Source organism: Mesorhizobium sp. CA14 (assembly GCF_020165195.1).
Taxonomy (GTDB): domain Bacteria; phylum Pseudomonadota; class Alphaproteobacteria; order Rhizobiales; family Rhizobiaceae; genus Mesorhizobium.
On the sequence record NZ_JAIUHR010000031.1, the window covers coordinates 1 to 54,661 of the forward strand.

A 54,661-nucleotide genomic window follows, 5' to 3' on the forward strand; every position below is an offset into this window, starting at 1 on the left:
CACCATCCTCTGCGCCATGCTGCGCAACAATCAGGAATGGAACCCTCAACACACCTGAAAAACACAGTTGCTCATCCATCTCGGCGCTACGCGCCGATCCACCTTCTCCCACAAGGGGAGAAGGGGAAGGCCTTGCCGCAACGCTGCCGGCACGAGACACAGAGGGAAGCCATGCCCAAAATCGACCTGCCATCTGTCCCCATCCGCAAGGCTCCGGCTACTCTTCGCCTTTTGACCAGCCCTGCGCCGAGCGCACCCGCCAGCGCCTCGGCGACGTGGGCGGCCTGAAGGATTTCGGCGTAAACCTGATGGGACTCCCGCCCGGCGGCTGGTCGAGCCACGCCACTGGCACAGCCATGAGGACGAGCTCGTCTAAGTACTGGAGGACGAGCTGACGCTGGTCGGGACGGCGGCGAAACGCTCTTAAAGGCCGGCGACTGCGCCACCTTCGCCAAGAACAGCCGCAACTGCACATGATCAACCGCTTGTCGGTGACGGCGCGCTACCTGGAGGTCGGCTCGCGCAATCCGGACGATGTGATCATCTGCTCCGACATCGACATGATGAGCCCGAGCTCGGATGGAAGGTTTTTGCACAAGGATGGGAGGGCGTATGAGGAGTAGCGGTGAAGGATAAGCACTAAATGCTCAGCGAAAAGAGATTCATAGGTGGCGCTTTCAAACTGGCGTAATTCCTACTTGTCTTTTCTATCAAAGTCGTTCTCAAATCGTCCTGCGAAAAGGGGGGATGGCCATGCACAAATGAAAGTGCGCGGCTTCGGGTGATTCTGCATGAGTGCATTCGATACGATAATTACTGCCAAGAACGCCCGTCCAATTTGGAAAAAGCTGAGCGAGAGCATAGTACCGATTGTCAGCAAGATTGATCTGGCAGGAATGGATGCTGCTATGGATCGATTGCGATCTGACATAAGACAAAATAGATATATTCCATCAATCGGTCATGGATATCTAGGGTATCTAAAGGCCGCTGGATGCACGCGTTTTGTGCCAATTCTCACAGCGGAAGACATGACGGTATTTTATCTGATCGTCCTCTCTTTACAGGAGTATCTCATCGAGGATTTTGATGGCGTCTACGGAGCTTATAGGTCGGTTCCAAAGACCGCAAGAAAGTCAAAAGAGCCAGAAAAAGAAGACGATATTATCGACCCTTACTTCCGTGATACCTTCTCGCGGAAGGCATGGTTTAAGGATTGGTCACAATTTACAGATTTATTGACAGCGACGTGTAACGATTCGTCTGTCGGCAATTATGTGGTTGTGTCTGACATAGCTAATTTTTACGACACAATAGATATCGGACGCTTAATCAACGGAATTAGAAGTAAAGTTTCAGGCAATGAAGAGATCGTTTCGCTTCTAGGGTACTTCTTGAATTATTGGGATAGACGGATAAAGGGTTACAGCGCATCTTCGAAGGGTATACCTCAGGAGATTATTTCAGATGCATCAAGAATTGTTTCAAACTTTTATCTGAACGAATTTGATAGAAGATTTATCGACTATTGCGGGACGCAGGGAGTGCTATACATACGGTGGGCTGATGATATAGTTATTTTTGGAAAGTCAAAACTTCATCTTGAGCGAGTTATGCATTCTGCATCTAGGTTTTTGCTAAATATAGGTTTAAATTTTAACGCGTCAAAGACAAAGCATTTCTCCAGGCGGGAGTTTCAGGAATATCGAGCGCTCGATTTGTTGAGCGCAATTTCGTCAAAGAACGCGCCGGCTTTTGAGAAGGAACTGCGGAGGTTCGCGACCCGCTACCCCTATAAAGGCGGAAGGGTTGATACTGTGGTGAAAGCCTCTCTGAATTTCCTTTCAGGAGAGCCTAGAGCTAGATCTCTGTATGCGATGAATTACATGCAAGAGCGTCTAAGTGAATACGAATTTCTTTCAACTTTGAATGAAAGTCAACTTCTTAAGAAGTACCTATTATTTGGAAACATAACAAAGGAAATTAGAAAAGATATCGAGCTAATATTGCGCCATCCCTACGCGGCTCCGCGGGCCACTTTTTTGTCTTTTATCGCGAAATACAGCAAAAGATTGATCGCAGAAGGAGTCAAAACAACTGCAATCAAATCTTTTGTTGATCGAATTGAAGGCTTTCTCAGGATAGCGAAATTACATTGTCAATTTGTATTCCTGCCGCGAGGGCGAAGATTTAGGGCGGCGACCGTTATTCTTTGAAGGATGGGTCACCCAAAATACTCCTGCAGCGGCCGAACCTCCAGGTTCCCCGCCCTTAACGCCGCAATAGCCTCCGCCACAGCCGCAGCACCAGACAGCGTGGTGTAATACGGCACCTTCTGCATCAGCGTGGCGCGGCGCAGCGATTTCGAATCCGACACCGCTTTCTGGCCGTCGGTGGTGTTGAAGACGATCTGGACCTGGCGGTTGCGGATGGCGTCCTCGATGTGGGGGCGGCCTTCCAGCACCTTGTTGATCTTCTCGGCCGTCACGCCGTTCTCGGCAAGGAAGCGGGCGGTGCCGGAGGTGGCGAGGACCTTGAAGCCCTGGCCGGCGAGGCGTTTGACTGCCGGCAGGATGCCGGCCTTGTCCTCGTCGCGTACCGAGACGAACAGCGTGCCGGAGCGCGGCAGGTCGACATTGGCGCCGAGCTGGCTCTTGGCGAAGGCCAAAGCGAAGTCGCGGTCGAGGCCCATGACCTCGCCGGTCGAGCGCATCTCCGGCCCGAGCAGGATGTCGACGCCGGGGAAGCGGGCGAAGGGGAAGACCGCTTCCTTGACGGCGATATGGCCGGGCCGCCTGGGATCGGGCATGGCGCCGTAATGGGCGAAGGCGTTTTCCAGCGTCTCGCCGGCCATGATGCGGGCGGCGATTTTCGCAATGGGGCGGCCGATGGTCTTGGCGACGAAGGGCACGGTGCGCGAGGCGCGGGGGTTGACCTCCAGCACATAGACGGTGCCGTCTTGAATGGCGTATTGCACGTTCATCAGGCCGCCGACGTTGAGCGCGCGGGCGAGTGCCGCGGTCTGCCGCTCCAGCTCGTCGACGAGGTCGGAGGGCAGCGAGTGTACCGGCAGCGAGCAGGCGCTATCGCCCGAATGGATGCCGGCCTCCTCGATATGCTCCAGAATGCCGGAGACGAAGGTATCCTTGCCGTCGCACAGGCAATCGACATCGACCTCGATGGCGCCGGAGAGATAGGTGTCGAACAGCAGCGGGTTCTTGCCCAGCAGCGTGTTGATCTGGCCGGTCTTGTCGTTGGGGTATTTCTGCTTGATGTCCTCCGGCACCAGGCCGGGCACGGTGTCGAGCAGGTAAGTCTGCAGCATGCCTTCGTCATGGATGATCTGCATGGCGCGGCCGCCGAGCACATAGGACGGGCGCACCACCAGCGGGAAGCCGAGCTCGCCGGCGACGAGGCGCGCCTGCTCGACCGAGTAGGCGATGCCGTTTTTCGGCTGGCTGAGGTTCAGCTTGTGCAAGAGCTTCTGGAAGCGGTCGCGGTCCTCCGCCAGGTCGATCATGTCGGGCGAGGTGCCGAGGATCGGGATGCCGGCCTTCTCCAGCGCGTCGGCCAGCTTCAGCGGCGTCTGGCCGCCGAACTGGACGATGACGCCGACGAGCTCGCCGGACGCCTGCTCGGCGCGCAGGATCTCCAGCACGTCCTCCGCCGTCAGCGGATCGAAATAGAGGCGGTCGGAGGTGTCGTAGTCGGTCGAGACCGTCTCCGGGTTGCAGTTGATCATGATCGCTTCATAGCCGGCGTCGCGCAGCGCGAAGGCGGCATGGCAGCAGCAATAGTCGAACTCGATGCCCTGGCCGATGCGGTTCGGGCCACCGCCGAGGATGACGACTTTCTTGCGCGACGACACGCGCGCCTCGTTGGCGGGCTCGCCGACGAAGGGCACTTCATAGGTCGAGTACATATAGGCGGTCGGCGAGGCGAATTCGGCGGCGCAGGTGTCGATGCGCTTGTAAACCGGATGAACGTCGAGCTTTTCGCGAAGCTTTTGAACGAGTTCGGCATCGGTCTTCGTCAGCGAGGCGAGGCGGGCGTCGGAAAAGCCCATCGCCTTCAGCATACGCAGATTGACGGCGTCCTGCGGCAGGCCATGCTCGCGAATGCGTTCCTCCATGGCGATGATGCCGGCGATCTGCTCGAGGAACCACGGGTCGATCTTGCACATGGCGTGCACGTCTTCCAGCGAGGTACCCATGCGGATCGCCTGCGCCACCATGCGCAGCCGGTCCGGCGTCGGCGTGCCCAGCGCGGCGCGGATGGCGTTACGGTCGTCGACATGGCTGGCGGGGGCGCTGCCGTGGCCGAGGCCCGGAATCTCGATCTCGTCGAGGCCGGTCAGGCCGGTTTCCAGTCCGCGCAATGCCTTCTGCAGCGATTCCTGGAAGGTGCGGCCGATGGCCATCACTTCGCCGACCGACTTCATGGCGGTGGTCAGCACCGGCTCGGCGCCGGGGAATTTCTCGAAGGCGAAGCGCGGGATCTTCGTGACCACGTAGTCGATGGTCGGCTCGAAGGAAGCCGGCGTCGCGCCGCCGGTGATGTCGTTCTCCAGCTCGTCCAGCGTGTAGCCGACGGCAAGCTTGGCCGCGACCTTGGCGATCGGGAAGCCGGTTGCCTTGGAGGCAAGGGCGGAGGAGCGCGAGACACGCGGGTTCATCTCGATCACGACCAGGCGGCCGTCGGCCGGGTTGACGGCGAACTGCACGTTGGAGCCGCCGGTCTCGACGCCGATCTCGCGCAGCACCGCGATCGAGGCGTTGCGCATCATCTGGTATTCCTTGTCGGTCAAGGTCAGCGCCGGCGCGACGGTGATGCTGTCGCCCGTGTGCACGCCCATCGGATCGAGGTTCTCGATCGAGCAGACGATGATGCAATTGTCCGCCTTGTCGCGGACGACCTCCATCTCATACTCCTTCCAGCCGAGCACGCTTTCCTCGATCAGCACTTCGGTGGTGGGCGAGGCATCGAGGCCGGACTGGACGATGTCGTAGAATTCGGCGCGGTTGTAGGCGATGCCGCCGCCGGTGCCGCCCATGGTGAAGGAGGGACGGATGATGGCCGGCAGGCCGACATGGTCGAGCGCCTGGGCGGCGATCGCCATGGCGTGGCTGATATAGCGCTGCTTGCGGTCGCCTTCGCCGAGGTTCCAGCGCGTTTCCAGCGCATCGAGCGCGGCATCGAGGTTTTCCGGGTTCTCCGCCTTCAGCGCAGCGCGCTCGGCCTCATGGATCTTGCGGTCGGCGTCCTTGACCTCGGTGGCGTTGGCCAGCATAGAGCGCGGCGTCTCCAGGCCGATCTTGCTCATCGCCTGGCGAAACAGCGCGCGGTCCTCGGCCTTGTCGATGGCATGAGCATCGGCGCCGATCATCTCGACTTGATAGCGCTCGAGAACGCCCATGCGGCGCAGCGACAGCGCCGTGTTGAGCGCCGTCTGGCCGCCCATGGTCGGGAGCAGCGCGTCCGGGCGCTCCTTGGCGATGATCTTGGCCACCACTTCGGGCGTGATCGGCTCGATATAGGTGGCGTCGGCCAGCTCCGGATCGGTCATGATGGTGGCCGGGTTGGAGTTGACCAGGATGACGCGGAAGCCCTCTTCCTTCAGCGCCTTGCAGGCCTGGGTGCCGGAATAGTCGAACTCGCAAGCCTGGCCGATGACGATGGGGCCGGCCCCGATGATCAGGATCGACTTGATGTCGGTGCGTCTTGGCATGTCTACGGGTTCCGTTTGGCGAGCGGCTTGCACGAAAAACCGGGACGGGAGGACCCGGCCGGTTGTGCTTGCCATTCTGGTATCAGGCTAGGAGGGCCTTATAGGGAAGAGTTTTGGCGGATGTAACCCCGAAAATGAGGGCAGTAGGGCAGTAGGGCGTCTCTTCCCTATTGCCCTATTGCCCTACTGCCCTACTGCCTTATTCCCCTGTATCAGTACCCAACGCCAGTGCGTCCGTGATCTCAAAGCGCTCGGAAACGCCGATGCGGATCATGTTGAGGCTGCCTTCGCGGGTGAAGCGGAATTCGTCGGAGGAGTCGGAGCCGGCGGGCTTGCCGTCGTGGAAATTGATGAGGCGGGTACCGCCGTCCGGCCAGGTCACGGTCACGACGCTGTCGCCGCCCTCATGCGCGACACTGATTTCGCAGCGGGTCATCGGCTGGCCGACATGGCGGGCGCAGGGGATGCCGCTGCCAGCGTCTGAGGCGGGGGCGTCGGATTGAGCGGTTGCCGAGGCGGCGAAGGCGAGGGCGTAGGCATCCCGCATGGCGATCGCGCTGATATCGACTGGCCTCGGCGGAGCGGCCGGCTCGCTGCGACCCAGGCGCGCCGCGATGTCCGGCTGCGGCTCTTCGGAAGGCTCGGGCGCGTTGGCTTCCTGCGGCAGGCTGGCGTCCGTCGCCGGCGCTGCCGCATCTTCAGGGGCCGGCGCCGGATTGGCGGGGCTGAGATAGCGGGCCGGCGCCCAGCCGGTTATGTGGGCGTCCTGCGTGTCCTCGACCTTGCACCACGGATAGTTGTTGACGGTCTTGCAGCCGTAATTCTTCACGGCCGTGCCGTTGGGCAGGCGCGCCGCCACCTTCCCGTTTGGTGAAGCGGTGGCGCGGATGTTGAGGAGATCATCCGGCGCGAGGCCGCCGATGCTCGAGACGATCGGTCCCGGCGCATCCTGAGCCATGGCCGGCAGGGCCGCCGCCAGCAATGGAGCGACGAAGAATGCCTTCAGCGTCAGTCGGAGCGTAATCTTGCGCTTCATCTTTGGCTGCATTTTTCCAGTCGCAACCAGGTCCAAAGCGAGCTCCGGCCGCAAGCCGAGGCGTTATAGTCGGCGAGACCGCGAGATGTCATGCTAAATTTAGCGGCAATTGTGAGGTCAAGGGCGCGCGCAAATCGTTCAGGCCGAAACCTCGACATCGGATGTGCCGACCGCGGGCAAAGCGGAGTCGCCGTCAGCCGCGGCGATCACGCTGTCGAGCAGGCCGGGGAAGCGCTTGTCGAGGTCGTCGCGGCGCAGCGTGATCAACCGGCTGGTGCCGACCGCTTCGCTGCGGGTGACGCCCGCCTCGCGCAGCTTGGCGAGGTGGTAGCTGAGATTGGTCTTGGAGGCGAGGTCGAGGAACTTGCTGCAGTTCAGCGGCACACCTTCCTTGCGAGCCAGATAGCGCACGATGGCAAGCCGGGTCGGGTCGCCGAGCACGGCGAGCACGATCGGCAGGCTGATCTGGTCGGCAGTTGGATGGGGCAGGCTCATGGCCCAGAATTAAGCACAAACGGCACGAACTTCAACGCGGCTTCCTTTTCTGCCGACAGACATAGCCTCTTCCTTTCGGCCCCGTCCTGACACAGGGCTGTCAACAGGGTTCAGCTATTTTCTCCCGGCTCGGTTGACATCATGCCCTGTTATGTCCAATTGTTCAATAACTTTTGAACTAAGGACAGTTCCCATGGACAAGCGGATCTTCTGGCTTGCGCTCGGATCGTTCGCGATCTCGACCGAAGGCTTCGTCATCTCCAGCCTTCTTCCCGATATTGCCACTGACGCCGGCATCTCCGTGCCGCTCGCCGGCTCGCTGATCACCGCCTTCGCGCTCGCCTATGCGTTCGGCGCGCCGGTGCTGGCGACGCTGACCGGCGAATGGGACCGGCGGCGAGTCATCCTGTGGACTCTGGTGTTCTTCGTCCTTGGTAATGTTGCTGCCGCGCTCAGTTCGTCCTTCGAGCTGCTTTTGATCGCCCGCATCGTCATGGCGCTGTCGTCCGGCCTGTTCGCGGCGACCGCGCAAGGCACGGCGGTGGCGCTGGTCGACGACCATCATCGGGCGCGCGCCATCGCCGTCGTCGTCGGCGGCACCACAGTGGCCGTGGCGGTCGGCGCGCCGCTCGGCGCGCTGGTAGCGGCGATCGCCGGCTGGCGCGGCACTTTCTTCGCCATTGCCGGGCTCGGCGCGCTGGCCGGTGCGATCCTCTGGTACCGGTTGCCCCGCGGCATCGTCGGCACCAAGCTGCCGCTGAAGGCGCGGCTGGCGGCGGCAGTACGGCCCGGCGTGATGCCGATCCTGCTGACCACGGTGCTGGCGCTGATCGGAGCATTCACCGTCTTTGCCTTCATCGCGCCCTTGGCCATAGAAAGCGGCGGGCTCTCTCCGATCGCGCTGCCGGGCATGCTGCTCGCCTTCGGCGTCGGCGCCGTCATCGGCAACATCGCCGGCGGTCAGGCCGCCGACCGCTTCGGCGCCACCCGAACCGTCGCCTGGTCGCTGGCGCTGTCGGCCGCGATGCTCGCCACCTTCTCGCTGATCCCGACCTTCCTGCCGCAGTCGATCGCCGGGCCGGCGCTGATGGGTATGATGGTGCCCTGGGGCATTGTCGGCTGGGCCTTCCCGCCGGCGCAGGCGAGCCGCATCATAAAGATCGCGCCGGATGCCGCGCCGATCGTCTTGTCGCTCAACGCTTCGGCGCTCTATCTCGGCGTCGCGCTGGGCGCGGTGGTCGGAGCCGCGGTGCTGCGCTTCGGCGTCCCGGCCGATCTCGGCCTGATCGCGGCGGTGTTCCCGATCGTCGGCCTGGGCGTCGTGCTCGCCGGCCGGATGTTGGCCCGCCCCATGGCGATGCCGGCGGAATAACCAGTCAAAGCTTGGTTGACGGCCGCCTCCTCAGTTCGAAGGGGCGGCCGTCGGCATTTCCAGATCGAGATCGGCCACGGCGTCCAGCGCCGCGCGCAGCTTTGCCGCCTGCTCCGCGCCAACCTTTTTCTCGAATTGCTGTTGCGCGACGCTCCAGAGCTTGAGCGCCTCGTCGAGCTTAGCCTGGCCTCGTGGCGTCAGCCGCACGCGCTTGACGCGGCGGTCGTCCTTGTCGGGGAAGGTCTCGAGATAACCGTCGCGGATCAGCGGCTTCAGGGTGTGGCCGAGAGCCGACAAATCCATGATCAGCGCTTCGGCGATGGTGCCCATCGCCGGCTCGTCGCTGATGTGGATCTGAAAGAGCAGCCCGAACTGCGTGCTCTTCAGGCCCGAAGGCGCCAGCGCGTCGTCGTAGAAGCGGCCGAGACTGCGCGCGGCACGGCGCAGCGTGGCGTTGTTGCAGTCGCTGAATCCCGGCTTCCCAGCTTCCGTCATGATCACTCCTCGCCGTCGCGTCGACGCGCCAGCCTGCCGCAGAAATAGTTTTCGCCGCCGCCGTTGACAAGATAGTGGCATATACCTACTTCGCCAAAAGTGGCATATGCCACTAATTTAGATCGGTGGCCCGGCGGATGATCTGGTCGTCGGCAGCGGGCCAAGCGAAGCGAACAAAGGAACAGGACAATGAGCACGAAGGACAACAAGGGCACTGCCGTCATCACCGGCGCGTCGTCGGGCATAGGCGCGGTCTATGCAGACCGGCTGGCAGGGCAGGGATACGATCTGGTGCTGGTGGCGCGGCGCGCCGACCGGCTGCGGGAGTTGGCGGACAAGCTGGCCTCTGCCTATGGCCGCAAGGTCGAGACAATCATCGCCGACCTTGCGGCCGATGCCGATTTGCGCCGCGTCGAGCAGGCGGTGGCGGCGGATGACAGCGTGACGCTGTTGGTCAACAATGCCGGCGTGGGTGGCCTGGAGACGATCGCCGACGCCGATGCCGACGCGGCCGAGCGCATGATCAAGGTCAATGTCGTGGCGCTGACCCGGCTGACCCGCGCGGCGCTGCCCGGCCTGCTTGCGCGCAATCGCGGCGGGATCATCAACATCGCCTCGGTCGTTGCCTATGGCATCGCCGTCGGCGGCATCTACAGCGGCACCAAGGCCTATGTCGCCAACTTCACGGAAGCGCTGCAGAAGGAAGTCGCCGGCACCAATGTGAAAGTCCAGTCCGTGGTGCCCGGACCGGTCCGCACCGAGCTGTGGGACGTCTCCGGCATCAGCCTTGACGGGATCAATCCGGACTGGATCATGAGCGCCGACGATCTGGTCGACGCGGCACTTGCCGGGTTCGCCCAGGGCGAGACCGTCACCGCGCCCGGCCTTGCCGATGCGGCTGGGCTGGCCACCTATCTCGGTGCCCGGGACCAGTTCTTCGGGAGCCTGTTCTCCGGCAAGCCGGCGGCGCGCTACGCCGTCTGAGGACTAGGTTCCTCGCCCCCACGGAGTGGGGGAGAGGTGGCCGCGAAGCGGCCGGAGAGGGGGCTTTCATAGGGCGAGTTCGTCGCCGGATCCTTGGTTAGGGCGGCGCCAGTCCCCCTCTCCGTCTCGGCTTCGCCGAGCCACCTCTCCCCCACCTTCGTGGGGGCGAGGAACAGCACTACACCGGCCGCCACATCTGCAGGATCGAGGCGGCCAGCAAAAGGCCGAGCACGATGTTGAGCGCGCGCCACTGGCGCTCCGTCTTGAGCAGGCGGGCAAGCAGGGTTCCCGCCACGCACCACAGCGACAGCGAGAATGCTGCCGTCAGTCCGAACACGGCGCCCAGCAGCAGCGCGAGCTGCAACGGACCATCGGCCAGTGCCGCGAAGGATGCGGCGGCGCCGAGACCCATCGCCCAGCCTTTCGGGTTCATCCACTGGATGCCGGCGCCGCCGAAAAAGCTGTTCGGCCTGGCCATGCTGATGTCGAGGTTGGGTGGACCGCTGCGGCCGATCTTGATCGCCAGCCAGATCAGATAGAGCGAGCCGGCGATCTTCATGGCAAGCTGCAGGGATGGAATGGCGGCTAGAAGTCCAGCCAGGCCTGCCGCGCCCGCGGCGGCCACGGTAGCCAGCCCCGCGGCGCTGCCGGCCATCAGCGGCACCGACCGGCGAAAGCCGAATTGCGCGCCGGACGCGGTCGACAATGTCGTGGCAATGCCCGGCGTCGAGGTCGAGATCAGCGCGAACAGGACCAGCGGGGTGATGGTGTCGGACATGCGGGCTCCCAAATCGAGGAGCAGGCATGCTTAAGCGCTTGGCGGCATCAGTAAATGCAATGTTTGATATGGTTTGCATTAGTAACTATAATGTCATTTATGATCCGCGACCTCGACACGATCCTCATCCGCACCTTCGTCACCACCGCCGACAAAGCCAGCATGACGGCGGCGGCCAATGCGCTTCATCTGACGCAAGGCGCCGTCAGCCAGCAGGTCAAGCGGCTGGAGGAGGTGCTCGGCCAGAGCCTGTTCGAGCGCGACCGCCGCGGCCTGAGGCTGACGCGCTCCGGCGAACGGCTGCTCGACAAAGCGCGCCGCCTGCTGCAGCTCAATGACGAGATCCTCACCGAGATCAGGGGAAGGGCGGTTGCCGGGCAGGTGCGGCTCGGCGTGCCTTACGATCTCGTCGGCACGCTGCTCGCGCCCGTGCTGAAGGCCTATGCGGAAGCCTATCCGCAGGTGGAGATTTCGCTGGTCTGCGCGTCCTCGCCGGAACTCGCGGCGGCCCTGGCGGCGGGCACTATCGACCTTGCCGTCATCGAGGAGCGCGTCGGCCCCACCGTGGGCGAATGCCTGCTCGTCGATCGGCTGGTCTGGGTCGGCGCCAGAGGCGGGACCGCGCGCCTGAAGCGGCCGCTGCCGGTTTCGATCGTCGCCGACACCTGCGCCTTCCGGCCGGCGGTGCTGGCCGCGCTTGGCGAGCATGGGCTCGACTGGCGCACCGTTTTCGAGAACGGCAACATCGATGCCACGACCGCGACGGTGCGCTCGGACCTTGCGGTGACCGCGTGGCTTGCCTCGACGGTGCCGGCCGATCTCGACATCCTCTCCGATGCCGGTCTTCCGCCGCTGCCGAATTTCTCCGTCAACCTGCATCTGCCGAAACATGCCACCGCGCCAGCCGCAAAGGCTTTCGCCAGCCATATCCGCGAAGGTCTTTCCCGCTATCGCCAAGCGGCGTGATGCGACCGCCGGTCAGCGATTGGCTGCCGCCATGGCGACGGCCAATTGCGCATCGAAAGCGCGCTTGAAGGCCGGCCGCGCCTCGCCGCGGGCGACATAGGCGGCAACGTTCGGGAATTCGTTCAGCAGTCCCGATCTCTGCAGCCGGCGCAGCACGCCCACCATGACAAGGTCGCCGGCGCTGAACGCGCCATCGAGCCAGTCGGAATCGCCGAGATGTCGGGAGAGCTCGGCCAGCCGTTTGCTGATCCGGTCATCGACCAGGGGCAGGCGCTCGTCATGCCACGGCGCATCGCGCTCGAGGATCACGGCGGTTGCGCGCTCGAGGATCGGCGGCTCCACTGTGCTGTACGCGGCGAACATCCAAGCGACCGCGCGCGCCCGGGCGTTCGCATCGTCGGGCAACAGGCCCGCGTGGCGCACCGCGATGTGGAGGACGATCGCGCCCGACTCGAACAGGGCGAGATCGCCTTCTTGGTAGGTCGGGATACTGCCGAATGGATTGATCGCAAGATGCGCGCGTTGCTTCATCGCATCGAACGAAACGAGGCGAACATCATAGGGCTGGCCGACTTCCTCGAGCGCCCAGCGCACGTGCATGTCGCGCGCGAGCCCCCTGCCGCCATCGGGCGATCGTTCAAAGGCGGTGATGGTGGGCATCATCGGCGGCTCCTGACCGTTCAATCGTCGTTGCGAAAAAGGCTTCCTGATCGGATGCCCAGCGGGCCTGGCCCGCTGGGCGACGGCCTCGTGCTACTTCCAGTTCCTGCGCCGCTCGAGCTCGGCTTGCGAAGGCTCCTGCTGGGCAAACGAGCCCGTGCGGATTTCCCCTCCGCGCTCATAGGTCGCCATGATGACGCCGGTGGTGGAAGCCTGCGATTTGACGAGCTTGAATGCCGCCGGCATCGCGTTGTCGCCGAACAGCCGCTTACCCCTGCCCAGCAGCAGCGGGAAGGTCATCAGCCGGATCTCGTCGATCAGCCCGTTGGCGAGCAAGGTCTGGATCAGATTGCCCGATCCCTGGATGAGCAGGTCGGGTCCATCTTCCTGCTTGAGCTCCTTGAGCCTTGCAACGACGTCCGGTCCGAGCGACTGCGTGTTCTGCCAAGTCAGCGTATCCGGCCGGTGCGTCGCCACATATTTGACCGCGGGGTTGAAGACAGCCGCGATCGGATCGTTCTGATACGGCCAGTACGCGGCGAAGATATCGTAGGTTCTGCGGCCGAGGAGCAGGTCGAACGGTCTGGAGAACAGTTCCTCTATGGCCGCGCCTGCCACCTCGTCAAAATAATGGAAGGTCCAGCCGCCGAATTTGAAGCCGCCGACCGGATCCTCTTCCGGCCCGCCCGGCGCCTGCATGACGCCGTCGAGGCTGACGAACGTGGCGGCGATGATCTTGCGCATCTGTCTTCTCCCTTTCACGATCCGCGCCGTCGCGGCCGGATTTCGAGCTAAGGACGAACGGCAAGGCTGCTCTCCGACACAGCCCCGCGAATTTCTAGCGCGTGTCGTCGACGCGAATGGCGCGTGACGAGAACCAGACCTCGCCGAAGACGGCGGTGGCGGTGCGGTCGGGCGCCTTGTCTTTCCTCAGCCAGATCGAGCGGGTGCGCGCGGCGCGCTCGCGCGTCGGTATTTTCGCGCCCGGCTCGGCGGTGGAGGCGCCGACGCAAGGGATGAACCAGGAGCCCATGAAGGGCCGGCAAGCAAAGCCGTTTTCCAGGCGGGTTATGAGGACCGCGAGGCCGACCGTTTCGGAAGGGCGCCAGGGAAAGACCATGCGGCCGCCGGGTTTCAGCGCTTTCAGCCATGCAGTGGGCGGCGCGACGACGCCGGCATTGACATAGATGATGTCGGAGGGCGGCAACGGCTTGGCGACAGCATCGCCCTGGATAATTTCGACGTTGGCGTATCGGGAAAGGTTCGCTTTGGCGCGCGCGGCAAGGTTGGCCTCGATCTCGAAGGCGGTGACGCTGCCGCCCGGCTCGATCAGTCTCGCCAGCAGCGCCGTATAATAGCCGGTGCCGGCGCCGATATGGGTGACGGCCTCGCCAGGTTTCGGCTCGACCTTGCCGATCCACATGGCATGCAGTGCCGGCTCGCCATTGTTGATGCCCTTGTCGGCATCGAGCACGACGAGCACATTCTGGTAGATGTAGCCAGGATCGGCGCTCGGCGTCTCGAACCGGCCTTCGCCGGCAAAGACGGTCCATGGTCCCGGACCCAGGAAAGCCTCACGCGGTACCGAGGCGAACACCTCCTCGATGCGCGGATCGGCCGACCGGGCCTGCGCAGCCATCAGCCTGGCGTAGAATCTGCGGGCTTCGTCCGCTTTGGCCATAGCGCGAAGATAGCGCGTCCGGCTGGAATGTCGCGGTCAGCCGGCGAAGGTGTCGTAGAGCAGCTTGACGTTGAGAATGAGGATGATTGCGGCCACCGCCCAGGCCAGGACCGCGACGGCACGCGGTATGGCGAAACTGCCCATCTTCTTGCGGTCGGACACGAACTGCACCAGCGGGATGACGGCGAAGGGCAGTTGCATCGACAGCACCACCTGGCTGAACACAAGCAGCTCGGCCGTGCCCTTCTCGCCATAGAGCGCGGTGATGGCCACCACCGGGACGATGGCGATGCCGCGCGTCAAAAGGCGCCGCGCCCATTGCGGGATGCGCAGCCGCAAAAAGCCTTCCATCACGATCTGGCCGGCGAGCGTCGCGGTGACAGTCGAGTTCAGGCCGGAGGCAAGCAGCGCGACCGCGAACAGGATCGAGGCGATGCTCAGGCCCAGCAGCGGCGACAGCAGCTCGAAAGCCTGACCGATCTCGGCAACGTGGTGATGGCCGGTATCGTGGAAGGCGACCGCCGCGACGATCAGGATCGACGCGTTGACGAACAGCGCCAGGATCAGCGCGATGGTCGAATCCGTCGTCGCCCATTTGATGGCGTCGCGCTTGCCGCTGTCGGTGCGCTCATAGGCGCGGGTCTGCACGATCGAGGAGTGCAGATAGAGGTTATGCGGCATCACGGTGGCGCCGATGATGCCGATGGCAATGTAGAGCATCGCCGGATTGGTGACGATCTGCGACGACGGCACGAACATCGAATGCAGGATCGTGCCGGCCGGCGGCGCGGCGACGAAGATCTGGATGGCAAAGCAGCCGAAGATGATGATCAGCAATGCGATGACAAAGGCTTCGAGGTAGCGGAAGCCCTTGTTCATCAAGAGAAGCACCAGGAAGGCGTCGAGCGCGGTCAACATGGCGCCGCCGATCAGCGGAATGCCGAACAGAAGCTGCAGCGCGATCGCCGTGCCGATCACCTCGGCGAGGTCGCAGGCGATGATCGCCAGCTCGCAGGCCATCCAGAGCACCAGATTGACAGGGCGCGGATAGTAGGCGCGGCAGGCCTGGGCGAGGTCGCGGCCGGTGGCGATGCCAAGACGCGCCGCCAGAGCCTGCAGCAGGATCGCCATCAGGTTGGACAGCATGATGATGAAAAGCAGCGTGTAGCCGAACTGCGCGCCGCCGGCGAGGTCGGTCGCCCAGTTGCCCGGATCCATATAGCCGACCGAGACCATATAGCCCGGTCCCATGAAGGCAAACAGGCGGCGGAACCAGACGCCGGTCTGTGGCACCGCGATCGAGGAATTCACCTCGCGCAGGCTGGGCTGCTCGTCGTCGGGCTTGTCGAATCGCCATGCGGGTCGGGCTACGGTTGCTGCATCGGCATCGGACATGGGGTTTCCGCTGGAATTGTCGAATGTGCCTCTTATCTACGCCATGGCTCAACATTATGCAATATGCTATATTTCATTGATCATGCTTTCGTGATACGCCGGAGCAAGCCTGGACGCGGCGACCGCAAACGCCGGTTGCGCCCGGGCGGGAATGCAAATAAACGCCGGATCATCAGGGGTTCGTGCTATGGATACGATCCCGATTCAGTCGAAGAGATAGGGGCTTGGTGTCGTCCGAAAACCGCTTCACACTTTTCGGCAACATGCTCTGGGACAGGCCAGGAGGAGCGCATATTGGCGCTTAGGAACAAACCGGTTCGACGCGAAGAGCCGCTTCCCAATGCCGAAATCCATTCGGAAGGATTCCGGCAGACGCGTGAGGCGCGCCGTAGCGCGCTGGTCGAGGACTATGTCGAGCTGATCGCCGACCTGATCGAGGACGGCAACGAGGCGCGGCAGGTGGATATCGCGGCAAGGCTCGGCGTCGCGCAGCCGACGGTGGCAAAGATGCTGACCAGGCTGTGCGCCGACGGGCTGGTCTCGCGGAAGCCCTATCGCGGCGTGTTCCTGACCGAGTCCGGCCGCAAGGTCGCCGAGGAAAGCCGCATCCGCCACCAGACTGTGGAGGCCTTCCTGCGCTCGCTGGGCGTCAGCGCCGAGACGGCGCGCATCGACGCGGAGGGCATCGAGCACCATGTCAGCGCCGAAACGCTGGAAGCTTTCCGCCGGGCGATGACCTCCGCTCGTTGAGTTCGGGGTCGATATGAGAATAGCGCTGCAGGGCGCAAAGTGTCGGTACCGACCTGGCGAAAAATACTGTGACTTGACGTATTCGTTGCGATAATTGTCTGGAGGGGACGGTTGCGGGCCGGTTCCTCCAGGACATTCGCATTGCGAGGATTTGCCATGCTTTGGAGAGGCCGTCGTCAGAGCGACAACATCGAAGATGACCGCAGCGACAGCGGGTCTGGCGGCGGATTGGGCGATGGCGGCCAGTTCCGCATCCCCATAGGCGGACGTACCGGTGGCGGCGGCAGCATCATCCTGGTCATCCTGGTCGTGCTCGCAGGATGGTATTTCGGCTTCGATCCATCGCAGATCCTGGGCGATGGCGGCGGCCTGCTGCCGGGTGGCGGCGACCAGATCACCGATAACAGCGGCTCAGACAATGGAAGCGCGCCTGCCAACGACGAGATGAAGCAGTTCGTCGCAACCGTGCTTGCCGACACTGAGGACACCTGGACCGGCATTTTCAAGTCCCAGGGCCTGACCTATGAAGATCCCAAGCTGGTGCTGTTCAGCGGCCAGGTCCGCTCGGCCTGCGGCTTCGCCTCGGCGGCGGCCGGGCCGTTCTACTGCCCGGGCGACCGTAAGGTCTATCTCGACATGACCTTCTTCCAGCAGCTCGACCAGCAGTTCGGCGCTTCCGGCGAGTTCGCGCGCGCCTATGTGGTGGCGCACGAGGTCGGCCATCACGTGCAGAACCTCACCGGCATCATGAGCAAGTTCAACCAGATGCGGCAAGGCATGAGCGAGGTCGACGCCAACCAACTCTCGGTGCGTATCGAGCTTCAGGCCGATTGCTTCGCCGGCGTGTGGGCTCATTACACCGGGCAAAAAGGCATCTTGGAACAGGGCGACATCGAAAGCGCGCTGAACGCCGCCAAGCAGATCGGCGACGATACGCTGCAGAAGAGGATGCAGGGTTATGTCGTGCCGGAAAGCTTCAACCATGGCACTTCGCAGCAGCGGCAGACCTGGCTGGCACGCGGCTTCAAGAGCGGCAAGCTGTCCGACTGCAACACGATGAGCGGCCCGATCTGAAGCGGCGCGTCCGCCTCTTTTCCGCTGATGATCCGCGACCGAAGGCACTGGCAAGGGATGTCAGGATAAGGCATTTGCCTTCGTTCGCGTATTGTTCCCTCCGGCAACGTCGCCTATAAGTTGCCTCCCGCCTCGGGCGGCCTGAGGAGCTTATCGCCATGATCGACCCGAAAACCGCCAAGCGGGGTCTTGCGCTCGTTTTTACGACGCTGCTGCTCGACATCATCGGCTTCGGCATCATCATGCCGGTGCTGCCGGCCTATCTGGAGGAACTGAGCGGCGTCAGCGTCAGCCAGGCCGCCATCGAGGGCGGCTGGCTGTTCTTCGTCTATGCGGCCATGCAGTTCGTCTTCGCGCCGATCATCGGCGGCTTGAGCGACCGCTTCGGGCGTCGGCCGGTCCTGCTTGCCTCGGTGCTGACCTTCTCGATCGACAACCTGATCTGCGCCATCGCCTGGTCCTATCCGATGCTGTTCATCGGCCGCGTGCTCGCCGGTGTTTCCGGCGCCAGCTATTCGACGACATCCGCCTTCATCGCCGACATCTCGAACGACGAGAACCGGGCGAAGAATTTCGGCCTGCTCGGCATCGCCTTCGGCGTCGGCTTCGTCATCGGCCCGGTGCTGGGCGGTTTGCTCGGCACGTTCGGGCCGCGCGTACCGTTCTATTTCGCTGCCGCACTTGCCTTCGTGAATTTCCTGATCGCGATGTTCCTGCTGCCGGAAACGCTGGACGAGAAGCACCGCCGGCCCTTCGAGTGGAAGCGCGCCAATCCGGTCGGCACGCTCATGCAGATGCGCAATTATCCGGGCATCGGCTGGATCGGGCTGGTCTTTTTCCTGATGACGCTCGGCCACATGATGTATCCGGCGGTCTGGGCGTTCGTCTCCAACTACCGCTACGGCTGGAACCAGCAGCAGATCGGCTTCTCGCTCGGCGCCTTCGGCTTGTGCGGCGCGATTGTCATGGCGACTGTGCTGCCGCGGATCATTCCGAAACTCGGCGAGTGGAGGACGGCGGCGATCGGCCTGACCTTCACCGCGCTCAGCGCCTTCGGCTATGCGTTTTCGACGCAAGGCTGGATGATCTACGCGGTGATCGTGGCCGGCTGCCTTGAAGCGCTGGCCGACCCGCCGCTCAGAAGCCTCGCCGCCGCCAAGGTGCCGCCCTCGGCGCAGGGCGAATTGCAGGGCGCGATGACCTCGATCTTCTCGATCACCTCGATCATCACGCCGCTGCTCTACACGGCGATTTTTTCCTGGTTCACGAGCCCGGCGGCGCCGGTCGTGTTCGGCGGCGCGCCCTATGTGCTGGGCGCAATTTTCCTGACGCTGGCGGTGATCGTCTTCGTGACGAAGGTGGCCAAGCCCACGCCGAAGGAAGTCGAGCGCATGCACACGCAGGAAGCGGCGGTGACGGACGCTGCTTAGGCTGGTGGTTTAGGCTAGGCGTTCGGCCAGCGCTTCCTCGCCGCGCCGCTCGCGGATCAGGTTGACGAAGCGGCGGAACAGGTAATGCGAATCCTGGGGGCCGGGCGAGGCCTCGGGATGGTGCTGAACCGAGAACACAGGCCGGCCGGTCAGCGCGATGCCGCAGTTCGAGCCGTCGAAGAGCGACACATGGGTTTCCTCGACGCCTTCGGGCAGCGAGTCCGCGTCGACGGCGAAACCGTGGTTCATCGAGACGATCTCGACCTTGCCGGTGGTGTGGTCCTTGACCGGATGGTTGGCGCCGTGATGGCCCTGGTGCATCTTCTCGGTCCTGCCGCCGAGCGCCAGAGCCAGCATCTGATGGCCGAGGCAGATGCCGAACACAGGGATGTCGGTCTTCAGGAGGTTCTGGATCACCGGCACGGCATATTCGCCGGTCGCTTCCGGGTCGCCGGGGCCGTTCGACAGGAAGATGCCGTCCGGCTGCATGGCGAGGATTTCCTCCGCACCCGTCTTGGCCGGCACGACGGTGACCTTGGCGCCGAGCCCCGACAGCAGGCGCAGGATGTTGCGCTTGACGCCATAGTCGACGGCCACGACATGCATGGACGGCGCGTCCTGCTCGCCATAGCCTTCGTTCCAGATCCAGGGCGTCTCGCGCCAGACCGAAGACTGGCCCGACGTGACCTCCTTGGCGAGATCGAGGCCGATCAGGCCCGACCAGGCAGCCGCCTGCCGCTTCAAATCCTCGATGTCGAAGACGCCGTCAGGCGCATGTGCGATGACGGCATTGGGCATGCCCTTCTCGCGGATCAGCACGGTCAGCGCGCGGGTGTCGATGCCGGACAGCGCGACAATGCCGCGCCGCTTCAGCCACTGGTCGAGATGGCCGGCGGCGCGATAGTTGGACGGGTCGGTGACATTGGCCTTGAAGATCGCGCCGACAGCGCCGGCGCGGGCCGCCGGATGCAAGTCCTCGATGTCCTCGTCATTGGTGCCGACATTGCCGATATGCGGGAAGGTGAAGGTGACGATCTGGCCGGCATAGGACGGATCGGTGAGGATTTCCTCATAGCCGGTCAGAGCGGTGTTGAAGCACACTTCCGCAACGGCCGACCCGGTGGCGCCGAGACCGCGGCCTTCGATCACTGTGCCGTCGGCAAGCACCAGAAGGGCGGTCGGCTTTTCGGTGGCCCAGGGGGCGGTGGTCGTGGCCATGGCGGCACTCCTAGAGGCTGTTTCCGGAATTGTCCCGTAAGCGGGACGATCCGCGCAACAAACGGCGCGCGGCAGCGAATTCGCGAGCCTGCGCGCAACCAAAGTTTCAGTTCATGCGAGGCTCAGTACATAGGGGAAGGCGCGGGAGCGGTCAATGTGGCGCCCCCGAACCACGGCCGATTTGCTTTCGTCCAGCAATATCAGCAGCTTGGCGGGATTTGCGTTGGCCGTTCGGCAAAGCTATTGTCCGCCGCATTCGAAGGAGAAGCACGATGCGCGAGAAAATCGCCGAATCCATGAAGAGCGCGATGAAGGCGCAGGACAAGCACCGCCTGCCGACGTTGCGGCTGATCCAGGCCGCTATCCACGACCGCGACATCGCCAATCGCGGCGCCGGCAAGCCGCCTGCTAGCGAGGAGGAGATCCTGCAGATCCTCGCCAAGATGGTGAAGCAGCGCGAGGAATCGGCCAAGGCGTTCGAGGACGGCAAGCGGCCCGAACTGGCGGCGCAGGAGCGCGGCGAGATGGAGATCATCCGCGAATTCCTGCCGAGGCAGCTCGACGACGCGGCGATCCAGGCTGCGGCGCGCGAGGCGATCGCGGCGACCGGTGCCGCCAGCCAGAAGGACATGGGCAAGGTGATCGGCGCGCTGAGGCAGAAATATGCCGGCCAGATGGACTTCGCCAAGGCGAGCGCCATCATCAAGGGGCTGCTGCAATAGAGGACAGCCTCAGTCCCGGCAGATCGGCACCGGCTGCGGCGGCGGCGCCGGATGGTCCTTCTTGTACTGGGCGATGATCGGCTCCAGCACCTTCTTCGGCCAGAATTTGGGGCTGCCGATCTCCTTCAGGCAGGAGGCGTTCCAATAGGTGCCCGCGCTTGAGAGCGCCTGGCCGGCAGCCTTGGCCCGTGCGACAGCGGCGATGTCGCGCGATTCCGGATAGATGTAGAGCGTCGTCGGATTGTTCTTCACGAGAGGGATGATCTGCTCGGCATCGGCCGGCGACCAACTGGTGCAGCCATTGCTGCGGCCGCCGGCATAATTCACCAGCTTGCCGAACGGGACAAGGCCGTCATGGTCGGCGTATGAGCTGTTCGGGTCTTTGCGCATGCACATGCCCCTGAGCAAGGCAGCCGGATGGCCGCCGATCACGCGCTGCCTGGCGTTTGCCGCTTCGCCTTCGCCGTCGAACTGGATGAAGGTTCGCATGAACACCGCGTTCTGCGCGCCGACACGGTAGTAGCCCTTGAAGGACGTCTTGGCCTCCGCGGTCATATAGGCGCCGCCGGCGGTGAGCTCGGAGTCCATCGCGTTGCCGAAATTCTTCGCGCAACGCCTGCCGTTGGAGAAATCGGCAATGCCCTTGAGATTGCGGCCGCCGCCATGGCCCGAGGAAACCGCGCGGAAGAGCTGCTTGGCCTCGCAGATGATGTAATAACGCTGGCCAAGCACGCTGTTGCCGAGGTCGCCGGGACGCGTCGCATCCATGGCGAAGTAGCAGGGGTTGCTGACCGAACCGTCGCTGACCTTCTTCTGATGGAGCGCGCGCGCCCGCTCCAGCACGACCTCAGAGATCTGGCCCTCGCCGTCGCCGACATGGCGCTGCAGCCAGTCGGGAATGGTTGACGACCGCAAAGCGGCGAATGAGCTGACCGATGCCGTCAAAGCGGCCAGGACCGCAACAAGACAGAAGATTGCCGCGCCCAGCGGAACAGATCTCAACCGCACCTTGCCCCTCCTGCCGAAATGTCTCGTACGCGTGAATCACCCGGGCCGATCATAGAAGGTCTCGCATCCATCGGCGAAACACTTCTAGTTTAGCGACGCCTTTTGGAGGTCGGATTTTCGGCCCGCTTCGATTGAGCTATGATCTGATTCCGGCGCGCCCACGCCTCCGCCCTCCACCGGGAAAGCATCGTTCATGCAGGGCAGTCGATCATTCGACCAACTGTTCGAGCGCCAGGCATAAGGAGGGGTTGCCAAGACTGCTCGCGGCAGGAGGTTTTTCGATGCGGCTTTCCGCACCCGTCTATTATCTGAAGCGCCAGGCGAGGCTCCTGTCCCGCCGGGAAAATGTCCCGCTCCATCAAGCGCTCGACGTCGTTGCCGCCAAGGAAGGTTTTGCCACCTGGAGCCTGCTTGCGGCCAAGGCCGCCAAGGCTGCGCCCGGCGACAGGCTGCTGGCGCGGCTGATGCCCGGCGACATGGTGCTCGTGGCGGCGCGGCCGGGTCATGGCAAGACGCTGATGAGCCTCGAACTTGCCGTGGCGGCCATGAAGCAAGGCAGTCGCGCCGTATTCTTCACCCTGGAATATGTACACGCCGACATCTTGAGCAGGTTCCGTGACATCGGCGTCGACCCCGCCGATTTCGACCGCCTGTTCACCTTCGACAATTCCGACGCCATCAGCGCCGCCTACATCATCGAGGCATTGCGGTCGGCGCCGCGCGGCACGCTCGCGGTGATCGACTATCTGCAACTGCTCGACCAGAAGCGCGAGAATCCCGAGCTCATGGTCCAGATCCGCGCCTTGAAATCGTTTGCCCGGGAACGGGGACTGGTGCTGGTCTTCATCTCCCAGGTCGACAGATCATATGATCCCGCCCGGAAACCGTTCCCGGATATAGAAGATATCCGGCTGCCGAATCCGCTCGACCTGTCGCTGTTCGACAAGGCCTGTTTCCTCAGCAAGGGCGAAATCCAGTTCCAGGCGACTTGAGAGCGGCCCGTGCCGCTTCCATGCCAGTCTCGACAGGGAAACGAAACATGATCGAGATCGTCAAACCCGCGCTCGAACATTTGCCGTCCTACAAGGCGGCGCTCGAGCGCGGGTGGTCACCCGACAATGTGCGGCTCCTCGAAGCGACGCGCGAACAGCTGGAGGCGATCGAACAGGATCCGGTTGCCTTTCTTGCCGGTCTCGACGATCCCGAGGCCAAGGGGCCGCCCATCCCGTTTCCTGACGGGACAACCGTGCCGCGCCTGCCTGGCTTTCGGCGCTGGATCTGGGATGGCGAGGTTGTCGGTTCGATAGGGCTGCGCTGGCAAAGAGGCACATCGGCGCTGCCGCCGCACGTGCTTGGCCATATCGGCTACGCGGTGGTGCCGTGGAAGGAAGGGCGCGGTTACGCCACCGAAGCGTTGCGGCTGATGCTCGACGAGGCGAGAGCCGTGGGCCTGGACCATGTCGAGATCACCACGGACCTCGGCAATCTTGCATCCCAGAAGGTGATCCTCGCCAATGGCGGCATCCTTGTCGGCCGCTTCGCCAAGGTCGCCGCCTATGGCGGCGCGGAAAGCCTCAGATACCGGATCGATCTTTAGATCGAAGCGGTTCGGCGGTTACTCGCTGGGCCTGGCGCTATGCCCAACCGCGAACGGTTGAAGGAAGGCCTTCAAAGCCTGAGTTCCATCCTTGCGGGGTTCATGAGCCGTCGCGCGGGAAGGTCTAAGGCGTACGATCCGTTATTCGGCCGCCGCCGGCAGCGGCGGGGTCGCGCGGCTGCGCCACTCCCAGGCTTGCGAGCCGACAGCCACTACCACTGCCACCAGCATGGCCAAGGCGCCGGCGAGTGGTAGGCTGCGATAGCCATAGCCGGCATTGAGCATCGCCGCGCCCAGTGAGGCAGCGAGCGCGATGCCGACGTTGAAGCCGGATGGGATCAGCGAGGAAGCGAGGTTGGAGGCATCGGCCGTCCAGGCGAGAATGCGCGTCTGGATCGGCGCGCCGATGGCGAAATTGAGACCGCCCCAGATGACGATTGCCGCGATCATCGACACGGGGTAGGGGCTGACGAGATGGATGACGCCGAGCGCCACCGCCTGCAGGGCGAGCATGACGATAAGCGAGGGCATCAGCTTCCAGTCGGCGAGCTTGCCGCCGACCAGAACGCCGATCGTGGCGCCGACGCCGTTGAGCAAAAGCACCCACGGGATCAGGCTCTCGTCGAGGCCGGTCACTTCGAGCAGCATCGGCGTGATGTAGGTGAACAGCGCAAACTGGCCGATCATCAACATCAACATCAGGATCAGCGACGTCCAGACCTGTTGGCGGCCGAGCACACGAACTTCGCGCGCCAGCCCGGCAGGCCGGTTCGCGGCGCCCGCCCTGCGCGGCAACAGCGCCAGCATGGCGACAATCGCGATGATGCCCAGCGCGCCCATCACCCAGAAGGTCGCGCGCCAGCCCCACAGGCTGCCGATCGCGGTGCCGGCGGGCACGCCGATGACATTGGAAACCGTCAACCCCGAGAGAATGACCGCGACTGCCCGGCCGCGCTGGTCCTCGCGCACCAGGCTGACCGCAACCACCATGGCGACGCCGAAATAGCAGCCATGCGCCACAGCGGTGGCGATACGCAGCAGAAGCATCGAGGTGAAGTCGGGCGCCAGGGCGCAGGCCACCTGGCCGAGGGTGAAGGCGATCGTGAGCCCGATCAGCAGCGTCTTGCGCGCGACTTTGGCGGTGGCGAGCGCCAGCAGCGGGCCGCCGATGGCGATGCCGCAGGCATAGCCGGAGACGAGGTAGCCGGCGGTCGGCACCGAAACGCCGAGGCCCTGCGCCACCTCCGGCAGAACGCCGGCAATGACGAATTCGGTGGTGCCGAAGGCAAAGGCGGCAAGGAAAAGGGCAATCAGGGGCAGCATGGTTCAAAACATATGCTAGGAATGTATGGCCTCAAACCACGCTCGGACGGTTGCGGCAATGCAGAAATTGGCGATGGCGCTTTAGCTTTTCTTGACGGGACCGTTCGAAGCCGGCCCGTCGCTCCGACTACGCGGCTGTTTTGCGTCCGTACGGGATCTTCAGCCAGGCCCGCTCATGGAGATAGTAAAGCAGCGACTTGGTGACGACCTCGGTGAGCCCGATCGTGGCCGCGAGCTTGATGCTGCCGGTGACCACCAGGGAGATGATCATCGTGTCGATCGTGCCGGTGGCGCGCCATGAAAGCGCCTTGGCGAAGCTGCGCGAATGCGTGTCCATCGACGGATTTTCCTCCCAACAGGTCCACAGGCGATCCTTAGCCGACGGAAGCGAGGATGAGCAAAGACTTATTTTTTCGGAAGGTCCCGCTCGCCTCAGCTCGCCTTCAGCCGCGAGCCGCCGAGCAGGCCGCGCTCTTCGAGCACCGGATAGGCGATAGAGGCAAGCAGCGAGTTGATCTGCTTCAGGTCGCGGATGGTGTCGAGGTGGATCGAGCTCGTCTCGACGCTTTTAGCGGTGCCTTCGCGCAGGCGCTGGAAATGGCTGGCGCTGGTTTCCTTCTCGCGCTCGCGCAGAAGGTCCTTCTCCAGAACCAATTGCCTGGCGGTTTCCGGGTCGCGCGAGACCAGAACGTTGAAGGCAAGGCGGGCGTTGGCCAGCACCGAGGAATGGAAGGCACAGAGCTCCTGCCAGCCTTCAGGCGTGAATTCCAGGCCACGCTCCAGCTTCTTCCTGACATGCACCAGCATGTTGCGCACGATGATGTCGCCGACCTGCTCCAGCTTGACGCAGGCGCCGATCAGCTCCTGGCACCGCAACGCCTCGTCCTCGGTCAGCGGATTCCTGGTGATCTTGGCGAGGTAGAGCTTGATCGCGGCGTGCTTCCTGTCGACGCGGTCGTCGAGCGCGGCAAGCGCCTTGATCTTGGCGGGATCGGCATCCTCGTAGAGTTCGATGATGCGCTTCAGCATGATCTCGACCGTCTCGCAGACCCGCACCACCTCGCGCGTCGCGTTGGCCAGCGCCTGGCTCGGCGTGTCGAGGGCGCTCTCGTTCAGCGCCGAGAGCTCCACGACCTCGAGCGCGGCGGCCGGTTGAGGCTTGCTGCCCAGCGCCACGATCTTTTCGGAAGCGCGGTAGACGAGGCCGGCCAGCGGCAGTCCGGCGAGCAGGATCAGCACGTTGAACAGGATATGGGCGTTGACGATCTGATCCGGCGCGGTCTTGCCGAGGAAGGCGACGTCCGGCTTGAAGGTCATGATCAGGACCAGCATGATCAGCGAGCCGAGGCCGCGCATCAAAAGATTGCCTATCGGCACGATGCGCACCTCCGGCGGTGCCGACCGCGTCAGCATCGGCGCAATCATCGACGAGCCAAGGTTGACGCCGAGCACCAGGACCACGCCGAGCTCCGGGGTGATCAGCCCCCGGCCCGCCAGCGTCGCCATCAAGAGCACCGCGGCGATGCTCGACTGGAACAGCCAGGTAACCAGCGCGGCCAACAGATAGGTGGTGATGGAATCACCCGAGAAATAATTGATGATCAGCGGCATCAACTGGCTGTTGCGCAATGGCTCCGACGCCTGGCCGATCATCTCCAGCGACAGGATCAGCAGGCCGACGCCGATCAGGATGCGGCCCACCTGCCGCCAGTCGCGCCGCTCGGTCGCCATGAACATGACCGTGCCGGCGATCAGGCAGAGCGGCACCAGAAGCGTGAGGTCGAAGGTGAGCAGCTTGGCCACCAGCGCCGAACCGATCTCGGCACCGCGCACTGCCAATTGCCCGGCGGCGCCCGAAACGATGCCGGCTCCGGCGAAGGAGCCGACTAGCAGCGTCACCGCCGTCGAGCTCTGCAGCGCGACCGCCAGCCCACAGCCGGCCAGCACCGCCATGATCGGATTGCGCATGGTGGCGCGCAGCCTGTGTCGCAGCACGTCGCCATAGGCGCGCTCGACCCCCGTCTTCACCATGCGGGTGGCGAACAGCATCAGCGCCACCGCGCCGGCAAGGTGCAGGAGGACGACAGAGCCGCTCACAGCCGAACTCGCGAGTTGGCACCGGCGGTGCGGAGAGGGGTACGAATCTTAGTCATTTCAACGAGTGGAAATATACCAGTTAAGATTAGCCGAATAATAGATTTTTCTGATGCGATGATCGTCTCGGCTCGACGGCGCATGTCGGAAATGAATGGAGGAAGCATTGGTTGCATGCGCCTGGCGGCCGCGCTTCGCCTCATAGCGGCCGACGCCAGGCCGCGTGGCCAGGGCGATCCGAAGCGTTGTTGAGGCGGCCGGCGCAAGCCTCGGAAACTATTCATCTTCGGCGCGGTCACCGCGCGGTAATCCGCGACAATCCGGAAATTCAGAAGGCGGTCACCAGGCCGGCTTCTTTTCGTCTGTGAAAAGCGGGTACGATGGGCCAACCAGAGTCGCCGTTGCCGGGCGGCTTGATTATATGGAGGGCAAACGAGTTTCCCCGATGCGCTTTCCGCCCGCCTTCCTCGACGAGATACGCGACCGTGTGCCGATTTCGCAGGTCATCGGCACGCGCGTCGCGTGGGACAGGAAGAAGACCAACGCGTCGCGCGGCGACTACTGGGCCTGCTGTCCGTTCCATGGCGAGAAGAGCCCGTCCTTCCATTGCGAGGACAAGAAGGGCCGTTACCACTGCTTCGGCTGTTCGGTTTCGGGCGATCACTTCAAATTCCTCACCGAGCTCGACGGTATGAGTTTCCCCGAGGCGGTCGAGAAGATCGCCGAAATGGCCGGCGTGCCGATGCCGGTGCGGGACGAAGCGCAGGAGCGGCGCGAGAAGGAACGCGCCAGCCTGACCGACGTCATGGAAATGGCGACCGCCTTCTTCCAGGAGCGGCTGCAGAGCGCCGAGGGTGCCAAAGCCCGCGCGTATCTGCGCGACCGCGGGCTGACGCCGGCGACGCAGCAATCGTTCCGGCTGGGCTATGCGCCCGACAGCCGCAACGCGCTCAAGGAACATCTTGCCGCCAAGGGCGTGCCGAAGGCCGATATCGAGGCCTGCGGCCTGGTGCGGCACGGCGACGACATTCCGGTCTCCTATGACTGGTTCCGCGACCGCATCATGTTTCCGATCCCCGATTCGCGCGGCAAGATCATCGCCTTCGGCGGACGGGCGCTGGCGCCCGATGCCTTGGCCAAATACATGAACTCGCCGGAGACCGAGCTCTTCCACAAGGGCAACGTGCTCTACAATTTCGCCCGCGCCCGCAGGGCGATCGCGAAAGGCGGCACGGTGATCGCCGTCGAAGGCTATATGGATGTGATCGCGCTGGCGCAGGCCGGCTTCGAGAATGCCGTGGCGCCGCTCGGCACCGCGCTCACCGAAAACCAGCTGGAACTTCTGTGGCGCATGGCGCCCGAGCCGGTGCTTTGCTTCGACGGCGACCAGGCCGGGCTGAAGGCGGCATGGCGGGCAGCCGATCTCGCGCTCCCGTCGGCGCAGACCGACCGCCGGGCGCGCTTTGCGTTGCTGCCGGAAGGCAAGGATCCCGACGATCTGGTCAAGGCCGAAGGGCCAGACGCGTTCCGCGCCGTGCTTGCCGATGCGCGGCCGCTGGACGAACTGTTATGGATGCGCGAGACGGCAGGCGGTGTCTTCGACACGCCGGAGCGGCGAGCTGAGTTGCGGAAAAGGCTACGGGAGTTGACCGGCCGCATCCGCGACGAGAGCGTGCGTTATTACTATCAGCAGACAATGGACGAGCGGGAGCGGAACTTTTTCGGCTCCCAGCGGAGTGTTCGGCAAGGCCGTCAGGATTGGAAGCCGGGGCAGGGCAAGACGCCGGTGCCCGGCGGGCAGTTCGCGAAAGGTGGGGCGGCCGGCGGGCGCGCCGCGATCACCGAAAGCCTGGGCCGCTCGGCGCTGGTCAAGCGGGCCGGCGAGGGCATGTCGGTGCGCGAGGCGACGATTATCGTGGCGCTGGTCAACCATCCGGCACTGATCGACGAGAACTTCGCCCATGTCGAATTCCTCGACCTCGCCAATTCGGATTTGCGCAAGCTGCACGCGGCCATTCTCGACGCCATGGCGCATGACGCGGCCGACGAGCGCGGCGCGGTCATCGCCACCATCGAGCGCGCCGGATGCAGCAGCATCTGGGAGCGGGCGGTGGAATTGATCAAGCGCGCGCGGCAATGGCCGGCGCTCGAAACCGCGGCGCTCGACGACGCCCGCGACGCCTTCAACCAGGCGATGCACTTGCAGCGTAGCGCCCGCACATTACATAGAGAGCTGAAACAGGCGCAGGCGGCGCTCGATGCAGACCCTTCGGACGAAAACTTCCGGCATCTCGTCGAGATTCAAGCGCAATTCAATGATGTGCAGGCAACGGAAGCGCTGATCGAAGGGTTCGGCGTTTCATCGGGCAGGGTTGGCCGCGTTTGAGGCCGAACACCACCCATTGAAAGTGAAATGAAATGCGCAGCGCGTCGAATCGACGCCTCTAAGTCGGGTAATTGATTCGCTTTTTTCATGCGAATCATGCCAGAGGCGCTTGACCTTCTGGCAGATTGGCGGAATCAGGACGATTCGAAACGTTAACCGTGCCCCGGCGTCGGCGGGAAATTTGAGCGATGTGAGGTACTGGTGATGGCTGGACAGGCAAAGTGCCTGCTCCAGATATCACGGTTAAGCTGGACTTAATGCATGTCGCCCAAAGGTGGAAAGCCGGTTTTGGGCGACATGCACAAACAAAAAGAGATGACGCGGTTGCCGGACCGGTAGAAAGCGTTCCGGCGCACATCCGGCAAACCGGTCCGACAGTTTACGCGGCCTCGATAGCGGCCGCTTGGAGACGACAAAGAATGGCGACTAAGGAAAAGGAAGAGGTCGAGACCGAACGCGAAGGCGCCACCGATGGCCCTCTGCTCGACCTTTCCGACGATGCTGTCAAGAAGATGATCAAAGCCGCGAAGAAACGCGGCTATGTCACGCTCGACGAGCTCAACGCGGTGCTGCCCTCGGAAGAGACGGATCCGGACCGCATCGAAGACATCAATGCGATGCTCAGTGACATGGGCATCAACGTCGTCGAGGACGACGAGGTGGGCGAGGAGACCGAAGCCGAGCCGGCCGCCGACGCCGAGGAAGACGCCAACGAGCTTGCCGAGCAGACCGGCACCGCCGTCGCAACCACGACCACCAAGAAAGAGCCGACCGACCGCACCGACGACCCGGTGCGCATGTATCTGCGCGAGATGGGCTCGGTGGAGCTTCTGTCGCGCGAGGGCGAAATCGCGATTGCCAAGCGCATCGAGGCCGGCCGCGAAACGATGATCGCGGGCCTGTGCGAAAGCCCGCTGACCTTCCAGGCCATCATTATCTGGCGCGACGAGCTCAACGAATCCAAGATTCTGCTGCGCGAGATCATCGACCTCGAGGCGACCTATGCCGGCCCCGAGGCCAAGCAGGCGCCTGTGGTCGAACGCGTCGAGGAAGCGGCCAAGCCCGAGGAGAAGCCGCGCGGCCGCGTGGCGGCTCGCGAGGAAGAAGACGACATCACCAATGTCGGCGGCGACACGCGCGGGCTGGAGGAAGAGGAAGACGACGAGGACGAGGCGAGCCTGTCGCTGGCCGCGATGGAAGCGGAACTGCGCCCTCAGGTGATGGAGACGCTCGACGTCATCGCCGACACCTACAAGAAGCTCCGCAAGCTGCAGGACCAGCAGGTCGAGAACCGCCTGGCCGCTGCCGGCACGCTCTCGCCCAGCCAGGACCGCCGCCTGAAGGAGCTGAAGGACCAGCTGATCAAGGCGGTGAAGTCGCTGTCGCTCAATGCCGCGCGCATCGAGGCGCTGGTCGAGCAGCTCTACGACATCAACAAGCGCCTGGTGCAGAACGAGGGCAAGCTTTTGCGCCTCGCCGAAAGCTATGGCGTGCGCCGCGAGGAATTCCTCAAGGAGTATCAGGGTTCGGAGCTCGATCCGAACTGGACCCGTTCGATCGCCAACCTGACCTCGCGCGGCTGGAAGGAATTCACCAAGAACGAGAAGGACACGATCAAGGAACTGCGCGCCGAGATCCAGAACCTCGCCACCGAAACGGCGATCTCGATCTTGGAATTCCGCAAGATCGTCAATCAGGTGCAAAAGGGCGAGCGCGAGGCCGCGATCGCCAAGAAGGAAATGGTCGAGGCGAACCTTCGCCTGGTCATCTCCATCGCCAAGAAATACACCAACCGCGGTCTGCAGTTCCTGGATCTCATCCAGGAAGGCAATATCGGCCTGATGAAGGCCGTCGACAAATTCGAGTACCGCCGCGGCTACAAGTTCTCGACCTACGCGACCTGGTGGATCAGGCAAGCCATCACCCGCTCGATCGCGGACCAGGCGCGCACCATCCGCATTCCGGTGCACATGATCGAGACGATCAACAAGATCGTGCGCACCTCGCGCCAGATGCTGCACGAGATCGGCCGCGAGCCGACGCCGGAGGAGTTGGCCGAGAAGCTCGCCATGCCGCTCGAGAAAGTGCGCAAGGTGCTGAAGATCGCCAAGGAGCCGATCTCGCTCGAAACGCCTGTGGGCGACGAGGAGGATTCGCATCTCGGCGACTTCATCGAGGACAAGATGGCGATCCTGCCGATCGACGCGGCGATCCAGGCCAATCTGCGCGAGACGACGACACGGGTGCTCGCCTCGCTGACGCCACGCGAGGAACGCGTCCTGCGCATGCGCTTCGGCATCGGCATGAACACCGATCACACGCTGGAGGAAGTCGGCCAGCAATTCTCGGTGACGCGCGAGCGTATCCGCCAGATCGAAGCCAAGGCGCTGCGCAAGCTCAAGCATCCGAGCAGGTCACGCAAGCTGAGAAGCTTCCTCGACAGCTGAGCGGAACGCAATCATACGAAGATCGAAAGGGCGCCTAGGGCGCCCTTTTTGCGTTTTTCGGCTGCCTCTCATGCCGCCTTGCCGGGTTTGCCCGACAGGAGGATAATCCAGCGTCGGATGCATTTATGGGCGACAAGCCGGATGCCTGCCCCGGCGCCGGTCGCAGCGGCCAGGCGTCGCGCTCCGTGGCTCCCGGTGGGAGGTGTGCCATGACAACCTACATCGTGCTTATCAACTGGACTGAGCTCGGCGCCAAGAATGTGCGGGAATCGCCGAAACGGCTCGATGCCGCCAAGAAGCTGCTGGGGGAAATGGGCGGATCGTTCAAGTCGTTCTATCTGACCATGGGCGAATGCGACATGGTCGCCGTCGTCGAAGCGCCGGACGATGCGGTGCTTGCCCGCTTCGCGCTGATGTTGGCGTCAGGCGGCAATGTCAAAACGCGGACGATGAAGGCGTTTCCGGAATTCGCCTACCGCGAGATCATCAGCTCGCTCGGGTAACTGGCTGAAGGGAGCGGCGTGGCTGTTGCGAAGCCGCGCCGCATTCCCGATAGTGACGCCATGCCTGAGCCTTTGCTGACCGTCTGGTACAACACACGCTGTCCGGTGTGCGACGCCGGCATCAACCGGCAGAAGCGGCGGCTCATCGAGGCGATCAAGGCGGGCCACGTCGAATTCCGCGACATCAATTTCGAACCTGAGTCGCTTTCCGCCTTCGGCGCCTCGCTGGAGGATATTCGCCGGCGCCTGCATGCCACCGAGGCCGAAGGACGGCTGCTGGTCGGCGCCGATGTGGCGATCGCGGTTTGGCGGCTCACGCCGGGCGAGGAATGGCTGGCGAGCTTGTTCGGCAACCCCATCGCGCTGCCCCTGACGCGCTTTGTCTATGACCACTTCGCGGACCTTCTCTATGCCTGGAACCGCCGCAAGGGTCATTGGTAGGCAGCTTGCTCCGACCCTCTCCGTGCATAACGGGCAGCTCTTGGCTAAGGCTGCGATACATCTTAAGATATATCTTGACTCCGCACGTGGCCAGCCTTACGTACGATGTATCGTAAGATATAACTCAAGGAGCAATCCATGCACAAACACGGTCACTTCGGACACAGCCATTTCGGCGAGCGCATGTTCATGCATATGGCCGGCAAATTCGGCGGCCGCAGCGGCGGCGGCTTTGGCCCGTTCGGTGGCGGCAGGGGCGGGGGACGCGGCGGCCCGGGCGACATGTTCCGCGCCGGGCGCATGCTGGCCGACGGCGATCTCAAGCTGATCACGCTGTCGCTGCTGGCCGATGCGCCGCGTCACGGCTACGACATCATCAAGGCGCTGGAAGAGCGCACCAGCGGCATCTACAGCCCGAGCCCGGGCGTGGTCTATCCGACGCTGACCTTCCTGGAAGAGGCGGGCTATGCGGTATCTTCGAGCGAAGGCAACAAGAAGGTGTTTTCGATCACCGAGGCCGGCAGGGCGCATCTCGAAGAGAACCGCGAGATGATCGACAGCGTGCTCGACCATCTCGAGCGCTTCGGCCGCAAGATGGCCGCGGCGCGCGAATGGTTCGGCTGGGGCGACGACAGGGACGAGGGGCGCCGCGGCCGTTCGGAAACGCGGGACCGGTTCCGCGCGCTGCGCCACCGGCTGCGCGCCGCGCTGGGCGACATCGCCGACGCGCCGGAAGATAAGCAGGCCGAGGCGATCAGCATCCTGGAAGACGCTGCCGAGGCGATCGAGGCCCTGGCTCGTCGCTAGGACATTCTCATAGGAAGCCCCAAAAGCCCGGATCGCTCCGGGCTTTTGCATTCAGTCCGCGATCGGCAAGGGCAGGGGATTATTCCTTGCCGACATATTCGCTGATCAGCTTCTCATTGCGCGCCTTCTCGATCTTGGCGGTGGTCTCGGCCGCGATCCGCTCGTCGGTGCGGTACTTGACCAGGTTCACCAGGCTGCCGGTGAGCAGCAGCACGCCCATCGCCCAGTAACCTTTCGTCGAGAGGTCGACTGGCGCCAGCCACAGCGACAGGCCGAGCATGAAATAGGCAGCGCCCACCGATATGGTGTTGAACAGGATGTAGGTCTGATTGCCATTCATCGTCGTATTCCTTGGATTTGATCTGTCACGGGAAATTGCGGGTTCAGTTCAGGGATTTGAGGCGCGCCAGAACATCCTGGGCGCGCACCTTGGTGGCCGGTCCATGACCTGCTTCGGCGAGGCGCTCACGGATCGCCTCGTGGCGCAATTCGCCGTCGATTTCGTCGAGGATGCCGGCTTCCTCGAACGGGTCGCTGCTTTCCTTGATGCGGGCCAGCAGTTCCTCCGCTTCGTTGATGCTCGCGGTGCGGCCGATCGAACGGTTGAGGCGCGACTGCGCCTTGCGTTCGGCATCGATCGCCCGGGCCGAGATCATGCCCTGGTTGAGATCGATGATGCGGCGATGCGCCTGTTCCACGGACAGACGCATCCGCAAACTCTTCTCGCCCAGGCTTTTGACGGTGGCGCGACGGACCTCGCGCTCGTTCTCGAGCTCGGCGATTGCGGAAGCGCCGCCTTCGGCAAGCGCCTGGTTGTTGGCCGAGAGCGCGCTGAGGGTACGGGTTTCCAGGTCGGCGATGCGGCGGTCGAGCTGGTCGAGGCTGGTCTGCTCGGCACGCTGGCGCACGATCAGCGAGGCGAGCGTCTGCTTGGCGGCGGCGAGTCCCGCCTCCGCGTCGCGGATGCGCTGGGCCAGAAGGTCGATCGCAAAACGATCCTTCAGATTGTCCTCGGCCCGTGCGCTGGCGCCGTCCAGCAATGTCTTGATCAGGCTAAGCATGGTTTTCTCCCTGTTTGCGTGAACGTTGTTCACAAATTCAACGTAACAGGAAATGAACATTGTTCAAGAGGTATTTTGAACGCTGTTCATGAGGTGCCGGACATGGTAAACGCAGGCAAATGGAATGAATCCGGGCCGACGAGCGGCTCCGGATACAAGGACGGGCAAGAGCATGGCGCTGGATAAGGAAGAGATGAGCGAGAAGGTGCTCGCCATTGCCGAGACGCTGCTCAACGAGGGCGGGGCCGACAATCTTAAGGCGCGCACCATCGCCGAGCAGGCCGGCATTTCCGTCGGATCCGTCTATAACCTCTTTGCCGATCTCGACGAGGTGCACCGCGCCGTCAACATGCGGCTGCTCGACCGGCTCGGCGCGGCGGGCCTGACGGCCATGGCCGATCTCGAAAGGCAAGGGGTGACCGATGTCCAGCATCGCATCCTGGCGATGGCCGCCGCCTATGTGCGCTTTGTCGAGGCGCATCCCGGCAGTTGGCCGGCGGTGCTTGCCTTCAACCGCCGCCGCGCGACGCGGCCCGGCCCCGATCCCTATGACGCGCTGCTCGACGCACTCTTCGACATCGTCGCCGGCGTGCTCGAGGCAGGCGATTTCGGCCTCGACGACGACCGCCGCGCGCTTGCGGCCCGAACCTTGTGGTCAAGCGTGCATGGCATCGTGACCAGCGGCTATGTGGCGAATTCGGACAGCAGGCAGGCCGAAGAGATCTGGCATCAGATCGAGCTTCTGGTCGGCGTTTTCGTCAAGGGGCTGGAACACGGCGGCGCATTCGCGCATGCTGACACAAAGCCTGCGTAACAACGGGCGCCGCGAATCCTTGGTGCCCGCGTGAATGGGAGTTTTGAAAATGTCTTTTCTGAAGAAGCTTTTTGGCGGCGGCGGTAGCGAAGCAACGGAGACCGGCACCGCCAAGCCGGCCAAGCAGGTCGAGCACAAGGGATTCCTGATCAGCGCGACGCCCTACAAGGCCGAAGGCCAGTACCAGACCTGCGGCGTCGTCTCCAAGGAAGTGGACGGTGTGATGAAAGAGCACCGCTTCATCCGCGCCGACCGTTTCGCCGGGCTGGACGACGCCGTCGACATCTCGATCAAGAAGGGCATCCAGCTCGTCGACGAGCAGGGCGAGCGGATGTTCGGCTGAAGGTACTTCGGCTGCGCCGGCCAGCTTCTCCTAGCTCAGAACGCGACCTTGTCGCCGCCCTTGAGCTGCAGGATCTGCCGCGCTTCGTCGGGCGTGGCGATCGAGGCGCCGAGGCCTTCGATGATCTGGCGCACTTTGGTCACCTGTTCGGCGCTGGAGCGGGCGAGCTTGCCCTTGCCGATCCATAGCGAGTCCTCCAGGCCGACACGCACATTGCCGCCCAGCGCGATCGCCTGGGTGGCGATCGGCAATTGATGGCGGCCGGCGCCCAGCACCGACCAGTGATAGTCGTCGCCGAACAGGCGGTCGGCCGTGCGCTTCATGTGCGCAACGTCTTCTGGATGCGTGCCGATGCCGCCGAGGATGCCGAACACGCTCTGGACGAAGAACGGCGCGTTGACCAGGCCGCGCTCGACGAAATGCGCCAGCGTGTAGAGATGGCCGATGTCGTAGCATTCAATCTCGAACCGCGTGCCGTTGTCGGCGCAGGTGCGCAATATGTGCTCGATGTCGCCAAAAGTGTTGCGGAAGATGCGGTCGCGCGAGGATTCCAGATAGGGCCGCTCCCAGTCATGCTCGAAGGTCTTGAAGCGCTCCAGCATCGGGAACAGCGCGAAATTCATCGAGCCCATGTTGAGCGATGCGACTTCGGGCGCGAACACCTTGGCCGGCCTGACGCGTTCCTCCACGCTCATCGTCGCCGCACCTCCGGTGGTGATGTTGACCACGCAGTTGGAGCGCTGCTTGATCACCTGCAGGAACGGGGCGAACGCCTCGGTCGACTGATCGGGGCGCCCGTCGACCGGGTTGCGGGCGTGAAGATGGACGATCGCGGCCCCCGCTTCGGCCGCCTCGACGGCGGCAGCGGCGATCTCCTCAGCCGTCACCGGCAGATGCGGCGACATCGACGGCGTATGGATCGAGCCTGTGACCGCGCAGGTGATGATGATCTTGTTCTGGTTCGCCACTTTCGGTGTCCTGACTTCGTTGTTGGACTTCGCCTGTTTGACCGCGCCTATTTAACCGCGCCTTGCGTGATGCCGGAAATGAACTGCTTCGACAGCGCGATACAGAGCAAGGTAGTCGGCAGCGCCGCCAGTGTCAGTCCGGCGAACAGCACCCCCCAATCGGTGGTGAATTCGCCGACGAACACAGTCGGCCCTGGCGGCAGTGTCTTCAAATTGTCGGAGGTGATCAGGACCAGGTGGAAGAAAAAGTCGCTCCAGCTGTTTGCGCTGGCGCTGGGCGGATCGCTGTCGGCACAGGAGGATATCGGATCGCGCTCGGCGCTGTGAGGCTGGTCCTGCGCGAGGACCGCCATCCAGCCGTGGTGCTGCCGCCGCTGTAGCGGGGCGAAAATGCAAAAAGAGGCAGGCGCTGGCGGGCGCCTGCCTCTTCTCATTTCCGGCACCGGCGGTCAGGCCGCGGCGGCGACCTGGTCAGCCGTGGCGGCGGCGATCGCGTCGACCTTGGCGGTGGCCTTGGCAAGCGCGGCGGTGACGGCGTCGGCGCCCATGCCGACACCCTCGACGCGGATGACTTCGACATCGGTCATGCCGAGGAAGCCGAGCACGCTGCGCAGATAGGGAACCGCATGGTCCATCTGCACCGCGGCGCCTTCGGAGTAGATGCCGCCGGAAGCGAGCACGATATAGACCTTCTTGCCGTTGACGAGGCCCTTCGGGCCGCCTTCGCCATAGGCAAAGCTCTTGCCCGAGCGGGCGACGTGGTCGACCCAAGACTTCAACGTCGAGGAGATGTTGAAGTTGATGAAGCCGGTGGCAAGGATCACGGTATCGGCGGCGAAAAGCTCGTCGAGCACGGCGTCGGAAACGCCGACGACCTCGGCCTGGCGCGCGGTGCGGGCTTCGGCCGGCGTGTAGATGCCGGTGGCATAGTCGGGACCGATATGCGGCAGCGGGTTGGCGACCAGATCGCGCACGACGAGCGTGTTGGACGGATCGGCCGCAGCGAGCTTCCGGGCAAGGTCGGTGGCGACGCGGGTCGAGTGCGAAGCGGTGCCGCGCGGGCTGGAGGTAACGAGAAGAATAGACATGGCGGTGTCCCCTTGGGGTTGGATTGAAACTTCCCCGCCAATATGGGATTGCTGCCCCATCAGGATAACTGGTATAATGTGTATACAATCCATCAACAAAATGGATGGAGAGCATGCAGCCGAACCCAACATTGGATCAGCTCCAAATCCTGGTAGCGGTGGCCGATACCGGCAGTTTCTCGGCCGCGGGGCGCAAGCTCAACCGGGCGCAGTCGGTGGTGAGCTACGGCATCGCGAATCTTGAAGCGCAGCTCGGATTGAAACTGTTCGAACGCGAAGGCGTGCGCGAGCCGCAACTGACCGATGTTGGCAAGGCGATGCTGGAAGACGCGCAGCGCATGATCGGCGTGCTGCATCGCATCCGCTCGCGCGCCGATGGCTACCGGCAAGGGCTGGAGGCGGAAGTAACGGTGTCGGTCGACGTGGCGCTGCCTTCACCGGCGCTGGTGCGCGTGCTCAAAGCCTTCGAGGCGCAATTCCCGGCGGTGATGCTGAGGCTTTATATCGGCTCTCTCGGCCTGATTGTCGATCAGGTCGTCAACGGCCAGGCGGATCTTGGCTTCGGCGGCCTGCAAGGCGATGCCGATGTCAATCTGCTGCGCATCGGCTTCATCTCGCTGGTGCCGGCTGCCGCACCCGATCATCCGCTGGCGAAGCTGCCGAAGCCGGTCGGGATCGAGGATCTGCGCGAGCACATCCAGCTTGTCGTCACCGACCAGTCGGAGCGGACGCGCGGCCGCGACTATGGTGTGTTTGCCTATCGCACTTGGCGGCTGACGGATTTGCGCACCAAGCATGCGCTGATGCGCGAGGGGCTTGGCTGGGGCGGCCTGCCGCGCTGGCTGATCGCCGACGACCTCGCCAGCGGACGGCTGGTCGAGCTCGACCTGGAGCCCTATCGCGAGGTGCGCTCGCCGCTTTATGCCATGCACCGCACCGACCGCAGCCCCAAACCGGCGGCATCCTGGCTGATCGACGAGTTCAAGCGGCAACTCGGCTGCTTCAACGAGACGGAGCCGGGCGTTTGGACGGAGGAGGAGCCGGAGACAAGCCGTCCATGAGAGCGATCAGCACCGCGCGGTAATCCTCGCCGGACGCGCCGGCCTCGATGGCTAATGCGGCCCGATCGAAGGCGGCCGCCAGCAAAGCGGTCAACGCTTCGGCCGGCAATCTGGTCATCGCTTGCGCGCGCATCGCGGCGACCAACCCTTCGCGCAGCGAGCGGTTGCCGTGGCGGTTGTCGATCTCGTCCATGGCGGCGCGGCCGAGCACGGCCGGCCCGTCAAGCAGCAGAAGCCGCGTGCGGCCAGGCGCGCGCATTGCCTTGAGATAGGCGTCCGAGCCGGCGATCAGCGCGTCGCGCGCGGATAGCGACGGCGGCGCGGCATGGTCGATCTCCGCAGCCACGGCCGCTGCTTCCTGCTCGACGACCGCGGCGAACAGCGCCTGCTTGTCGGCGAAGTGATGGTATAGCGCGCCACGCGTCATGCCGGCCTCGGCGACGATCTCCGGCGTGCCGGTCTCGGCATAGGATTTTTCCGTAAACAGCTTTCGCGCCGCTCGGATCAGATCAGCGCGTGTCGCCTCGGTGCGGTCACGATTGGAACGGCGGCGCCCGGAGTCCTGTTGCATACATGCAGCCTGTATGTTATTTGCACTTACATACAGACTGTATGTTGGATGAGAGGAGAAGGAAAGATGAAGACGACCAGCTATTATCCGGTGCTGATGACGGATGATGTCGCAGGCACTGCGGACTTTTATGTCGAGCATTTTCGCTTCGAGCCGCTGTTTACGAGCGACTGGTATGTCCATCTGCGCTCGAGCGAGGACAGGCGCGTCAACCTTGGCATCGTCCAGGGCGACCATGAGACGATCCCGGAAGAAGGGCGCGGGCGCACATCGGGCCTGCTGATCAATTTCGAGGTCCGCGATCCCGACGCCATCTATGAGCGGGTCGTCGCCGCTGGCCTGCCGATCCTGCGCAGCTTGCGCGACGAGCCGTTCGGCCAGCGCCATTTCATCACCAGGGATCCCAATGGCGTGCTGATCGACGTTATCAAGCCGATCCCGCCAAGCGAGGAATTCCTGGCGCAATATGCCGAGGGCGTGGCCGGGAGTTAGGCCGGCGCGGCGATCTTAGTTCGTCCGTGCCACCGGCATCACCATAACCTGGCTGACACCGGTGCGGCGAACGACAGTGCAGAGCGTCTCGCGGCCGATGCGCTCGGCATCGAGGATGCGCACGAGGTCGTCGACGCCGGTGACCGGCCGGCCGTCGATGGCCGCGATAATGTCGCCTTCCTTCAGTCCGGCCTTGGCGGCGGGGCCATCCTTCTCGACGCTGCGCAGGCGCACCGCCGTGTTCGTGGTCACCTGCGACAAGAGTGCCGCCCGGCGCGGCAGGCTGGTCGTGTCGGCGGAAACGCCGATGAAGGCGCGGCGCACGCGGCCGAAGCGGATGATTTCCGAGATGACGAAATTGGCGGTGTTGGAGGCGACCGCGAAGGCGATGCCCTGCGCGCCATGGATCATGGCGGTGTTGACGCCGATCACCTCGCCGGCCGACGACACCAGCGGTCCACCCGAATTGCCGGGATTGAGCGCGGCATCGGTCTGGATGACGTCGTCGATCAGCCGGCCGGTCGAGGCCCGCATCGAGCGGCCGAGCGCCGAGACGACGCCGGCGGTGACGGTCCATTCGAAACCGAGCGGATTGCCGATCGCGATCGCGATCTGGCCGCGGCGCAGGCGCTTGGAATCGCCGAGCGGTGCGACGTCGGCAAAGCTGCCGTCGGCGCGCACCAGCGCGATGTCGGTGTCGGGGTCGCGGCCAAGCACATGGCCTTCACGCGAGGCGCCGTCCGGCATGGTGACACGCACGGCGCGCGCATCGCCGACGACATGGAAATTGGTGACGACCAGCCCGTCCTGCGCGATGACGAAGCCGGAGCCGTGGCCGCCGGCGCCTATGCGTTCGATGCGGCAGACGGCCGGGCCGATGCGGTCGACGGCGTCGGCAACGGATGCCGAATAGGCATCGAGCAGAATGTCGTCGGATGGAAGTTTTTCGGCTGCGAAAGCCATAGGCGTGTTCCCGTGTGGAATGATGACTATATGTGCGGAGCAGCCGCAATTGCCGCGACCTGACCAGATGGCCAGTCCGGCCGGCGACTAGCCGTCAGGCGAGTACCCGCGGCGGCGTTACCGAGCGATATCTGGGTCACCGAACCCAGGAGACAGTCTTATGAGCGACTTCAACCTCAGTGCCTTTTCCGACGCGATCGCCGATGTCGCGGCCACCGCTGCCCCCGCGCTGGCGAGTTTCGTCACGCACCATCACCGCACCGCGAGCGCCTTCCACTGGCGCGACGGCTATTTCGTCACCACCGAGGAAGCGGTCGAAGCCGGCGAAGAGATCGAGTTGACGCTGGCTTCCGGCGAAACCGTCAAGGCGGAACTCGTCGGCCGCGATCCGTCGACGGGCGTCGCCCTGCTGAAGCCGGCATCCGCCGCTGCCGGTTTGCCGCAATTCGCCCAGGCCGGCGCCGTGCGGCCCGGCAATCTGGCGATCGCCGCAGGCAACAGCGATGGCGCCCCGCTTGCCGTGTTCGGCACGATCGGCGAGGTCGGGCCGGCCTGGCGCTCGATGCGCGGCGGCACGATCGACCGGCGCATCAACCTCGCCATCAACACCGGCGGGCGTTTCGAGGGCGGGCCGGTGCTCGACGCCAAGGGTGGCTTGATCGGCATGCTTTTGTTCGGACCGCGCCGGCGCGCTCTAGTCATGCCTTACGAGACGATCGAGCGCGCTGTCGCGACGCTGCGCGAGAAGGGCCATGTCGCGCGCGGCTATCTCGGCGCCGGGCTGCATCCGATCCGCAATGGCGACACGAAAGGCGCCATGGTGATGAGCCTCGACGACAGCGGCCCGGCCAAGGCCGCCGGCCTGCATGTCGGCGACATCATCGTCGCCTGGAACGGCGAGGCTGTGCATGGTCCGCGCGAGCTGATCCGCAAGCTTGGACCGGATAGCGCCGGTACAACCGTCACGCTCGGTGTTTTGAGCGGCGGCGCCGAACGCGACCTGTCGATCACCATCGGCGAGAAGCCGCTGAGCTGAGAGGGCTGATGACAAGCAGCGCAGCACAAGCGATTGCACGATCGGAACCGTCAGCCCATCGGTTGACGGTGCTGGTGGCGCTCGGCGATGCCCGGCGCGCCGAGCAGCTTGCCGATGCGCTGGCCGCCAGCGACGGTCTGCTGCCGGTATTGGCTGGAAGCGGCGTCGGCCAAATGGCGGATGTCGCCATCGCCGATGAGGCTGGCCTGGAAAGCCGGGTCGTCAGTTCGGCCACCCCAATCGTCCTGCTTTCGCGGCGTGCGGGCAGCGAGCAGGTGACAGACAATGTGCTGGCCGTGCTGCCTGCCTCCGCAGACGGCCTGCTGATCGCCGCCGCGGCACGTCTCGCCGCCTCCGGCTATCGCATCGACAGGGCTGGGCCGTCAGAGGTCGCGCATGGCGATTTCCATGACGGGCTCGCCGAAGAGGATGTGCCGGACGACAACCAGGCCCGCCCGGCCCTGTCGCCGCGCGAGGCGGAGGTGCTGGCGCTGCTCGCCGAAGGCGCGCCGAACAAGGTTATCGCCCGGCGGCTCAACATTTCCGTACACACGGCGAAATTCCATGTCGCCGCCATCCTGATCAAGCTCGGAGCCGCCAACCGCACGGACGCGATTGCCATCGCGATGCGGCAGGGGCTGGTGCTCGTCTGACGCGTCAAACAGCGGGTTCGATATCGGTGAGGCGAAAATCGTCGCCCTTGAACAACAGCGGCATCGCTTCGAGCCGGGCAGTGGCGTAAGCGATGCAGTCGCCAAAGTTTAACGCTGCGGGATGACGACCCTCGCCGTAGCGCAGGAAAGCGTGGCGCGCGACGGCGGCGTGGTCGGCGGTGAAGGCGATCGTCTCGATCGAAGCGGTGCGCAGGAAGGCGTCGAACGGCTCCAGGATTTCATCCTGCCACCCACCGGCGAGCACCATGCCCGTTTCGAGAAGGGTGGGCGCTGCAATCAATCGCCTTGTGGCATCCGCAATGGCCCGCACGAAACGATCATGACCCGGCTCGGCGCGGAGGATCGCGACCAGGGCCGATGAATCGATGATCATCGCGTCGGGATTCCAAGATCGTCATAACCGAGGATCTCATCCTCGGTCATCGCATTTTCCCGCCTCGGGATCTGCGCGCCGCTGTCCGAAATCGCCATCAGACGTTGAAACAGGTCGCTGCTTTCGTCGCGAGGCACGAGCCGCTCGCGCGCAACTTCGCGCTCGAGGGACTGGCGGATCGCCTCCGTCACGGACACGCGACGGCGGCGGGCAAGCTCGCGCGCCAATTGCTCGACTTCCAAATTCTTGATCGATAGAGCCATTCTGTATTCTACCTCTTTGTCTAGAATATATATCTCTCCAAAGCTCGGCAAGACGGCAAGGCTCCGCAGCGTCATCACGGACCACATGCGCGCGCCCTTGTGTCCGCGGGTCGGTGCGGGCAAGGATCGCATCGAAGAATGACGGGAGGCAAAAATGTCGCTCCGCGGAAAGACGCTGTTCATCTCGGGCGGATCGCGCGGCATCGGGCTGGCGATCGCGCTGCGCGCGGCGCGCGCCGGCGCCAATGTGACGATCGCGGCCAAGACCGCCGAGCCGCATCCGAAGCTTCCGGGCACCATCTACACGGCAGCCGAAGAGATTGAGCAGGCCGGCGGCAAGGCGCTGCCGGTGCTTTGCGACGTCCGCGACGAGGTCCAGGTCGCCGATGCGGTGGCAAGAACCGTCGAGCGGTTCGGCGGCATCGACATCTGCGTCAACAATGCCAGCGCCATCCAGCTCACCGGCACGCTGGAGACCGACATGAAGCGCTACGACCTGATGCACCAGATCAATACGCGCGGCACCTTCCTGGTCTCCAAAATGTGCATTCCCCATCTTAAGTTGGCAAAGAATCCTCACATCCTGAATCTGGCGCCGCCGCTCGACATGAAGGCCAAGTGGTTCAAGAACCATGTCGCCTACACCATGGCCAAGTTCGGCATGTCGATGTGCACGCTGGGCATGAGCGCGGAGTTCGCCAAGGACGGTATCGCGGTCAATTCGCTGTGGCCGATCTCTACCATCGATACCGCGGCCGTGCGCAATCTTCTGGGCGGCGCAACAGTGGCCGCGATGAGCCGCTCGCCAGACATCATGGCCGACGCGGCGTATGCGATCTTCATGCGCCCGTCACGCGAGGCGACCGGCAATTTCTACATCGACGAAGAGGTGCTGCGCGCCGAAGGCGTGACGGACTTTTCGATCTACGCGCCGGGCGCCAAGGGGGCGCTTGCCGGCGACTTTTTCGTACCAGACGAGGTGTTTGACCGCACGGATACCGAGATACGGAATCTCTACTGACGGAAATCGAGCGAGCGTCGCTTCATCTCGATGAAGCGCTCGAAGCAAAACGGCTCCGGATCCCCGGATCGGTCACCCTCGTCGATAGCCTTGCGAAGCCTTTCGAGTTTCGAATGGTCTTCGGTTTCTTCCACAGCGTTACTCCGCGGCCTTCTTGCGTTTCGACAACGCCATCACCCGGTCGATATAGGCCAGCATCAGTGCCGAAAGCACGAAGGCCAAGTGCATGATGGTCAGCCACATCAGTTGCTCCGTCGTGTAGGAAGCGTGGTTGAGGAACACCTGCAAAAGGTGGATGGAGGAGATGGCGACGATGGTCGAGGCGACCTTGACCTTCAGCGAGCCGACATCGATCGTTCCCAGCCAATGGACCTCGCCATCCTGCTCGTCGAAGCGGCTGACGAAATTCTCGTAGCCCGAGATGATCACCATCACCACCAGCGAGGCGACAAGCGCCGCGTCGATCAGGCCGAGCACCTTCAGGATCGTGTCGGTGTCGCCGAGCGTGAAGGCGCTCATGACGAACTCATAGAGCTTCTTGCCGAAGGACAGCGCGTAGATCGCCAGTGCCACGCCGAGCCCGAGATAGAAGACGACCAGCAACCAGCGCGAGGCCAGGATGACGGATTCGATGGCGAGTTCGAGACGCTTCATGAAGGCTCCAGTCAATTGCGATAGGGCGTATTTCGGCCAGATGAAGCCGGTTTTCAAGGCAAAAAACCCCGCCGGGGAGGGGGCCCGGCGGGGCTCAGTATGTCCCGCTGGAGTCGGGACGGGGCAGGGAACGCCCTGTACAAAATCTGGGTGCCGCAATGCGGCGATTCAATGAGCAGGGCGGGTCAAGCAGGACAATTCTTCTTGAGCCGGCAAGGAAAAGGCCCGTCCGAAGCGGGCGGGCCTTCCTCTTGCGCGCTGATTCCGAAAATCCGGGCAGCATCTTGAAATCAAACGCTCATTGTTGCTCGCTGTTGCTCGCCACCGGCGCCACCAGTGAGGTGATGCGGCGGATGGCGACACGCCGGTTCTCGCGGTTCGGTCCGGGTGTGCTCACCTTGAGATATTCCTCGCCATAGCCCTGCGTGGTGAGGTTCTCGGCCGGGATGCCGAAGGCGTTGGTCAACGCTTCGGCGACCGCCTCGGCGCGGCGGTCCGACAGCGCGAGATTCGCGTCCGGCGTGCCGACGGCGTCGGTATGGCCCTCGATCAGGAAGGTTTCCGCCGGGTTCTTCTTCAGAAGCTTTTCCATGGCGGTGGCCACGCCTTCGAGCTTCTGCACCTCGGTGTCGGAGATCGTCGCCGAGCCGAAATCGAAGTTCAGCGTGTCGAGATCGATACGGCGGGCGATGTCGCGCACGCGGGCCGAGCGCTTGACCTCGTCGATCGAGTAGAGACGCTGCACCCTTTCCACAGGTGGCTGTTCTAGGAAGGTATAATATTCGTCCGGATCCTCGACTTCCTCCGAATCCAGGATGTAGTCCCGGCGGGGGATGTCGAGCCGCATCGGTGGCAGGTCGTCGCCGGGATCGCGCCACTCGTCGACATCGTTATAGTAGCGCTCGTCGACATAGCTCAGCACATATTCGCGACCATCCGATGTAATGCGCGACCGCCGGATGACGTCGCCATTGCGGTTGCGGATGGTGATGATCCTGACGCCGTTGTCGCGCTCCACGATTTCGCGGGTGCGGCCGTCCGAAAGATCCTCGTAGTAAACATCCCTGGCGCCGCGGGTGATGCGAGGAGCTTCGTTGCTTTCCACGAATGTTTGGTTGTTGAACTGAAGGATCACCCGGTCACCGAACTGCTTCACCACGTCGGCGCCCTGCGGCCGGCGGCGCTCGCGGACAACCTGCTCGGGCGTAAGCTCGATCCGCTTGCCTTTCTCCTGGTCCACGGGGACGATCTTTTCGGGCTTGATCGCCTGCTGCGCCGACTTGTCGTCGGTGGGCGGCGGTCCCTGATTTACGGGAGGAGCCTGCTTCTCGACTTGCTGGCCGGCTTGTTGCCCGGCCTGATTGCCGCCTTGCTGCTCGGCTTGATTACCGCTCTGTTCAGCGCCTGCTTGGCCAGTCTCGTTCTGGCCGGCCGGCTGGCGGCCCTTGTGCCTGCGCATTGCATCCTTCTGGCTGTCAAGGACAGGTGCCTCGTTCGGGTTGGCAGGCGCCGCGCCCTGCGCGGCCTTGCCGCCGTTTTCGGGCTGGTTGTTGTTGGAAGGCTGATTGTTGGCCGGCTGTTCACCAGTGGCAGGCTGCTGCTGCCCGGTTGCGGGCTGCTCGGTCAGCGGTTTCTTGGCCTGCCTCTTGTTCTGGTTCGAAGGCTGTTCCTGTTGAGCCGGCGCCTGCTCGGTCTCGGCAGGTGCCTGCGCGGTTCCGGGAACCGGCAACGGCTTGAGCTTGCGAGAACCCTGGCCTGCTGGCGTCTGTTCGGCAGGGGTCTGGTTTTGTTCGGCAGGTTGCTGGGCCTGCTTGCGCTGCTTGCCGGGCTGGTTGTCATTTGCCGGCTGCTCTGACGGCTGTTCCGCCGGTGCGGCTTGCTGCTGCTGCTGATTGAGCTTCTTCTTGCGCAGTTGCTGCTGCTGGTCGGGGGCGGCCTGCTCGGCCGGAGCCGTCTCGCCCTGCTGCTGATTGAGCTTCTTCTTGCGCAGTTGCTGCTGGTCGGGGGTGGCCTGCTCGGCCGGAGCCGTCTCGCTTTGCTGCTGCTGATTGAGCTTCTTCTTGCGAAGTTGCTGCTGCTGGTCGGGGGTGGCCTGTTCCGCCGGAGCCGTCTCGCTTTGCTGCTGCTGATTGAGCTTCTTTTTGCGCAGTTGTTGCTGCTGGTCCGGGGTGGTCTGCTCGGCCGGTTGCTCAGCCGGCGCCGACTCGGCCTGCTGGTTGCGCTTCTTCTTACGTGGCTGCTGCTCTTCGGTTGCAGGCTGATCGCCCTGATCGGCTGGAGCCGCCTCGGTCTGTTGCTCGCGCTTCTTCTTGCGCGGATTGAACTGCTGCTCCTCAGTTGCAGGTTGGCTGCCCTGTTCGGCCGGGGCCGACTCGGTCTGCTGTTGCTGGTCGCGCTTTTTACGCGGCTTGAGCTGTTGCTCGGCCGGTGCAGCCTCATCTGACTGGCCGGACTGCGTCTGTTGCAGCTCCTGCCGCTTCTTGCGCGGCTTCTGCTCCGACTCGGCAGGTGCTGCTTGTTCGGTGGCGGGCGCCGATTCGCTTTGCTGCTGCTGTTCGCGCTTCTTCTTGCGCGGTTGCTCGGCTCCGCCTTGCGCGCATTCCTCGGCCGACTGGCCTTCGGCGCAAGCGGCCTGAGCCAGGACGAGCGGCGCGCCGTGCAGGCCGCCGGAAGTGACACCCCCCTGCAGCGGGTACGCGCCCAACGGCGCGGATGCCATAAGCAGGCCGATTGCCGTGCCCGCCAGAATCCGTGGTTGGCGTTTCATATCGATTTTCTCCTAGTGGGGTCCCATCCCTGCCCAAACTTTCGTCAGCCGCAATTGGTTCCGCAGGGCATTGGCGCCAGCCAAGGATGCCTGACCGGCCTTTTGAAGGCAATTTCGTGTTTTTCTAATGTTGATACTGGGTCACCGTCACCGCACGCTTGACCAAAAGGCCGCGGAGGGCCAAATCCAGCAAAATGACCGCGCCATTCTGGAAAACGAAGACGCTTGAAGCGATGACCCCGGCCGAATGGGAATCGCTGTGCGACGGCTGCGGCAAATGCTGCCTGTCGAAGCTCGAGGACGAGGATACGGGCGAGATCTTCTGGACCAGCGTCGGCTGCCGGCTGTTCGACGCCGAGAACTGCCGCTGCTCCGACTATGCCAATCGCCTGGCGCGCGTGCCTGATTGCGTCGGCCTGACGCCGCAGAATGTGCGCACCATCACCTGGCTGCCAAAGACCTGCGCCTACCGGCTCATCGCCGAGGGCCATGATCTCTACTGGTGGCACAGGCTTGTCTCGGGAAGCGCTGCGACCGTGCACGAAGCCGGCATTTCGATCCAGGGCCGCGTGAAGGCCAAGGAAACCGATCTGACCGAGCCGGACGACTACTTTGACTATATACTGGACGACGAACCGTAACCGGTTCGAATCTGGATGACGAACCCTGACGGGTTCGCATCTGGATGACGAACCCTGACGGGGCGCGCTTTTGACGGGGAACGACGAACCCTGCGGGTTCGCGTTTTTAACGACGAACCCTGCGGGTTCGCGTTTAGAACCTGAGGGGGTGGCGTTTTTGGCGACGAGCGACGAACCCTGCGGGTTCGCGCTTATATGAACCGGACATGAATGGCCGGTTCGCGGAAGGTTCAGACGCAAAAAGGCATTTTCCAATCATCGGTTCTACGGGCGACAGCCCACAATAAGGAGAGAAGACGATGTTCAACACGATCAAGACGGCAGCCCTTTCGGCCCTTGTCGGGCTTGGCACTTTGGCCGCCGTTCCGGCGCATGCGGACAGCCTCTATCTCGGTTTCGGGGACAGGCACGACCCGCGTTTCGGCATCTATACCGGCGATGATGACGGCTACCGTCGCGACTGGCGCCGCGACCGCGACTGGCGCGGCTGTTCGCCGGACCGCGCCCTCGACAAAGCCGAGCGCATGGGTCTGCACCGCGCCCGCATCGTCGACATCAGCCGCCGCACGGTGAAGGTTGTCGGCCGCCAGTATGGCGACCGCGTGGTGGTGGTGTTCGCCAACGAGCGCGGCTGCCCCATCATCTATCGCTGAGGCTGAAAGGACGATCCTCTTCGAGGATCGCCTATGCGATATGATCTTCTGCGAAGATCAATCCCAAGTATGGACGAGCTGGAAGGGGCCCTCTTTGCGGATCGCCTATGCGGACGATCCTCTTCGAGGATCGCCTATGCGATATGATCTTCTGCGAAGATCAATCTTGAGTAGCGGAGCCCCTCGAGATGAGGCGCGGCTCGAAAAAAGCCCCGGAGGACCGATCCTCGGGGGCTTTTTGCGTGTCGGTAGCGCCTGCGACGCCTGCGGCGCCGACAGACGTTACTTCAGCTCGAAGGTGACCGTGACCTGGACGTTGTAGGAATTCTCGCCGGCCTGCACCGGGACGGCCGAACGAGCCGCGTCGAACGACTTGGCGGCCATCGGTATCGGCGCCGGGGCGACATTCTGGTCGGTGATCTCGAGCACCTTGCCCAGGCTGACACCGGCTGCTTCCGCAAGCGTCTTTGCTTTGGCCATGGCTTCGGCGACGGCCTTCTTGCGCGCCTCGGCGATCGTCGCCTTCGGATCGTCATTGGTGAAGGTGATGCCGCCACCCTGATTGACGCCGAGCGACACCGCCTTGTCGAGAATCTCGCCCGTCTTGTCGACATTACGCACGCGCACCGACAGCGTGTTGGTCACCTGGTAGGCGACGAGCTCGGCTTCCTGGCTGCCGTCGGCCTTGTTGGTGTAGTTGTAGCGCGGGTTGATCTGTATGCCGGCGGTCTGCAGGTCGCGTTCGGCAATACCTGCGGATCTCATCGCCGCGATCACCGCCGCCATGGCGTCGTTGTTGGCATCGAGGGCTTCGCGCGCGCTCTTGGCCTCGCGCATGACGCTGAGCGAAAGGATCGCCATGTCCGGCGCCACCGTCGCTTCGCCTTCGCCGGACACGATGATGCGGGGCGGAGGCTGGGTGTCGGCGGCGCTTGCCAGCGCCGGGAACGCGACCGCGGCAGCGAGCGCGATGGGCAAAAGATGTCTGGTCATGAAAACTCCTCGAAGTCTGCGGTCCGCCGCCCCGAGCCGCATCTGCCTCGACCCGCAAAAAGGCATCGATTCCCGGCAGTACGGCGCAAGGGCCGGACCTTTCTCGCGCCATAGGGGCGCAGGCCGCTCTACGGCGCGAATATGGGCTGATTTGGGCGTTTTGCGCCAGCGCTTTCGAAAGCCTTGTGCGGACGAGCGAAAAACACTAAGCCAGCCCGCGTGGGGCCTGTAGCTCAATGGTTAGAGCCGGCGGCTCATAACCGCTTGGTTGGGGGTTCGAGTCCCTCCGGGCCCACCAAAACAACCATCCAAGTTACTGATTTTATTTATCTATTATGTCTTTGCCCACGCCATGGACTCGAACCCCCCCATAAAAATCATTTGGATAGTGTTCGAGAACGATTTCGAGGCCTGCTGCGAAGTTGATCTTTGAGTCGTTTCGGGTCACTGGTTGGACGTATGGTATGCCCGACTTGACAATAGTTGACCTGCGCCAGCCGCAAGAGGGCGATGGCTTTGCGCCCCCATTTCGGTCGTCCCCTGGACCGTTCAAGGAAATTCCGGATCGGGCTCCTTGACCTTTGATATTATTATAATAGCTTCATTCCGAAGCGTAATAATGAAGGCGAGCAATGCGGTGCAACTTATCGGATAGGGTCGCCTTGGTCACAGGGGCGGCGGGCGCAATTGGAAGCGCCATCGCCGAGCGGCTTTCCGACAACGGGGCTGCGGTTGTCGTCTCAGATATAGACATCGAAGGCGCCGAGCGGGTTGCGGCCGGTCTGCACAACGCAATGGCCTGCGCTCTCGACATTCGCGATGCCCAATCGGTCGACGCCGCGATCGCTAGAGTTTCCGAGCGTTTTGGCCGCCTCGATATCCTGGTCAACAATGCCGGCGTCAACACGCTGGCGCACCGCGTCGCCATAGACCAGTTTCCTCCCGAGGAATGGGATCGCATTACCGGCATCGACCTCGACGGCCTCTACATCATGAGCCGTGCCGCATTGGCGCCGATGCTTGCCGCCGGCAGAGGCGGGCGTATCGTCAACATCGCCTCGGTCGTCGGCCTTGCCGCGATGCGTCTGCAAAGCCCGTTCGTCGCCGCCAAGGCCGCCATCGTGCATCTGACGCGGTCGATGGCGATCGAACTGGGCGCCAAGGGGATACTGACCAATGCGGTCGCGCCCGGCTCGGTGATGACGGCCCTGACCGCCAAGCTGTTTTACGGCGACGAGGGCAAGTTCGCCGGACGCACTCAGGAGTTCCTCGCCCATGTGCCGCTCGGCCGGCCGGCCCAGTCGGAGGAGATCGCCGAGGCCGTGCTGTTCCTGGCCTCTCCGGCCGCCAGCTACATCAATGGCCAGGTGCTGGCCGTCGATGGCGGCTGGACCGCGGGATACATGATGTGAGCGCCGCCATGGAAATCGACCTCGACGGCGCCGCGATCGCGCTGGATGGCGAAACCAATCCGATCGTCGACGCGGTGCTCGCCGCGTTGCGCGCCAATGGCGGGCGTATTGTGGAAGGCACCCCCGCGCACACCGTCGCCGATATTCTGCTGATTTCGTGTCCGTTGCGCCCGGGACCGAAGGCCGGCGATCCGCGCTCCCTATATGCCGACACGCGCAAGGCCGCCGTGGCGATGGCCGAGCGCGGCGGCCGCATTGTGTTCCTGATCTCGGCGGTCGCCGGCATGCCGATGCGCCGCCATCCGCGCTTTTCCATGGAGAACGCCTCGATCCTCGCCGGGATGCGCGCGCTGGCCATGGAATTCGGGCCGAAAATCCTGGTCAATGCGGTCGGCTTCGGCGCCGTCGAGGACGATGCCATCGTTTCGGGCGACAAGGCGATGCTCAGCCACACGCCGGTCGACCGCGCCGGCAGCATCGAGGAAGCGGTCGCCGCGGTGCTGTTCTTCTGCGATCCCTTGAACAGCTACACCACCGGACAGATGCTGGGCGTCGACGGCGGCTGGGCGGCCGGTTATGGGCGCAATTTCTGAGGCGCCGAAACTCAGGGCAGGGGCGCTGGAGGTCGAACTGGCACCGGCGATCGGCGGCAGCGTCAGCGTGATGCGCTGGCGCGGCATCGACCTTATGCGCCGGCTTTCGGATGGCGACCGCGATGTCGGCAACGTGCTGGGCGTCGCCATGTTCCCGATGGTGCCTTACGCCAACCGTATCGCCGGGAACGAATTCGACTTCGGCGGAAGGCGCTGGCGGGTCCCGCCCAACAATCCGCCCGAGCGATTCAACGTGCATGGCAGCGGCTGGAAACAGCCATGGACCGTGACCAGGACCGGTGCAGCCGCAACCACGCTGGCGCTCGAGGTCGCCGCCGGGGCGGAACCCTATTCCTATCGCGCCGAGCAGGCCTTCGCCGTCTCGGAGGAGGGTCTCGGCGTCACCATGACGCTGACCAATACGGGGCCGGTTGCCATGCCATTCGGCTTTGGCCTGCATCCCTGGTTCGATCGCGACCCGGACGTGACGCTGCAATTCAGCGCCCGGCGCTTCCATCTCGAAGAGCCCGAAGGCATTTCCGGCGATCCGATCACGCTGCCGCCCGAACTGGATTTCGCGACGGGCCGGCCGCTGCCGGGCGGATGGCGCAACAATGACTACGGCGGCTGGGCCGGCGAAGCGGTCGTCCGCTTTCCATCACGCGGCGCCGGACTGCGGATCGTCGCCGATCCCGTCTTCAAGCATCTGATGCTCTATGCCGACCCGACCAAGCCCTATTTCTGCCTCGAACCGCAGACGAATGCCTCGGGCGCCTTCAAGCGCGGCCGGTGGAACGATCCGGATGAAGGCGTGATCGTGCTTGGGCCCGGCGAAAGCGCCGCGGGCAACGTCTCGTTCACACCCGTCGCGCTTACACCCGGAGCAGCTTAAAGCAGTCGGGCCAGGAGACCGCCATCCACTCGCATGGCGCTGCCGGTGACGAAGGACGAGGCGTCCGAGATCAGGAAGCCGATGGCGCTGGCGATCTCGGAAGGGTTGGCGATGCGCGCGATCCTGTTGGGTTCAAAGGACAGCCCAAGCGCTTCCGCGCCGCCGGCCGCTTCCAACCCGTCCAGCGTCATCCTCGTGGCGACCGAGCCGACCAGCACGGCATTGACGCGGATGCGATCGACGGCATAGTCGAGCGCCATCTGCCGCGACAAACCGACGACGGCCGCCTTTGTCGCCGCATAGGCCGGTACGCCGGGCACCGTGGCATCGGCATGCACCGAGGCGATGTTGACGATCGAACCGCCGCCGGCAGCCCGCAGCAGCGGCAAGGTCGCGCGGCAGACGCGGAAGATGGCGGTCAGGTTGACGGCAATGGTCCTGTCCCAGTCTTCGTCGGAAAGCTCTTCGAGCCGCTTGCCCGTCGGATAGATGCCGGCGCAGTTGACGACGGCGTCGAGCCCACCGAACCGCTCTGATGCCATCGCCACCACTGCCTGGACTTCTGCTTCGCGCGTGAGATCGCTCTCGCGGAAGATCAATCGACGTTCGGCATGACGGCTGGCGAGCGCCTTGCCTTCTTCGCCGTCCAGCCCGGCGCCGAAAATCATCGCGCCGTTAGCGACAAGATGCTCGGCCGTCGCCCGGCCGATGCCGGTGGCCGCGCCGGTAACCAGAACGCGCTTGCCGGCAAACATCATGGTGAAACCTGTGAAGCTCTTACGTGGCGTTCGGCTTGCGCCGCGGCTACGGAGCGCAGCACGCGGTCCTCACCGCCTTCGCCACGGCCGAATTCATCGACGACGCGGCCGTCGGCAAGGACGAGGCAACGGTCGCAAAGGCCGATCAGCTCCTCGAGCTCGGAGGCGACGATGAGCAGGGCCACGCCCTTCTCCGCCAATTCGACCACGAGCCGGTAGATCTCGTGCCGGGTTGCCGCGTCGACGCCCTTGGTCGGCTCGTCGAGCAGCAGCACTTTGGGCGCCCGCATCAGCACGCGGGCGAACAGAAGTTTCTGCTGGTTGCCGCCCGACAGATGCGTGACGGAGGCCAGTGGCGACGATGCCTTGACGTTGAGCGCGCGCATGGCGGCCAGGATGGAGCTGCGTTCGAGCCCGCCGCGCACGACGCCGCGCCGCGCCAAGGGCGCCAGATTGCCGATGGTGATGTTGGCGCCGACCGGCAGATTGAACAGCAGGCCATCGCGCTTGCGGTCTTCGGTCAACAGCGAGATGCCGGCGGCGCGAGCGTCTTTTGGCGATCCGATCGCCACGGGGTCGCCGGCGACGCGGATTTTACCCTCGGCCGGGACGCGGCCGTAGATGCCGTGCAGGATCTCGCTGCGGCCGGAGCCGAGCAGGCCCGCAAGCCCGACGATCTCGCCGGCGGCCACCGAGAGATTGATGTCCTTCGCGCCGTGCACGGCGCCGCTATGGCCGGCGACGGTCAGATTGCGAACCTCCAGCGCGGTCGGCGCGCCGACAGGGGCGGCATGCTCGGGGAACAGCCGCTGCAATCGTTGGCCCGACATCGAGAAAATGAAGGTCTCGGCGTCGAAATCCTCCCTCGCGATGCGCACCGCCACTTGTCCGTCGCGCAGCACCGTGGCGCGGTCGCAGATGGCCAGCACTTCCGGCAGGCGATGGGTGATGTAGATCATCGCCACACCCTGTGTCTTGAGGCGTCGCAGCACGCTGAACAGCGCATCGACCTCGGTGCCGGAGAGCGAGGCGGTCGGCTCGTCCAGCATCAGTACGCGCGGCCTCATGACGATGGCGCGGGCGATCATCACCAGATGGCGCTGCGCAGAAGTCAGCGACGCGACATAGGCCCTGGGATCGATGCCGATGCCGAGATCGGCGAATATCTCACCCGCCCGCT

Annotated in this window: 56 protein-coding genes, 1 tRNA gene and 1 pseudogene (1 of these 58 cut by a window edge); 29 read left to right on the forward strand and 29 right to left on the reverse strand. The window is 63.8% G+C overall.

The window, feature by feature from the left end; genetic code table 11:
- Positions 1 to 171 precede the first annotated feature (171 nt).
- Together LB565_RS25110 and LB565_RS25115 are read left to right on the forward strand one after the other, a co-directional pair.
- Positions 172 to 623: pseudogene (locus LB565_RS25110) on the forward strand (cupin domain-containing protein).
- A 168-nt stretch (positions 624 to 791) separates the two neighbouring features.
- Positions 792 to 2,216: an RNA-directed DNA polymerase gene (locus tag LB565_RS25115; protein WP_224588660.1), complete on the forward strand. Its 1,425-nt coding sequence runs from the start codon at positions 792 to 794 to the stop codon at positions 2,214 to 2,216.
- 8 nt (positions 2,217 to 2,224) lie between these two features.
- On the opposite strand, the gene carB is transcribed toward LB565_RS25115, so the two are convergent.
- The 3 genes from carB to LB565_RS25130 form a co-directional block, all read right to left on the reverse strand.
- Positions 2,225 to 5,728, reverse strand: a complete 3,504-nt coding sequence (carB, locus tag LB565_RS25120) for a carbamoyl-phosphate synthase large subunit (protein WP_224588661.1) — start codon at positions 5,726 to 5,728, stop codon at positions 2,225 to 2,227.
- 199 nt (positions 5,729 to 5,927) lie between these two features.
- The gene (locus LB565_RS25125; protein ID WP_224588662.1) at positions 5,928 to 6,764 is read right to left on the reverse strand and encodes an SH3 domain-containing protein; all 837 of its coding nucleotides are present in this window, start codon (positions 6,762 to 6,764) and stop codon (positions 5,928 to 5,930) included.
- 138 nt (positions 6,765 to 6,902) lie between these two features.
- A complete protein-coding gene (locus LB565_RS25130; RefSeq protein WP_224588663.1) occupies positions 6,903 to 7,259 on the reverse strand; it encodes an ArsR/SmtB family transcription factor in 357 nt (118 codons plus the stop codon).
- Positions 7,260 to 7,452: 193 nt separating this feature from the next.
- Here LB565_RS25130 and LB565_RS25135 point away from each other — a divergent pair, with 193 nt between their 5' ends.
- Positions 7,453 to 8,631, forward strand: a complete 1,179-nt coding sequence (locus LB565_RS25135) for an MFS transporter (RefSeq protein ID WP_224588664.1) — start codon at positions 7,453 to 7,455, stop codon at positions 8,629 to 8,631.
- A 30-nt stretch (positions 8,632 to 8,661) separates the two neighbouring features.
- Here the strand turns inward: LB565_RS25135 and LB565_RS25140 are convergent, their stop codons facing one another.
- Positions 8,662 to 9,126, reverse strand: coding sequence for a MarR family winged helix-turn-helix transcriptional regulator (locus LB565_RS25140; protein WP_224588666.1), 465 nt, complete (start codon positions 9,124 to 9,126; stop codon positions 8,662 to 8,664).
- Between the two features lie 189 nt (positions 9,127 to 9,315).
- Here LB565_RS25140 and LB565_RS25145 point away from each other — a divergent pair, with 189 nt between their 5' ends.
- Positions 9,316 to 10,110 (forward strand): SDR family NAD(P)-dependent oxidoreductase, encoded by a 795-nt coding sequence (locus LB565_RS25145; protein WP_224588668.1) that lies wholly within the window; start codon positions 9,316 to 9,318, stop codon positions 10,108 to 10,110.
- A gap of 178 nt (positions 10,111 to 10,288) precedes the next feature.
- Here the strand turns inward: LB565_RS25145 and LB565_RS25150 are convergent, their stop codons facing one another.
- Positions 10,289 to 10,888 (reverse strand): LysE family translocator, encoded by a 600-nt coding sequence (locus LB565_RS25150; protein WP_224588670.1) that lies wholly within the window; start codon positions 10,886 to 10,888, stop codon positions 10,289 to 10,291.
- Positions 10,889 to 10,987: 99 nt separating this feature from the next.
- On the opposite strand from LB565_RS25150, the gene LB565_RS25155 reads away from it, so the two are divergent.
- Positions 10,988 to 11,854 (forward strand): LysR substrate-binding domain-containing protein, encoded by an 867-nt coding sequence (locus LB565_RS25155; RefSeq protein WP_224588764.1) that lies wholly within the window; start codon positions 10,988 to 10,990, stop codon positions 11,852 to 11,854.
- A 12-nt stretch (positions 11,855 to 11,866) separates the two neighbouring features.
- Here LB565_RS25155 and LB565_RS25160 read toward each other — a convergent pair whose 3' ends face one another.
- From LB565_RS25160 to LB565_RS25175, 4 genes are all read right to left on the reverse strand, one after another.
- A complete protein-coding gene (locus LB565_RS25160; RefSeq protein WP_224588671.1) occupies positions 11,867 to 12,517 on the reverse strand; it encodes a glutathione S-transferase family protein in 651 nt (216 codons plus the stop codon).
- 90 nt (positions 12,518 to 12,607) lie between these two features.
- Complete coding sequence (locus LB565_RS25165; RefSeq protein WP_224588673.1) at positions 12,608 to 13,258, reverse strand: dihydrofolate reductase family protein; 651 nt, start codon at positions 13,256 to 13,258, stop codon at positions 12,608 to 12,610.
- A gap of 94 nt (positions 13,259 to 13,352) precedes the next feature.
- Entirely contained in the window at positions 13,353 to 14,153 is an 801-nt protein-coding gene (locus LB565_RS25170; protein ID WP_411970692.1) for a protein-L-isoaspartate O-methyltransferase family protein, read from the reverse strand.
- A 78-nt stretch (positions 14,154 to 14,231) separates the two neighbouring features.
- On the reverse strand, positions 14,232 to 15,590 hold the full coding sequence (locus LB565_RS25175) for an Nramp family divalent metal transporter (protein WP_224588677.1): 1,359 nt from the start codon (positions 15,588 to 15,590) through the stop codon (positions 14,232 to 14,234).
- 294 nt (positions 15,591 to 15,884) lie between these two features.
- Between LB565_RS25175 and mntR the strand changes: the two genes are divergently transcribed.
- From mntR to LB565_RS25190, 3 genes are all read left to right on the forward strand, one after another.
- Complete coding sequence (gene mntR / locus LB565_RS25180) at positions 15,885 to 16,340, forward strand: manganese-binding transcriptional regulator MntR (RefSeq protein ID WP_224588678.1); 456 nt, start codon at positions 15,885 to 15,887, stop codon at positions 16,338 to 16,340.
- Between the two features lie 156 nt (positions 16,341 to 16,496).
- Positions 16,497 to 17,414: a neutral zinc metallopeptidase gene (locus LB565_RS25185; protein WP_224588679.1), complete on the forward strand. Its 918-nt coding sequence runs from the start codon at positions 16,497 to 16,499 to the stop codon at positions 17,412 to 17,414.
- A 158-nt stretch (positions 17,415 to 17,572) separates the two neighbouring features.
- Complete coding sequence (locus LB565_RS25190) at positions 17,573 to 18,844, forward strand: TCR/Tet family MFS transporter (protein WP_224588680.1); 1,272 nt, start codon at positions 17,573 to 17,575, stop codon at positions 18,842 to 18,844.
- 9 nt (positions 18,845 to 18,853) lie between these two features.
- Here LB565_RS25190 and carA read toward each other — a convergent pair whose 3' ends face one another.
- Entirely contained in the window at positions 18,854 to 20,062 is a 1,209-nt protein-coding gene (gene carA / locus LB565_RS25195; RefSeq protein ID WP_224588681.1) for a glutamine-hydrolyzing carbamoyl-phosphate synthase small subunit, read from the reverse strand.
- Positions 20,063 to 20,334: 272 nt separating this feature from the next.
- On the opposite strand from carA, the gene LB565_RS25200 reads away from it, so the two are divergent.
- Entirely contained in the window at positions 20,335 to 20,784 is a 450-nt protein-coding gene (locus tag LB565_RS25200; RefSeq protein ID WP_224588682.1) for a GatB/YqeY domain-containing protein, read from the forward strand.
- Between the two features lie 9 nt (positions 20,785 to 20,793).
- Here LB565_RS25200 and LB565_RS25205 read toward each other — a convergent pair whose 3' ends face one another.
- Entirely contained in the window at positions 20,794 to 21,792 is a 999-nt protein-coding gene (locus LB565_RS25205) for a murein L,D-transpeptidase catalytic domain family protein (RefSeq protein WP_224588683.1), read from the reverse strand.
- 281 nt (positions 21,793 to 22,073) lie between these two features.
- On the opposite strand from LB565_RS25205, the gene LB565_RS25210 reads away from it, so the two are divergent.
- Entirely contained in the window at positions 22,074 to 22,784 is a 711-nt protein-coding gene (locus LB565_RS25210) for a DNA helicase (protein WP_224588684.1), read from the forward strand.
- 47 nt (positions 22,785 to 22,831) lie between these two features.
- Entirely contained in the window at positions 22,832 to 23,389 is a 558-nt protein-coding gene (locus tag LB565_RS25215; protein WP_224588685.1) for a GNAT family N-acetyltransferase, read from the forward strand.
- A gap of 141 nt (positions 23,390 to 23,530) precedes the next feature.
- Here LB565_RS25215 and LB565_RS25220 read toward each other — a convergent pair whose 3' ends face one another.
- The 3 genes from LB565_RS25220 to LB565_RS25230 all read right to left on the reverse strand — a co-directional run bounded on the left by LB565_RS25220 (position 23,531) and on the right by LB565_RS25230 (position 26,809).
- A complete protein-coding gene (locus tag LB565_RS25220; RefSeq protein WP_224588687.1) occupies positions 23,531 to 24,712 on the reverse strand; it encodes an MFS transporter in 1,182 nt (393 codons plus the stop codon).
- A gap of 127 nt (positions 24,713 to 24,839) precedes the next feature.
- Entirely contained in the window at positions 24,840 to 25,049 is a 210-nt protein-coding gene (locus tag LB565_RS25225) for a DUF2061 domain-containing protein (protein ID WP_095766624.1), read from the reverse strand.
- 95 nt (positions 25,050 to 25,144) lie between these two features.
- Complete coding sequence (locus LB565_RS25230; protein ID WP_224588688.1) at positions 25,145 to 26,809, reverse strand: Na/Pi cotransporter family protein; 1,665 nt, start codon at positions 26,807 to 26,809, stop codon at positions 25,145 to 25,147.
- A gap of 442 nt (positions 26,810 to 27,251) precedes the next feature.
- Between LB565_RS25230 and dnaG the strand changes: the two genes are divergently transcribed.
- From dnaG to LB565_RS25255, 5 genes are all read left to right on the forward strand, one after another.
- Positions 27,252 to 29,192, forward strand: coding sequence for a DNA primase (gene dnaG, locus LB565_RS25235; RefSeq protein ID WP_224588689.1), 1,941 nt, complete (start codon positions 27,252 to 27,254; stop codon positions 29,190 to 29,192).
- A 419-nt stretch (positions 29,193 to 29,611) separates the two neighbouring features.
- Positions 29,612 to 31,639, forward strand: coding sequence for an RNA polymerase sigma factor RpoD (rpoD, locus tag LB565_RS25240; protein ID WP_224588690.1), 2,028 nt, complete (start codon positions 29,612 to 29,614; stop codon positions 31,637 to 31,639).
- A gap of 209 nt (positions 31,640 to 31,848) precedes the next feature.
- Complete coding sequence (locus LB565_RS25245; RefSeq protein WP_224543093.1) at positions 31,849 to 32,142, forward strand: GYD domain-containing protein; 294 nt, start codon at positions 31,849 to 31,851, stop codon at positions 32,140 to 32,142.
- Between the two features lie 60 nt (positions 32,143 to 32,202).
- Positions 32,203 to 32,583 carry a thiol-disulfide oxidoreductase DCC family protein gene (locus LB565_RS25250; protein ID WP_224588765.1) on the forward strand — a complete coding sequence of 127 codons (381 nt, stop codon included), beginning with the start codon at positions 32,203 to 32,205 and terminating at the stop codon, positions 32,581 to 32,583.
- Between the two features lie 138 nt (positions 32,584 to 32,721).
- Positions 32,722 to 33,390 (forward strand): PadR family transcriptional regulator, encoded by a 669-nt coding sequence (locus tag LB565_RS25255; protein WP_224588696.1) that lies wholly within the window; start codon positions 32,722 to 32,724, stop codon positions 33,388 to 33,390.
- Positions 33,391 to 33,469: 79 nt separating this feature from the next.
- Here the strand turns inward: LB565_RS25255 and LB565_RS25260 are convergent, their stop codons facing one another.
- Both LB565_RS25260 and LB565_RS25265 read right to left on the reverse strand, forming a co-directional pair.
- A complete protein-coding gene (locus LB565_RS25260; protein ID WP_095766630.1) occupies positions 33,470 to 33,730 on the reverse strand; it encodes a YiaA/YiaB family inner membrane protein in 261 nt (86 codons plus the stop codon).
- A 43-nt stretch (positions 33,731 to 33,773) separates the two neighbouring features.
- Positions 33,774 to 34,451, reverse strand: coding sequence for a PspA/IM30 family protein (locus LB565_RS25265; protein ID WP_224588701.1), 678 nt, complete (start codon positions 34,449 to 34,451; stop codon positions 33,774 to 33,776).
- A 172-nt stretch (positions 34,452 to 34,623) separates the two neighbouring features.
- On the opposite strand from LB565_RS25265, the gene LB565_RS25270 reads away from it, so the two are divergent.
- Together LB565_RS25270 and LB565_RS25275 are read left to right on the forward strand one after the other, a co-directional pair.
- Positions 34,624 to 35,265, forward strand: coding sequence for a TetR/AcrR family transcriptional regulator (locus tag LB565_RS25270; protein ID WP_224588702.1), 642 nt, complete (start codon positions 34,624 to 34,626; stop codon positions 35,263 to 35,265).
- Positions 35,266 to 35,314: 49 nt separating this feature from the next.
- Entirely contained in the window at positions 35,315 to 35,608 is a 294-nt protein-coding gene (locus tag LB565_RS25275) for an HlyU family transcriptional regulator (protein WP_140640662.1), read from the forward strand.
- A gap of 35 nt (positions 35,609 to 35,643) precedes the next feature.
- On the opposite strand, the gene LB565_RS25280 is transcribed toward LB565_RS25275, so the two are convergent.
- From LB565_RS25280 to LB565_RS25290, 3 genes are all read right to left on the reverse strand, one after another.
- Positions 35,644 to 36,576, reverse strand: a complete 933-nt coding sequence (locus tag LB565_RS25280; protein ID WP_224588704.1) for a 3-keto-5-aminohexanoate cleavage protein — start codon at positions 36,574 to 36,576, stop codon at positions 35,644 to 35,646.
- Between the two features lie 47 nt (positions 36,577 to 36,623).
- Positions 36,624 to 36,929: a hypothetical protein gene (locus tag LB565_RS25285; protein WP_224588706.1), complete on the reverse strand. Its 306-nt coding sequence runs from the start codon at positions 36,927 to 36,929 to the stop codon at positions 36,624 to 36,626.
- A gap of 96 nt (positions 36,930 to 37,025) precedes the next feature.
- Complete coding sequence (locus tag LB565_RS25290) at positions 37,026 to 37,664, reverse strand: FMN-dependent NADH-azoreductase (protein ID WP_224588708.1); 639 nt, start codon at positions 37,662 to 37,664, stop codon at positions 37,026 to 37,028.
- A 113-nt stretch (positions 37,665 to 37,777) separates the two neighbouring features.
- On the opposite strand from LB565_RS25290, the gene LB565_RS25295 reads away from it, so the two are divergent.
- Complete coding sequence (locus LB565_RS25295) at positions 37,778 to 38,725, forward strand: LysR family transcriptional regulator (protein ID WP_224588709.1); 948 nt, start codon at positions 37,778 to 37,780, stop codon at positions 38,723 to 38,725.
- Here the strand turns inward: LB565_RS25295 and LB565_RS25300 are convergent.
- Positions 38,667 to 39,296 (reverse strand): TetR/AcrR family transcriptional regulator, encoded by a 630-nt coding sequence (locus LB565_RS25300; protein WP_224588710.1) that lies wholly within the window; start codon positions 39,294 to 39,296, stop codon positions 38,667 to 38,669. The two genes, LB565_RS25295 and LB565_RS25300, sit on opposite strands and share 59 nt — an antisense overlap.
- A gap of 66 nt (positions 39,297 to 39,362) precedes the next feature.
- On the opposite strand from LB565_RS25300, the gene LB565_RS25305 reads away from it, so the two are divergent.
- Positions 39,363 to 39,788 carry a VOC family protein gene (locus LB565_RS25305; protein WP_224588711.1) on the forward strand — a complete coding sequence of 142 codons (426 nt, stop codon included), beginning with the start codon at positions 39,363 to 39,365 and terminating at the stop codon, positions 39,786 to 39,788.
- 15 nt (positions 39,789 to 39,803) lie between these two features.
- Here LB565_RS25305 and LB565_RS25310 read toward each other — a convergent pair whose 3' ends face one another.
- A complete protein-coding gene (locus LB565_RS25310) occupies positions 39,804 to 40,751 on the reverse strand; it encodes a S1C family serine protease (RefSeq protein ID WP_224588712.1) in 948 nt (315 codons plus the stop codon).
- A gap of 160 nt (positions 40,752 to 40,911) precedes the next feature.
- Here LB565_RS25310 and LB565_RS25315 point away from each other — a divergent pair, with 160 nt between their 5' ends.
- Positions 40,912 to 41,787 (forward strand): S1C family serine protease, encoded by an 876-nt coding sequence (locus LB565_RS25315; RefSeq protein WP_224588713.1) that lies wholly within the window; start codon positions 40,912 to 40,914, stop codon positions 41,785 to 41,787.
- Between the two features lie 8 nt (positions 41,788 to 41,795).
- A complete protein-coding gene (locus LB565_RS25320; RefSeq protein ID WP_224588714.1) occupies positions 41,796 to 42,440 on the forward strand; it encodes a helix-turn-helix transcriptional regulator in 645 nt (214 codons plus the stop codon).
- Positions 42,441 to 42,444: 4 nt separating this feature from the next.
- Here LB565_RS25320 and LB565_RS25325 read toward each other — a convergent pair whose 3' ends face one another.
- Positions 42,445 to 42,834 carry a type II toxin-antitoxin system VapC family toxin gene (locus tag LB565_RS25325; RefSeq protein WP_224588715.1) on the reverse strand — a complete coding sequence of 130 codons (390 nt, stop codon included), beginning with the start codon at positions 42,832 to 42,834 and terminating at the stop codon, positions 42,445 to 42,447.
- Positions 42,831 to 43,184, reverse strand: coding sequence for a type II toxin-antitoxin system VapB family antitoxin (locus LB565_RS25330; protein ID WP_224588716.1), 354 nt, complete (start codon positions 43,182 to 43,184; stop codon positions 42,831 to 42,833). The genes LB565_RS25325 and LB565_RS25330 overlap by 4 nt, the downstream gene beginning before the upstream one ends.
- 67 nt (positions 43,185 to 43,251) lie before the next feature.
- On the opposite strand from LB565_RS25330, the gene LB565_RS25335 reads away from it, so the two are divergent.
- Entirely contained in the window at positions 43,252 to 44,118 is an 867-nt protein-coding gene (locus tag LB565_RS25335) for an SDR family oxidoreductase (protein ID WP_224588718.1), read from the forward strand.
- On the opposite strand, the gene LB565_RS25340 is transcribed toward LB565_RS25335, so the two are convergent.
- The 3 genes from LB565_RS25340 to LB565_RS25350 all read right to left on the reverse strand — a co-directional run bounded on the left by LB565_RS25340 (position 44,112) and on the right by LB565_RS25350 (position 47,539).
- Complete coding sequence (locus LB565_RS25340; protein ID WP_224588719.1) at positions 44,112 to 44,252, reverse strand: type II toxin-antitoxin system ParD family antitoxin; 141 nt, start codon at positions 44,250 to 44,252, stop codon at positions 44,112 to 44,114. The two genes, LB565_RS25335 and LB565_RS25340, sit on opposite strands and share 7 nt — an antisense overlap.
- A 4-nt stretch (positions 44,253 to 44,256) precedes the next feature.
- Positions 44,257 to 44,772: a TIGR00645 family protein gene (locus LB565_RS25345; RefSeq protein WP_224588720.1), complete on the reverse strand. Its 516-nt coding sequence runs from the start codon at positions 44,770 to 44,772 to the stop codon at positions 44,257 to 44,259.
- Between the two features lie 298 nt (positions 44,773 to 45,070).
- Positions 45,071 to 47,539, reverse strand: coding sequence for an OmpA family protein (locus LB565_RS25350; RefSeq protein WP_224588721.1), 2,469 nt, complete (start codon positions 47,537 to 47,539; stop codon positions 45,071 to 45,073).
- A gap of 194 nt (positions 47,540 to 47,733) precedes the next feature.
- Between LB565_RS25350 and LB565_RS25355 the strand changes: the two genes are divergently transcribed.
- Together LB565_RS25355 and LB565_RS25360 are read left to right on the forward strand one after the other, a co-directional pair.
- Positions 47,734 to 48,180 (forward strand): YcgN family cysteine cluster protein, encoded by a 447-nt coding sequence (locus LB565_RS25355; RefSeq protein WP_224588722.1) that lies wholly within the window; start codon positions 47,734 to 47,736, stop codon positions 48,178 to 48,180.
- Between the two features lie 299 nt (positions 48,181 to 48,479).
- Positions 48,480 to 48,833 (forward strand): hypothetical protein, encoded by a 354-nt coding sequence (locus LB565_RS25360; protein ID WP_224588723.1) that lies wholly within the window; start codon positions 48,480 to 48,482, stop codon positions 48,831 to 48,833.
- A gap of 282 nt (positions 48,834 to 49,115) precedes the next feature.
- Here LB565_RS25360 and LB565_RS25365 read toward each other — a convergent pair whose 3' ends face one another.
- The gene (locus LB565_RS25365; protein ID WP_224588725.1) at positions 49,116 to 49,826 is read right to left on the reverse strand and encodes an SIMPL domain-containing protein; all 711 of its coding nucleotides are present in this window, start codon (positions 49,824 to 49,826) and stop codon (positions 49,116 to 49,118) included.
- 222 nt (positions 49,827 to 50,048) lie between these two features.
- On the opposite strand from LB565_RS25365, the gene LB565_RS25370 reads away from it, so the two are divergent.
- From LB565_RS25370 to LB565_RS25385, 4 genes are all read left to right on the forward strand, one after another.
- Positions 50,049 to 50,124, forward strand: a tRNA-Ile gene (locus tag LB565_RS25370).
- A gap of 334 nt (positions 50,125 to 50,458) precedes the next feature.
- On the forward strand, positions 50,459 to 51,238 hold the full coding sequence (locus LB565_RS25375; RefSeq protein WP_224588727.1) for an SDR family NAD(P)-dependent oxidoreductase: 780 nt from the start codon (positions 50,459 to 50,461) through the stop codon (positions 51,236 to 51,238).
- Complete coding sequence (locus LB565_RS25380; protein ID WP_224588729.1) at positions 51,235 to 51,831, forward strand: SDR family oxidoreductase; 597 nt, start codon at positions 51,235 to 51,237, stop codon at positions 51,829 to 51,831. The genes LB565_RS25375 and LB565_RS25380 overlap by 4 nt, the downstream gene beginning before the upstream one ends.
- The gene (locus LB565_RS25385) at positions 51,815 to 52,723 is read left to right on the forward strand and encodes an aldose 1-epimerase (protein WP_224588731.1); all 909 of its coding nucleotides are present in this window, start codon (positions 51,815 to 51,817) and stop codon (positions 52,721 to 52,723) included. Before LB565_RS25380 ends, LB565_RS25385 begins: the two co-directional genes overlap by 17 nt.
- On the opposite strand, the gene LB565_RS25390 is transcribed toward LB565_RS25385, so the two are convergent.
- Positions 52,720 to 53,481, reverse strand: a complete 762-nt coding sequence (locus LB565_RS25390; protein WP_224588733.1) for an SDR family NAD(P)-dependent oxidoreductase — start codon at positions 53,479 to 53,481, stop codon at positions 52,720 to 52,722. The genes LB565_RS25385 and LB565_RS25390 overlap by 4 nt on opposite strands.
- Positions 53,478 to 54,661, reverse strand: the 3' portion of a protein-coding gene (locus LB565_RS25395; RefSeq protein ID WP_224588735.1) for a sugar ABC transporter ATP-binding protein. It continues 352 nt past the right edge of the window; only the last 1,184 of its 1,536 coding nucleotides appear in the window; its start codon lies off the right edge, out of view; the stop codon is at positions 53,478 to 53,480. Before LB565_RS25395 ends, LB565_RS25390 begins: the two co-directional genes overlap by 4 nt.

Coding starts and splice junctions, on each gene's coding strand:
- LB565_RS25115 (WP_224588660.1), top strand. CDS start 792: ATGAGTGCATTCGATACGATAATTACTGCCAAGAACGCCCGTCCAATT.
- carB (WP_224588661.1), bottom strand. CDS start 5,728: ATGCCAAGACGCACCGACATCAAGTCGATCCTGATCATCGGGGCCGGC.
- LB565_RS25125 (WP_224588662.1), bottom strand. CDS start 6,764: ATGAAGCGCAAGATTACGCTCCGACTGACGCTGAAGGCATTCTTCGTC.
- LB565_RS25130 (WP_224588663.1), bottom strand. CDS start 7,259: ATGAGCCTGCCCCATCCAACTGCCGACCAGATCAGCCTGCCGATCGTG.
- LB565_RS25135 (WP_224588664.1), top strand. CDS start 7,453: ATGGACAAGCGGATCTTCTGGCTTGCGCTCGGATCGTTCGCGATCTCG.
- LB565_RS25140 (WP_224588666.1), bottom strand. CDS start 9,126: ATGACGGAAGCTGGGAAGCCGGGATTCAGCGACTGCAACAACGCCACG.
- LB565_RS25145 (WP_224588668.1), top strand. CDS start 9,316: ATGAGCACGAAGGACAACAAGGGCACTGCCGTCATCACCGGCGCGTCG.
- LB565_RS25150 (WP_224588670.1), bottom strand. CDS start 10,888: ATGTCCGACACCATCACCCCGCTGGTCCTGTTCGCGCTGATCTCGACC.
- LB565_RS25155 (WP_224588764.1), top strand. CDS start 10,988: ATGATCCGCGACCTCGACACGATCCTCATCCGCACCTTCGTCACCACC.
- LB565_RS25160 (WP_224588671.1), bottom strand. CDS start 12,517: ATGATGCCCACCATCACCGCCTTTGAACGATCGCCCGATGGCGGCAGG.
- LB565_RS25165 (WP_224588673.1), bottom strand. CDS start 13,258: ATGCGCAAGATCATCGCCGCCACGTTCGTCAGCCTCGACGGCGTCATG.
- LB565_RS25170 (WP_411970692.1), bottom strand. CDS start 14,153: ATGGCTGCGCAGGCCCGGTCGGCCGATCCGCGCATCGAGGAGGTGTTC.
- LB565_RS25175 (WP_224588677.1), bottom strand. CDS start 15,590: ATGTCCGATGCCGATGCAGCAACCGTAGCCCGACCCGCATGGCGATTC.
- LB565_RS25185 (WP_224588679.1), top strand. CDS start 16,497: ATGCTTTGGAGAGGCCGTCGTCAGAGCGACAACATCGAAGATGACCGC.
- LB565_RS25190 (WP_224588680.1), top strand. CDS start 17,573: ATGATCGACCCGAAAACCGCCAAGCGGGGTCTTGCGCTCGTTTTTACG.
- carA (WP_224588681.1), bottom strand. CDS start 20,062: ATGGCCACGACCACCGCCCCCTGGGCCACCGAAAAGCCGACCGCCCTT.
- LB565_RS25200 (WP_224588682.1), top strand. CDS start 20,335: ATGCGCGAGAAAATCGCCGAATCCATGAAGAGCGCGATGAAGGCGCAG.
- LB565_RS25210 (WP_224588684.1), top strand. CDS start 22,074: ATGCGGCTTTCCGCACCCGTCTATTATCTGAAGCGCCAGGCGAGGCTC.
- LB565_RS25215 (WP_224588685.1), top strand. CDS start 22,832: ATGATCGAGATCGTCAAACCCGCGCTCGAACATTTGCCGTCCTACAAG.
- LB565_RS25220 (WP_224588687.1), bottom strand. CDS start 24,712: ATGCTGCCCCTGATTGCCCTTTTCCTTGCCGCCTTTGCCTTCGGCACC.
- LB565_RS25225 (WP_095766624.1), bottom strand. CDS start 25,049: ATGGACACGCATTCGCGCAGCTTCGCCAAGGCGCTTTCATGGCGCGCC.
- dnaG (WP_224588689.1), top strand. CDS start 27,252: ATGCGCTTTCCGCCCGCCTTCCTCGACGAGATACGCGACCGTGTGCCG.
- rpoD (WP_224588690.1), top strand. CDS start 29,612: ATGGCGACTAAGGAAAAGGAAGAGGTCGAGACCGAACGCGAAGGCGCC.
- LB565_RS25245 (WP_224543093.1), top strand. CDS start 31,849: ATGACAACCTACATCGTGCTTATCAACTGGACTGAGCTCGGCGCCAAG.
- LB565_RS25250 (WP_224588765.1), top strand. CDS start 32,203: ATGCCTGAGCCTTTGCTGACCGTCTGGTACAACACACGCTGTCCGGTG.
- LB565_RS25255 (WP_224588696.1), top strand. CDS start 32,722: ATGCACAAACACGGTCACTTCGGACACAGCCATTTCGGCGAGCGCATG.
- LB565_RS25260 (WP_095766630.1), bottom strand. CDS start 33,730: ATGAATGGCAATCAGACCTACATCCTGTTCAACACCATATCGGTGGGC.
- LB565_RS25265 (WP_224588701.1), bottom strand. CDS start 34,451: ATGCTTAGCCTGATCAAGACATTGCTGGACGGCGCCAGCGCACGGGCC.
- LB565_RS25270 (WP_224588702.1), top strand. CDS start 34,624: ATGGCGCTGGATAAGGAAGAGATGAGCGAGAAGGTGCTCGCCATTGCC.
- LB565_RS25275 (WP_140640662.1), top strand. CDS start 35,315: ATGTCTTTTCTGAAGAAGCTTTTTGGCGGCGGCGGTAGCGAAGCAACG.
- LB565_RS25285 (WP_224588706.1), bottom strand. CDS start 36,929: ATGGCGGTCCTCGCGCAGGACCAGCCTCACAGCGCCGAGCGCGATCCG.
- LB565_RS25290 (WP_224588708.1), bottom strand. CDS start 37,664: ATGTCTATTCTTCTCGTTACCTCCAGCCCGCGCGGCACCGCTTCGCAC.
- LB565_RS25295 (WP_224588709.1), top strand. CDS start 37,778: ATGCAGCCGAACCCAACATTGGATCAGCTCCAAATCCTGGTAGCGGTG.
- LB565_RS25300 (WP_224588710.1), bottom strand. CDS start 39,296: ATGCAACAGGACTCCGGGCGCCGCCGTTCCAATCGTGACCGCACCGAG.
- LB565_RS25305 (WP_224588711.1), top strand. CDS start 39,363: ATGAAGACGACCAGCTATTATCCGGTGCTGATGACGGATGATGTCGCA.
- LB565_RS25310 (WP_224588712.1), bottom strand. CDS start 40,751: ATGGCTTTCGCAGCCGAAAAACTTCCATCCGACGACATTCTGCTCGAT.
- LB565_RS25315 (WP_224588713.1), top strand. CDS start 40,912: ATGAGCGACTTCAACCTCAGTGCCTTTTCCGACGCGATCGCCGATGTC.
- LB565_RS25320 (WP_224588714.1), top strand. CDS start 41,796: ATGACAAGCAGCGCAGCACAAGCGATTGCACGATCGGAACCGTCAGCC.
- LB565_RS25325 (WP_224588715.1), bottom strand. CDS start 42,834: ATGATCATCGATTCATCGGCCCTGGTCGCGATCCTCCGCGCCGAGCCG.
- LB565_RS25330 (WP_224588716.1), bottom strand. CDS start 43,184: ATGTGGTCCGTGATGACGCTGCGGAGCCTTGCCGTCTTGCCGAGCTTT.
- LB565_RS25335 (WP_224588718.1), top strand. CDS start 43,252: ATGTCGCTCCGCGGAAAGACGCTGTTCATCTCGGGCGGATCGCGCGGC.
- LB565_RS25345 (WP_224588720.1), bottom strand. CDS start 44,772: ATGAAGCGTCTCGAACTCGCCATCGAATCCGTCATCCTGGCCTCGCGC.
- LB565_RS25350 (WP_224588721.1), bottom strand. CDS start 47,539: ATGAAACGCCAACCACGGATTCTGGCGGGCACGGCAATCGGCCTGCTT.
- LB565_RS25355 (WP_224588722.1), top strand. CDS start 47,734: ATGACCGCGCCATTCTGGAAAACGAAGACGCTTGAAGCGATGACCCCG.
- LB565_RS25360 (WP_224588723.1), top strand. CDS start 48,480: ATGTTCAACACGATCAAGACGGCAGCCCTTTCGGCCCTTGTCGGGCTT.
- LB565_RS25365 (WP_224588725.1), bottom strand. CDS start 49,826: ATGACCAGACATCTTTTGCCCATCGCGCTCGCTGCCGCGGTCGCGTTC.
- LB565_RS25375 (WP_224588727.1), top strand. CDS start 50,459: ATGCGGTGCAACTTATCGGATAGGGTCGCCTTGGTCACAGGGGCGGCG.
- LB565_RS25385 (WP_224588731.1), top strand. CDS start 51,815: ATGGGCGCAATTTCTGAGGCGCCGAAACTCAGGGCAGGGGCGCTGGAG.
- LB565_RS25390 (WP_224588733.1), bottom strand. CDS start 53,481: ATGATGTTTGCCGGCAAGCGCGTTCTGGTTACCGGCGCGGCCACCGGC.